Below are 53258 nucleotides of genomic sequence, written 5' to 3'. Positions count from 1 at the left end.
AAAACAAAAAATAGGGGGGAGTCGAGGTAAATGCCAGTTACACCAACCCCACGCCGGCGGGGCTGCGCCCGCCCGCGCACCCCCCCCCCGCCCCCCCCCCCCCCGCTCCGTGCGGGCCGGCCAAAGCGGATCAGTCGAAGTTGTTCTTGCGGCCTTCCCGGACGTAGTCGACGGTCGACTTGATGTGTTCGTCGCCGTGGATCGCCTTCTTCTTGGCGACGTGTCCGAACATCTGGATGCCGAAGCCGCCGTCGAGATCGTTGACGATGCGCTGTTTCCAGGGCCGCCGGACGATCTGCGTGGTGAGACGGCGGGTGGTACGCGGCTGGGACATGATGTGCGCGGCGACCTCACGGGCGCGCTTGATCAGCTGGTCCCTCGGGTGCACCTCGTTGACCATGCCCCACTCCAGGGCCCTCTGCGCGGTGATCGCCTCACCGGTCAGCAGCGCGTACGCGGCGCGCTTGACACCCAGCAGCTCTTGGAAGGCGTTGTGAATGCCGTCCGCGGGCACGGACCCGATGTCGTAGTGCAGGTCGAAGATCGTGGCGTCGTCCGCCGCGAGGGTGATGTCGCACATCAGCACGATCTCCGAGTGGAAACCGGGGCCGTTCATCAGGCCGATGGTGGGAATCTCCAGGTCGTTGACCAGAGAGCTCACATTGATGCGGCCGTCCTTGTAGGCGTACTCGTACGCCCAGTACTCCATGTCGGCCTGTTCGAGCTCGAAACCGTCCGGGTCGGAGCGCATCATGAACTCCTCCCCGGATCCGGTGAGGATGAGCAGTTCGTTCTCCGGGTCCGCGCCGACCGTCTTGAGCATCTGGCCCAGAGCCCGGTGGTTCTGCACACTCAGCTGAATGGGGCCGCCCAGGGTGTGCGCCTCGACGAGCAGCACACCGTCAGCGGTACGTTCCATCCTGAAGAAGTCCTTGAAGAGTTTGCTGTACTCCTCGAACTTCGGCGGGTCGACAAAGGACTGCAGCGACATCGCCTGCTACCTCTTTTCGTAGGGGTGGGAATGCGTGGATCGCTCGGTCACCACGAAGTGGCCACGTACTTGGTCTCCGTGTACTCGAGAAGCCCTTCATGGCCGCCCTCACGACCGAGACCGCTTTGCTTGGATCCGCCGAAAGGAGCCGCCGGGTCGGACACGACGCCCTGGTTGAGTCCGACCATCCCGGATTCGAGCGCCTCGCAGACGCGCAGTCCTTCGGCCAGATCGCGGGTGTAGACGTAGGAGACGAGGCCGTACTCCGTGGCGTTCGCCTGCTCGATCGCGTCGTCCAGGTCGTCGAACCGCACGATGGGGGCGACCGGGCCGAAGATCTCCTCACTCAGGATCGTGGCGCTCGACGGCACGTTGTCCAGGACCGTGGGCGCGTAGTAGAAGCCCGGGCGGTCCAGGGCGGCGCCGCCGGTGCGTACGGTCGCGCCCTTGTCCACCGCGTCCGCGACCAGGCCGTCGACCGTGGCGACGGCGGCCTGGTTGATCAACGGGCCCAGTTGGGTCTTCTCCTCCGTGCCGGGACCGATCCGGAGCCGGCCCATGGCATCCGCCAGCCTCTGCACGAACCGGTCGGCGACCGAGGTGTGCACGTAGAAGCGATTGGCCGCGGTGCAGGCCTCGCCGCCGTTGCGCATCTTCGCCACCATCGCGCCGGCGATCGCGGCGTCAAGATCGGCATCGGCGAGCACCAGGAAGGGCGCGTTGCCTCCCAGTTCCATCGACGAACTCAGCACCTGGTCGGCGGCGGCATGCAGGAGCGTGCGGCCGATCTCCGTGGAACCGGTGAAGGAGATCTTGCGGACCGCCGGCATGGCCAGCATGGTCGACACCACCGCGCCCGACCGCCGGGACGGCAGGACGTTGACGACCCCCGCCGGTACCCCCGCTTCTTCAAGCAGGTCGGCTATGGCCAAGGCGGTAAGCGGTGTGTCGCTGGCGGGCTTGAGGATGACGGAGCACCCCGCGGCCAGTGCCGGGCCGATCTTCCGGGTGGCCATGGCCGCGGGAAAGTTCCAGGGAGTGACGAGGACGGCCACGCCGATCGGCTGCCGGAGGACAAGGATGCGATTGGCTCCGGACGGCGCGGTCTGGACGGAGCCGTGAACCCGTACTGCCTCCTCGCTGTACCAGCGGAAGAACTCCGCCGCGTAGGCGACCTCCGCGCGGGCGTCCCCGAGGGACTTGCCGTTCTCCAGGCTGATGAGGTGCGCGAACCGTTCTCCGCGCGCCACCAGGAGTTCATAGGCGCGGCGGAGCACGTCGGAGCGGTGTCGTGGGGAGGCGGCCGCCCAGGCAGGCAGCGCGGCCGCGGCGGTGTCGACCGTGCGCGCCGCGTCCTCGGCGGACGCGCTCGCGACGGACGCGATCGCCTCACCGGTCGCCGGGTCCAGGACGTCGAACCTCTCGCCGTCCGAGGCCGTCCTCCATTCCCCCGCGATGTAGAGCTCTTTAGGCAGCGCGGGCAGCAAGGCGTGCTCGGTCATTCCTGCTCCTCGAAGAGTGCGGAGTTCCTGGCCTGCTGTTCGAAGAGGGAGAGGAAGTCCTCGTCGCGCAGTCCGATACCGATGGCCGACTGGATCAGCTGGTGGACGGACGCACCCACCGGCATGGGCACTTCGAGCTGGCGGGCGGCGGACAGCCCGAGGTCGAAGTCCTTGCGCAGCAGTTCGGTGGTGAAGGTCGGCGTCCAGTCACGCTTGAGGAGGTCCGGGGTGCGCTTGCGGACCCAGTCGGAGCCCAGCACCGTGCCGTTGAGGAACTCAAGGAAGGCACCGCGGTCGGTCCCGCTCTTCTCCACCAGTGTGGTGACCTCGACGAGGGCCTGGACCATCATGCCGAGGTAGAGATTGTGGGCGATCTTGACGAGTCGGCTCTGCTCCTGTTCGCCGGCGTGTACCGCTACCTTCGCGATCTCCAGCAGGTGCGGCTCGGCTCGCCGGAACGAGGCGATCGGTCCGGAGGCGACGATGCAGGCCCCGCCCTCGGTCACGACGTGCGGGTTGCCGCTGATGGGGGCTGCGAGGAATTCGACGCCCGCGGCCGTCGTCGCCTCACGCACCGCGGCCGAGGTCTCGATCGACACCGTCGAACAGTCCACGATCAGAGGGGGTTTGTCGGGGCCGCTGAGCAGTCCCGCCTCACCGAGGATCACCGCTTCCAGGTCCCGTGGCGTCGAGACCATGACGAAGACGATGTCGCAGGACCCCAGGTCCGTGATGCGGTCGACCGCCGTGGCTCCCTTCGCCACCAGAGGCTCGGTCTTGGCCTTGGTGCGGTTCCAGACGGCGACCTGCTCGCCGGCCAGGACCAGGCGTCCCGCCATGGCCGCGCCCATCCGGCCGGTGCCCAGCCAACCGAGCCGGGTGCTGTGCGATGTCATGTGTGCTCCTTGGCTTGTCGCCGACACGGATGCCCGGGTGCCGCGCGCGTCGGATTGCTCTGCGGTGCTGCTGTGAGATGTGCGCGCCCGGTCAGACCGGCGCGTACTCGCCCTCCGCGACATCGGTCTTCGGCACGCTCGGTGCCTCTCCAGGAAGCCCTAGTGCCGACCACGCCGCGTCGATCAGCGCCTGCGTGGACAGGCCGTAGCGGTCGAAGAGGTACGGACCCGACTTGGAGCCTTCCGCGAAGACGTCCCGCAGTCCGACCCGCCGCAGGGGACGTCCGATCCCCGCCTCGGCGACGGCTTCCGCGACCGCGGATCCCAGACCGCCGATGATCGAATGGTTCTCCGCGGTGATCAGCGCCTTGGCACTCCGCGCCGCCGAGACGACGGTCGTGGTGTCCAGAGGCTTGATGACCGGGACACTCACGACGGAAGCCGACACCCCGCGCTCGTCCAGCACTTGGGCCGCGGCCAGTGCGGGGGCGACCATCATGCCGCTGGCGTAGACCACGATGTCGATACCCGGTACCAGGACTTCCGCGCGGCGCAGACTCAGTTCATGGCCGTCGTCGAAGATCACCGGGATCTCGCCGCGCTTGAGTCGTACGTACACCGGGCCCGGGACGTCCACGACGGCCTCGACGACCTGGGCGACTTCGATGGCGTCCGCGACGTCGATGACCGTCATGTTGGGCAGGGCGCGCATCAGTGCGACGTCGTCGATGGCCTGGTGGCTGGGGCCGCCCGGCGTGGAGATGCCGGGCATGAACCCGATGATGCGGACGGGCAGACCGGGGTAGGCGATGGCGTTGGCGATCTGGTCGTAGGGCCGACGGGTCGCGAAGACCCCGAAGGTGTGGACGAAGGGGATGTGTCCGCACCGTGCCAGCGCGGCGGCCATGCCCATCATGTTCGCCTCGGCCATGCCGGCGTGTATGAACCGCTCGGGAAGCTCGGCCTGGAACAGGTCGATCTCGCACTGCCGGGTGAGGTCGCCGCTGAGGCAGAGCACGTCGTCGCGGCGGCGGCCCAGGTCGAGCAGGGCTCGCCCGTAGGGTTTGAGATCCGTCGGGTAGGGCGGCTTACGCACGGTGCGACTCCACTCGGGACGTGAGTTCGGCGACGGCGGCCTCGGCGAGCTCCGGGGGCAGCTTGATGAAGTGGCCGTCCGCGTCGGGGGGAAGGCAGTCGAGGCCGTGGACCGTGGATGTCCGGCAGACGATGACGCTGGGGCGCTCCGTCTCGGCGGCGGCCGCCTTCAGCGCAGCGATCACGGCATGCACGTCGTGTCCGTCGATGTCCTGGACGTGCCAGCCGAACGCCGACCACTTCGCGGCGATAGGTTCGATCGTGGTGATGCTGCTGACCGGGCCGTCGACCTGCGAGTCGTTGGCGTCGATCAGCACCGCGAGGTTGTCGAGGCGGTGGTGGGCGGCGAAAAGCGCCGCCTCCCAGACCTGGCCCTCCTCCAGCTCGCCGTCGCTGACCATCGCGACGGTGCGCCGATCGGTGCCGTGGAGCCGGTCCGAGAGGCAGAACCCGATCGCGGCCGACAGCCCCTGGCCCAGCGACCCGCAGGTGTAGTCCACGACCGGTGAGCGCTCGGTACCGATCGCCTCGATGAAGGAACCGTTCTGGCCGTAGGTGGCGGCGGCCTCCTCGTCGAGGAGGCCCAGCTCCACCGCGGCCGCGAACGGCGCGATCACGTAGTGCCCGGGGGAACAGACCATGCGGTCCAGGCCGGGACGGGCATGGGCGAACATGGCGGCCACCTGCTCGGCGGAGGAGAGTGCCTGGCCGAGGTACCCGAATCCGTGGGGGGCGACCATGCGCACCGCGCGGAGTCGGAGGCGAAGCGCGAGGCCCTGCGGGTCGTCCACGCTCCAGTCGGCCCCGGGATCGGAGACGCGTAGAGACGCGTTCATTGTCCAACTCCCTACAATTGGCAAATTGGCTTAGCCACATTCTGGCCAAGCCGATAGGCGTAGTCAAGAAGGCGGCGGCAGATCGAGCCGGAACGCGGTCCGGGCCAGGGAGCGGCCTGCCGAGAAACGGGCCTGCCCCCGGCGGGTTGCACCTTCCGCGCCGGGGGCAGACCTTTCGGTCTCGCCCCAGGGCCCTGGGGGCGAGACGCCTGTGGAGAACGTCAGTCAGCGGCGAGCCTGCGCTTGAGCCAGTCGGCCGTACGCGGCCTGACCTCGTAGGCCACGTTGGTCAGGCCGTGATTGCCGTTCTCGTAACCGACGTAGTGGCCGCCCGGCGCGCGCTCCGCGAGGGAGATGGTCTGGGCGACGGGTACGATGCGGTCCTTGTCGCCCGAGGTGAACAGCGTCGGCTGGGTCACGCGTTCGATGAACTGTCCGGCGTCGAACCCGAGGAAGTACGCACGGGCCTCCTCATCGGACGTGCACCTGGAGTAGAAACGCAGGGAGGCCCGGCTGTGGCTGAGGCTCGCGTCGAAGGCGATGCGGCTGGGCCCCGAGATGGACACGACGGCGCGCACCCGCGGCTCGAACGCTGCGGCGCGTACGACGTACCAGCCGCCCAGCGATGTGCCGGCCAGACCCACTCGTTCCAGGTCGAGGCGTGGATCGTCCGCGAGTGTGTCCAGAACGAGGGACACCACGTCCTCGTACCGCGCGCTGATCCGTGTCCCGGCGTGGAAGACCTCCCCCTGACCGGGCCCGTCGACGGCCACCGTGGCGAGGCCGCGGGCGAGGAAGGTCTCCTCCCAGGTGGAGAACTCCTCCTTCGTGCTGTCCAGGCCCGGGACGAGGATGACGACGGGGTAGGGGGCCTTCCCCGACTTCGGAACCCGTACGTTGGCGGCGATTCGGACACCGTCGCGCTCAGCGGTCAGGACCCGGTGGTCCGGGTCCCGCAGGCGCAGGAACTGGTGGATGGCGTCGACCGCCCGCTTCGTCGCGATGCCGTTCTTCGTCTCGTCGTCGACCCACACGAACTTCGCGAAGTGGTAGCAGGCTCCGGCCAGCCGGTACACCTCGGCGGCCGAGATCATGGCGCCTTCCGACTCGAACCCCTCGGCCGTCGCACGGTGTTCGGCGGCCAACTCGCTCCAGACGTCGATCCAGTCGGCCCAGTGCTCGGTCGCCGCGGCGGCACGCTGGTAGTCCGCGTAGTCGACACCGCCCAGCAGCAGCCGGGGAGTCCAGAGGGAGAGCGCTTGCTGAAGCAGATCCTCGCCGTTGCCGTTCGTCGGGGTGGTCATTGATCCCGTGTTCCTTCCCGTGGGGCGGAGTCACCGAGCACGGACGAGCGGCTCGCACCGAGCGGTGCCCGATCCTCTGCGGAGCCGGACGCGTGAGCCGGCGCGGCATTTCCGAAGAACAGCGATCCCATGTCGGGATCGCTCAGTATCTTGCGGGCGTCGCCCGTCAGGAGGACCCGTCCGCCTTCCATCACAATGCCGGTGTCGGCGATACCGAGACCGAACTTGACCTGCTGCTCGACCAGAAGGACGGTCGTGCCGGTGTCCTTCATCCGGACGATGTTCTCCTGGAGGACCGCCATCGCCTTGGGATCGAGCCCGAGGGTGGGTTCGTCGAGCAGGACCAGTCGGGGCTCCAGCATCAGCGCACGGGCGAACTCCACCGCCCGGCGCTGCCCACCGGACAGGTCACTGGCCTGGGTGCCGGCACGCTGGGCCACGACCGGAAAGAGCTCTTCGATCTCCGCGAGCCGTCGGCGCACGCGGCGGCGATCACGCCGAACGGTCCATGCACCCATGAGCACGTTCTCACGCACGGTGATGTTGGGGAAAAGGCCCCCGGCCTGAGGAACCTGACTGATTCCCAGTTCCAGGATGGCTTTGGCGTCGAGTCCGCGCAATTCGCTCCCCGCGAAGCGGAGCGAGCCTTCCGTGATGTCCAGCAGGCCGGAGACGGCACGCAGCACGGACGACTTCCCGGCGCCGTTGGGGCCGACGATGCATCCGATGGTGCCGGCCGTGAGCTGGATATCGACGCCTTGCAGGACGAGGCCTCTGCCGTACCCCCCGACCACGCCGGCGAGCTTGAGCAGGGTGGTTGCCGGATCGGTCATCGCACACCTGCCATCGGCACGAAATCGTCTCCCAGGTAGGCCTCGAGAACGTCGGGGTTGTTCTGCACCTCCGCGCTGCGGCCCGCTGCGATACAGCGTCCGCCGGCCAGCACGAACACCTTGTCGCACAGGCCGAGCACCATGGGCATGTTGTGCTCGACAACGAGGAACGTCGTGCCGCGCGTAGCGTTCAGTTCGCGGATCATGTCGCTGATCCGGTCGATCAGGCGCGGGTTGATGCCTGCCGCAGGCTCGTCCAGCATGACCAGCTTGGGGTCGAGCATGAGCACCTGGGCCAGTTCGACGAGCTTCTGCTGACCGTAGGAGAGCTCGGACGCGGGATGACCGGCATACCGTTCCAGGCCCACGAAGGTGAGCAGTTCATGCGCCTTGTCCGCTTCCGTGCTGCTGATGGCTCCCGCGGCGAGCTGACCGTAGGAGAACGAGCGTAGGGGAGCGATGAGGTTCTCCTGCACCGTCAGATTCCGGAAAAGCCGGGTGATCTGAAAGGTGCGCGCCATCCCGCGGTGTGCGCGCTGCCACGGGAGTTGACCGTCGATCACGCTCCCCGTGAAGCGGACCTGACCGGCGTCCGGGGCGATCGTGCCGTCGACGATGTTGAAAGCCGTCGTCTTCCCCGATCCGTTCGGCCCGATGAGACCGGAGATACTCCCCTCTGGTACGGCCAGGTCCAGGCCGTCGAGGACCCGCATCCCGCCGAAGGACTTCGCCACCCCCGTGAGCTCCAGCAGCGGCGGTGCCTCCTCGCGTACGGGTTCCGTACGGACGCTGACAACTGCCGTCGCGGGCTTCGCGGTGGCGTCCGGGGCTTCGTCCGGCTCGCCCTCGCCGACCGGCCCGTGCGGTTCGGACAGCCGCTCCCCCACCGTGCCCGCCTTGCCCCGCCTGTCGAGACGGTCCAATGCCGCGGACACCGAGGGGATGATGCCCAGCGGCATGTAGAGAACGACGGCCACCATGAGGAGGCCGAAGACCAGCAGCCTGGCGTTGCCGCCCCCCAGGGAGTTGTTGGAGAACTCGTTGACGAATTCGAGGATGAAGGCCCCGATCACCGGTCCCCAGAGCGTTCCCGCTCCGCCGATGAGCATGGAGAGCACCACCTGCACGCTCGTCATGATCGCGAACATGCCGACCGGGTTGACGAAGTTGAGATAGTAGCCGTAGACGGCTCCCGCGGCACCCACGAAGAAGGCGCTCGCGGCGAACGCCAGGATCTTGTACACGCGGGTGTCGATTCCGATCGTGGCGGCCTTGTGCTCGTCCTCACGAATGGCGAGGAGTCCGAGGCCGAACTTCGAACGGCGGATCCGCCAGGACAGCAGCAGCGAGAGGCCCAGCAGGGCGACGAGGACGAAGTGGAAGGGCCAGTTGCTGAGGACACCCGTCCAGGGCGGCAGCGGCAGGGTGACGCCGGCCGATCCTCTCGTCAGAGAGGACCAGTTGATGGCGACGACCAGGGCGAGCGAGTTGACGGCCACGGTGATGATGACGAAGGACGCGCCGCGCGCTCGCATGGAGACGACTCCGAGGAAGGCCGCGAACACCGCCGCGATCAACCCCGCCAGCGGAATCCAGACCATCGGGTTGAGGCCGATGCGTGTGCTGCACAGCGCCGCCGCGTAGGCCCCGATTCCGAGAAGCACGCTGTGGCCGAGCGAGATGTACCCGGCGTACCCGGAGATGACGTTGAGGTTGACCGCGGCGACGGCGAACACCAGCGACAGGATCACCATGTTCTGGTAGTAGGCGTCCGCGGTCAGGAGCGGAAAAAGCACGATGAGAGCGGCACCGATGGATACGCAGATCGCATACCAGCGGCTGCGCTGCTTCAAGAAGTCGGTTGTCATGCGGCGAGATCCTCTCGGGCGCGCCTGCCCAGGATTCCCTGCGGGCGGAGGAGCAGGATGAGGCAGATGACGACGAAGGGAATGGCCGTGGCCCAGGCGGGCGACACATAGGTCGACGTCACGACCTCGGCGACACCGAACAGCAGGGCGCCGAGAGCCGCTCCGGACATGCTGCCGAGGCCGCCGAGGACGACGATCCCCAGCAAGCGCGCGATCCATTCGTAGTGGGCACCGGGAACGAACGGGTAGAGGACTCCCACGATCGCGCCGCCGGCTCCGGCGGTGGCGACGCCCAGCCCCATGGCCGTGGCCGCGACCCTGGTCACGTCGACACCGACGAGACGGGCGCCCTCCGCGTTGACCGACGCGGCGCGTATCGCCCGGCCGGTCCAGGTACGGCTGATGATCGCGCCGAGAGCGGCCAGCACTCCCCCCGCCATCAAGAAACCGAAGAGGTAGGTCTTGGGGATGACCAGGTCGCCCAGGAAGTAGGACTCGTCACCGTAGGAAGGCAGGATCGCGTGCGAGTCGTTGCCCCAGACGAATCCGATCCCGCCCTCGACGACCAGAGCGATTCCCACGGTGAGCAGCACCGAGGACGCCAGCGGCGCCTGGGCGATGCGTCGCACCGCCGCGTAGTACATGAGGTAGCCGAGGGCGAACATCACCGGTGCCACGACCACTGTGCCGAGAATCGGATCGAGATCGAACCGCGACCACAGTGTCCAACTGAGGAAGGCCCCCAGGATGAGAAGTGCTCCCTGCGCGATGTTGACGACACGCATCACGCCGAAAATCAGGGAGAGGCCACTGGCGAGGAGGCTGTACACCCCGCCGAGCAGGACTCCGAGCAGCAGTGCCTGGATGACGGACATCGTGCCCCGTCTCAGGAACCGGTGCCGCGCCAGGGCGACACTATGTCCGTGGTGGTACGGGCTCCGGCGGGCCGGACGATCTGGATCTTGCCGTGCTGCCACTGGCCCAGCATCACGCTGCCGGTGGGGGTGCCGTTCGCGTTCCACCCGAACTTGCCGAGGATCGTGTCGACCTGATGGCCCCGCAGCCAGTCGGCGAGCTTCGCCTGGTCCTTGATCGAGCCCGCGTTCTTGACGGCGGCCTCGAGTACCTGTCCGGCGGCGTACGCGTCCGCCGCCGACTCACTCGGCTCGGCGCCGAACATCTTGCGGTAGGTCTTCACGAACTGCTCGTTGTTCGCGGTCGTGGCGTTGGGCGCCCAGCTCGTGGCGTAGAAGACGCCTTCGGTGTTCTGTGCCCCCACCGCCTTGGAGTATTGGTCGCCCAGGGAAGGCGCCGAGGTCTGAAAGAGGGTCTTCGGGTGGTAGTTCACCTTGTTCAGGGAACGGATCAGGCCGATGGCGTCGTTGAAGGCGGCCCCCTGGACAACGGTGTCCGCACCCGAGTTCTTGATCTTCTCGGCGAGGGTGTCGAAGTTCCGCAGGTCATTCGCGTAGATCTCGGAGAGGACGGTCTTGACTCCGGCCACCTGGAGCTTTTCCTTCACCGCGTCCACGACCGGCTTGGTGAACGTGTCATCGAGGGTCACGTAGGCCACGGACTTCGGCTTCGACTTGGAGGTCGGCTCCAGCAGATAGTCTGCGAAGACGTCGCCCTGTCCCTTGGAAAGGGCCGGCTGCGCCAGGAAGATCTTCTTGAAGCCGCGTGTGTACAGCTGCTCGGCGCCACCGGTGGGGGTCACATAAAGCATTCCCGCCTTTTCCGCGATTGCGGAGGCCGGAAAATTCAGCAGCGAAGAGTACGAGCCGAGCAGCAGGTCGACCTTGTCCCGGCTGAGGAGCGCGTTGTAGTCGGCGACGACGGTGTTCTGGTTGGTCGCGTCGTCCTTGATGACGAGTGACACCTTCTTGCCCAACAGCCCGCCACCGTTGTTGACGGTCTTCGCCCAGACCTCATAACCCCGCCGGGATTCCTTCCCGTCTTCGGATGCCTGTCCGGTCAGCGGCAACGAGGTCCCGACCTTGACGGACGTGGTGGAATCACCGGCGCTTTCGGACTGCAGTCCGCATCCCGAGGCAACGATGGCGACGCCCAGCAGGCACGCCAGACGGCCTCGTGGGTTCATTGGCATTTTCTATTTCCTCCGGGTGGTCAGACATCATCGGCTCAACGCCACCGAAATCGAGGTAGCCATGGTTGCGCTCCGGAGTCCCTCCGGATTCCGTTTCCTGTCCGTCGACCAGGCCCAGGGGTCGCGTCAAATCCGCTAAGCGGCAAAGTGGCTTAGCCAGATTGAAGCATGGGGTTCCGAAGAGAGTCAATAAGTGTGCAAGCGCTCCCCAACGTGCCATCTGAGCTGCTGTTTTAACGTGTCGCGGCCATCTGGCCCACCGGCACACGCCCGACAAACGGGCCTGCCGCCCCGAGGGTCTCTCAGCCTTGGGGCGGCAGGGGTTCGGGGTGTGCGGCTACTGGTGCGCGGTCCTGGGGATCACCGGCAGGAGCAGCTGAGAACCCTGGGTGCCACCGGTGAACACCGTGGTGGAACCGTCGAAGATCCCTGCGGGCCTGTCGTCCGGGTCGTCGTGGACGAAGGTGCCGTTGCCACGCATCGTGATGCCGTACAACTGGGGGCGCGGTCCGTCACCCGGGGCTTCGAAGTCGCAGCCGGTCAGCGTCACGCCCAACCGGTAGCCGCGGGGAACGACGATCGAGGTGGGAAGGATCTCGACGTCCAGGGTCACCGGCTCACCGGGTTCCAGGGGCAGCTTCCGCGTGTGCCGGTGCCACGGCCGGTGGGGAAGGCTGAGATCCTCGTCAAGTTCCCGGTGCGATGCCCGCAGCCAGCCGACCGTCAGCAGTCCGTTCGGGTCGATGGCCGAGACCAGTGTGACGTCGTGTCCTTCCGGGTCCTGGACCCGGAGAGTCACGAACAGGTCCGTGTCCACCGTCGACGACGCGAGCCGGACCCGTGCCGCGGAGGGACCGGTGATCTCCACCTCCTCCTCGAAGGGCGCGGTCCAGAAGGTGGCTCCCCGGGGATCGGCGGCGGAGAAGTCCGTCCGCCCTTCCGCGTCCGGCCGCGTCTCGGTCAGCGCACCGGTGCCGGCGTCCAAGTGGAACGTCGTCCAGCGGGTCCGGACGAGCGGCCACTCCTGCTCGTCCCGGCTCTCGAAAGTACCGTCCACGTGGCGGATGTTGAGCTGCACGGGCGGCTGCTGCTCCCAGCCGGTCGGCTCGCCCTTGAGGAAGTGCCCGAAGAATCGCTTCTGGAGTGAGACGCCGTAGTCGGTGTAGAACTCGGCATAGTGCTCATGCCCATGCACCTCCAGCCACTTCCGCTGGGAACCGGCCCGCCGGTATCCCTCGAAGTTGCCCCGCGTGTGCAGGTGGTGGGCCCAGTTGGCGGCCGACAGCACCGGCACCGCGATGTCTTCCAGGACGGCGGTGTGCGCCACGTGGAACTCGTCGAGCAGTTCCCGGCGCTTGGCCTCCGGCATCGTCTCCACACGGTTGCCGCGCAGCTCCTCCTCGCCGAGCGTGGCGGGACCCGCCACGGGTTCGCCGGTAACGGCGCTGCGCGTACCGCGGTCCCCGACTCCGTGCTGGACGGTGTAGATTTGGTATTCGGCCCACGCCTCGCTGAAGCGGCTGAGTATCCCGCCGTGGCGGGTGCCCTCCCGGTAGAAGTCGCTGAAGCCTTCCCAGGGGCAGATCGCGGCGAGGTGCGGCGGCCGCAGCGAGGCCACGAGCCACTGGTTCGCCGCGTAGTACGAGATGCCCAGCAGCCCGACCCGGCCGTTGGACCAGCCCTGGGTTCCGGCCCACCCGATGGCGTCGTAGTAGTCACGGGCTTCCTGCTGGCTCCACATGTCCAGCTGCCCTGCGGATCGGCCGGCACCACGCGAGTCCACACGGACACACACGTAGCCGTCCGGAACCCACTTCTCGGGGTCCACGGTCTCCCAGACCTGGTACTTGTTGGACGAGCCGGCGAGGGCGTCCGGATAGTTCTTGGCGAGGTTCTGCCACATGCCGGCGAACCCGTCCTGGAATGCGAGCCCCTTCGCATAGGGGCCGAGCGTCATGACCACGGGGTGCCGGCCGTCGTCGTCCGGCCGGAAGACGTCGGCGCGCAGGACCGTACCGTCGGTCATGATAACCGGCACGTCCCAGTCGATGCGCATGCCGTCGACGGCCTCGCTTCGCTGCTGAATGGAAGGGGCGGCGGTTTCTCGCCTCATGGTGGGTACTTCCTTGTGTGTTGCAGTCGGTTTTGCGGAGGTGAGCGGCTCGGGGCCGAGGAGCAGCGGAAGAGGGTGCGTCGTCCGGCGAAGACCGAGCCGGTGCTGGATGTGCGGCCGTCTCCGCATCCGGACCATGCTTCCGCGTCGGGCCGTGCCCGTCAGGCGGCTGTTTCGCTCTGCGGCACGGCGTGTCCGTGTCACGGCCTGCGCAGCAGGCGCGTGGCGATGGTGGCGTCGAGGCTGACGAGGACGACCGCGAAGCCCAGCAGGGCGGTCCGGTCGGTGACGAACTGCGTGGCGACGCCGATCCCGACGACGGGCACCACAAGGCCTATGTACGCGGCGAGGAACAGACCGGCCAGAACCTCACCACGGGAGCGGACCGGGGCAAGGGAAACGGTGGTGGTGACAGCCCCCTTGAAGAGGACACCCGCTCCTGCGCCGGCAACGATACCGGCTGTCAGGAACACGGCGAGACTGGTCAGCCAGACCCCTGCGGTCACCCCGGCGATCCCGACGGACATCAGGGCCAGCCCTATGACCAGTTGGCGTTCGGCCGCGATACGGACGAACACCATCTGGGTGGTGGCGGCAGCGCCGAAGACGAGGAAGGCCACGAGCCCTGCCAGGGCTCGGGACGGATGGTGCAAGGTGCCGGCCACGAAGCCGGGCGCGAGGGAAGTGAACAGGCCCAGCACCGAGAACGCCGCGAAGGCGGCCGCGGAAGCGGCGAAGTACGTGCTCCGGGAGGAAGCCGGCACCGAGACCCGCTGCGGCTTGTAAGGGGGCCGAGCTTGGGTCATGTCCACGGTCTCGGGGACGAGCGCCACACCGACCGCGCTGAGCAGCAGCAGGCCGAGGAAGACCAAGTAGGGGGTGCGCAGTGGCTGCGGGACGAACTCGGCCAGCAGGCCGGACACGGGCGGTCCCATGGCCAGGCCGCCGAGGTTCGCCGCGGTGGCGACGAGGTCGGCTCGGGTGCGTGAGGCGTCCGGCCGCGCGGCCAGGTGCAGTTCGGCCAGGTACGCGGTGGCGGTGGCGGTGATCATCCCGATACCGAGTCCCGACACGATCCTCGCCGTGATCAGCACGGGCAGCGAGGTCGAGGTCAGGAAGATCACCGCGGAGACTGCCTCCAACAGCACTGCAGGAAGCAGCATCCGTCGGCGCCCCGCCCAGTCCGAGATATGACCGACCAGGAAGAGGCTGGCCAGCACCCCCACCGCGTAGACGGCGAAGGCCAGCGTGACCGTGAGGGTCGAGAAGTGGTCGTGCTGCTGGTAGACGGCCCACAGCGGGGTGGGGGCGCCGGAATAGGCCATGGCAGTCATGAAGGTGACCGCTATCAGCCAGAAGCCGGCTCCATGCCGCGTTCCCCGGCCGGGCTGCTGACGGCGTGAGTGTCTGGGCCCGGCGGGGCGTGCCACCGACGTGACGGACATGCCCTGCTCCTTTCAACAGAAGTTGTTGAATTCAGCCTCCGTTCCACGAGCAATCATGTCCAACACATGTCGTTGCTCGCATCAATCATTTTTCGTGATAGTTATCGTCTGTGGAACTACGTCATCTGAAGTACTTCGTCGCCGTCGCCGAAGAACTGAACTTCACCCGGGCGGCACGCCGGCTGCACATCGCGCAGTCGGGACTCTCCGCCGCGATCCAGAATCTTGAGCACGATCTCGGGCTGCCGTTGTTCGAGCGCACCTCCAAGCATGTGGCCCTCACCGACGCGGGCTCCGTCCTGCTGCCCGAGGCCCGCTCGACGCTCGCCGCAGCCCGGGCCGCCCGTGACGCCGTGGACCAGGTACGTGGCGGTCTGCGGGGAACCCTGACCATCGGCACGATGATCACCCTTGGCCTCCTCGACCTGCCGGCGCTCATCGGACGGTTCCATGCCGAGCACCCGGATGTCGTGGTCCGGCTGCACGGCGCGACCCGGGGTTCGACGGACCTCGCGCGGGCCGTCGTGGACGGCACTCTGGACGCCGCGTTCCTGTCGTTGCCGGGGCCGCCGCCGACAGGACTCGTGTTCAGGCGCCTCGCGTCGGCACCGATGGTGGTCATCGTGCCCGCCGATCACGCGCTGGCGCACCAGGACACCGTCGCGCTCGGCACCCTCGCGGACGAGTCCTTCATCGACTCCCCCGTCGGCTACGGCAACCGGACACTCGTCGACCAGCACATGGCCGCGGCGCACCTGCATCGCCAGGTGAGCATGGAGGTGCACGACGTGCGTGCCGCCGCCGACTACGTCCGGCACGGTCTGGGCATCGCGATCGTGCCGGACTACGCCGTTCCGGCCGACGACCACCGACTGCGCGTGCTTGAGCTCCATGACTGCTCGCTCTACTGGGAGTTGGCCATCGCAACACCCGCCCAGCGGCGGCCCAGCGCCGTGCTCCGCGCATTGCTGCGCATGATCGACGCCCACATCCACGAGAACCCGCCGGGCGCGGGGCGCCCCATGCTGCCCGCCCCACCATGACATGGTCCGAGCATGTGTCGTCGGCCGGAGGTCAATTACCGGATGGGGCAGCCTCCTTGTTCTCGGCCGGTGTCGTCGTCGGCTCGGACCACGCGGAATACGACTACAAGCAACGCATCAAGAGGACTTCCGGAGCAACCCGGGCGTGGCCGAGGTCGCGGCCGCCGGTGTCGACGCCGACGGGCACACCGACTACCCGGCGGTGGCGATCCGAGCCGCCGAGATGATCGCCGACGGCGAGGCCGACCGGGCAATCCTGGTTTGCGGTAAGGGGCTCGGCGTCGCCATCGCCGCGAACAAGGTGACGGGGGTACGCGCGGTCACCGCCCATGGCAGCTACTCCATGGAGCGGTCGGTCCTCTCCAACAACGCGCAGGTCCTGTGCATGGGACAGCGCGTGATCGGCGTCGAGGTGGCCCGGAAACCGGCCCGGGAATGGCTCACCCATCGCTTCGACGACTACCAGTCCGTCGGTCGCCAAAGTCGGCGAGATCGAGAACTACGAAGTGCGATAGGGGAGGCACGCACCGCGTGGGGCCGCGCGACCCCAGCTCGATCCTTCGATATGCGTCGTCATACGATTGCAATCAACATAACCCATGAGGAGTTGTTGGCTGTGGCAACCGTGGTTCGATTTCACGAACTGGGCGGTCCTGAGGTTCTGCGGCTTGAGCAGCACGACCTCGGAGCCCCGGCCCCCGGCGAGGTCCTGCTCGGCGTGGAGGCGATCGGCCTGAACAGATCAGAGGCCAACTTCCGCCAGGACCGTGCTGCCGGTGTTCGCCCAGTCGCGCCACCACATGCACGGAGACCAGGCGGTCGTGCCCGCCGTTCACGCTGGTCCACCGCCCCGAACAGGTGAACGCCGTCACCGGAGCGGCCACATGGATGGCCTTCCTGACCGCCTACGGAGCGTTCGTCGAACTGCTGCGGCCGCGCCCCGGCGACCATGTGGTCATCACGGCCGCGACCAGCAGTGTGGGCCTGGCCGCGATCCAGACCGCCCTGCGCCTGGGTGCCGGGCCCATCGCCACCACGAACAGCGCGGCCAAGGAGCGGATTCTGCTCGACGCCGGCGCCGCGCACGTCGTCGTAACGGATCGTGACGACCTGGTCGACAGCATCCGGAAAGCTACCGGCGGACGGGGCGCGGACGGCGTCTTCGACGCGGTCGCCGGCCCGGCCGTCGAAGACCTGGCCCGGGCCACCAGGCCGGACGGGGTCATCCTCGTGCACGGCGGTCTGTCCGGACGGCCCACCCCGATGCCGGGGCTGAGCCAGATGCTGCCGGTGTTCGTCCGCCCCTACACCCTCTTCGAGTTCACCGACGATCCCGTACGGCTGGACCGGGCGCGGCACTTCATCACCACTGGGCTGGTGTCGGGCGCGTTCACGCCGGTCATCGACCGCACCTTCGATCTGACCGAGGTGGTCGAGGCCCACCGGTACCTGGAATCGGGGGCACAGTTCGGCAAGATCGTCCTCACAGTGACTCCCTGTCCCTGAGCGTCGGCGTGCCGCGGGCCACGTACGCTCGACAGCCCCGGGCAGGCGACTCAGGTCAGCTTGGACACCGAATGGCGGATGACGAACTGGGTGCTGAGGACGACGTGGTCGTCACCGCCGATCCCTTCGTTCCGGCCCGGTGGCAGCCGCACCGCGGTTCGGCCCAGGTCCTCGTACGGAACCCGGACCGTGGTCAGTGACGGGTTGAGGTCGGCGGCGAAAGGAACATCGTCGAAGCCCACCACCCAGACGTCGCCGGGGACGTCGAGCCCGGCGTCGCACAGGGCGGCCAACACGCCCAGTGCGACCATGTCGGTGCCCGCGACGACGGCCGAGAAGTCCATCCCCGCCTGGAGAGCGTCCCGGGTTCGCCGATAGCCCGAGACACGGGTGTACGCTCCGGGGACGTGCAACTCCTCGGCCTAGGGCACGTTGTGCGCCCGCAGAGCCTGCAGGTAGCTCTCTCGTCTGCGCATTTCCGGTACTCAGCCGCGGGTCGCCGCCCAAGAAGAGGACCCGGCGGTGGCCCTGGGCCGGCGAAGGCCCGGTGATGCCCCGTAGAACCAGTGCCACGGGCCCGGCGACAAGGCCGGAGAGGGCCTTGGCGTGCACGTTCACCACGTAGTACAGCGACTCCACCGCGGCCATCACCCGTTCACGGATGGCAGCGAGACGGGATAGTCACCGGCCAGCGTTCGGGAAACGGTTGCCACGGAGACACCGGCCCGCGCCGCCACGTCGCGAATCGCACTGGGACGATCACCTTCCGCCGCGCCACCCCGCCGACCACGCCTCACTTTTGACCTGCGCCTTGCGCCGGATCCGTCTCCGTCAGCCTTCACACGACGACGTCACTATTCATCCCCTTCGCCGATCCCATCGAGGCGAGAATAAGTCCGAGGATTTAGTAATCGTTCGCTATCGGCTTCGGGTGGGCTCAGCTACGGTGCGGCGAAGCGTGTCCGCGAGCCCGGCCGGGGGCGGCACGCGGCTCATGTCCTCGTTCGATGACACGAGATGCGTGCCCATGGGCATTCACGGGCGAAGCCAGGCGTGACCAGGCCGACCCCACGAGGCGCGCGGACTGTCCGACGAGCGCGCTCCCTCGATCACGCGCTCGTCGACACGGGTGTGGCGCCGGCCGGCATTCCCGCGGCGACGAAAAGCCGGTCGCGTGATGCCTCCGCGGCGGTCCGCGCCGCCGCCACATCGACATCGAGAAGTCGCCCGGCGCGTTTGCGGACCTCCCCGCCGACCAGAACCGTGTCGACGTTCCCCACATCGCTGACCGTCACCGCGGCGGTGAGCGAGTTCATCATCCCGAGCGCCGGAGCCGATGTGTCGAGCAGGATGATGTCTGCCTGCTTGCCCGGCGTCAACGACCCGATCCGGTCGTCGAGTCCGAGGGTCCGGGCACCCTCGATGGTGGCGAACTCGATGGCGTCGCGCGTGGTCGGCGACAGCGGCGGCACATCCTCCCACCGATCGACGTAGGGCTGATTGCGGCGGGCGCGCTCGGCTTCCAGCATTCCCCGCATCTCCGCGAAGAGGCTGCCGCCCACACCGCTTACCACGTCCACGGAGAGCGACGGCCTGATCCCGGCGTCCAACAGGCGGCCCGTGGCGTGATAGCCGTGGCCCATCGCCATCTCCACACGGGCGGAGACGGAAGCGTGCCCCCCGGTCGCGGCGATGAGCCTGAGCTCCTCGTCCGAGCAGGTGTTGCAGTGCACGAAGATCAGGTCGTCGCCGAGGAGGCCCCGCTCGTACAGCTGCGTCACGCCCTTCTGTCTGCCCAGCGTTCCCGCTCCGATGTGCATGGACGCCCGTACCCCGAGTTCACGGGCGAGGGCGAGGTCGTCCGCCGTGGTGTCGATCGTTGACAGTTCCGGACCGCGCACCGACATCGCCAGGGTCAGCAACTGGTCGTCGGAGGAGAAGTACCGCGACGCCAGCCTCCGGACGTCGCCGGGGTGGCGGAGTTCGCTCGCCACATACCACGCGGTGAGGTCGGTGGAGGGCGTGCCGTGCCCGAAGACGGCCCGCAGCCTCGCCGACCGGAGGGCCTCGACAGCCGCGTCGGCGTGCTCCGGGGTGTTCATGATGTGCGACCAGTCGAAGACGGTCGTGATGCCGGACTCGATCGCCTCAAGGGCTCCGAAGAGGTTTCCCGCCCTGACGTCCTCGGGGGTGAACACCGGCCCGAAGCCACCGAGCATGAGCCCGAGGTACTCGCCGAGCGTCCAGTCCGCGGCGATCTGCCGCAGCGACCCCTGCCACAGGTGGCGATGGGTGTCGACGAGCCCGGGCATGACGATCATCCCGCGCGCGTCGATCACCTCGGCGTCCTGCACGTCGAGCCGCGGGGCGACCGCGGCGATCCGGTCGCCCTCGATCAGCACATCGCCTCGCAGCAGATCGCCGATCCCGGCATCGACGGACAGCACCGTCCCGCCCTTAATGATCTTCCTCATCGAACCGCTCCTCTCCGCCCAGGAGCAACGGCGCTCCCGGCTCTCCGGGGCCCGGCCGGGGCGATCGCGTGCGAAACGATCGGCTCGCCGCCGGCCGGGCGCACACCCAGGGGTGCGTGCCGGGAAACCCCGGTGCCTCCGAGGCGCTTCGGACCGGTGTCGAGCACCGGGATGCGTCTCGCTCACGGACAGGGACCTCCGGCGACATCATCGACACCGATCCGAATGTGGCCAAGTGGCTTGACCAATAGTCGGATCACGGAGACCGGCTGTCAAGCGGTCTGAAACGCCGTGCAGTTCGATACACGGGCGCGGAGCCGTGCACCCCGGACGGCAGCCGCCCGAGGGCCCTCGGCCCCGGCAGGCCTCGGGCCCGCGGCCTATCAGTGCCGGGTCGCCGACGGTCGGCGCGATCGGCGAGCGGCAGCCAGACCCGCATGGCGCCCGGTTCCCGGTTGGCCCAGGCGTAGTGCGGCACCGCCGTGAGGTCGACACACTCCCTCTGCCCGGCGGAGTCGGTTCCCCACGGACGGTGGGTGAGTTCCGCCGCCGTCGTCGTCCGACGTGGCGACGTAGTACGGGAGGCTCGAGAGCAGCCGCATCACGTTCGGCGGGCAGCAAGCGCAGCGGAACCACGGGGTGCGATGGGCGGTCTGGTCGCCGGGGCGGTCGTGCGAACGGGCCCGATGGTGCAGCGGATTGGCATACAGCCAGGTCCGTCCGTCGAGGCCGGAGCCGGCCAGGAAGCCGTTGAAGAGGGTGCGCTCGATGAGGTCGGAGTAGTGGGCCTCGCCGGTGAGCAGGGCCATGCGCCAGGAGAAGTGGACCGAGGCGATGGCGGCACAGGTCTCGGCGTAGGCACGGTCGGCGGGCAGTTCGTAGGAGTCGCCAAAGGACTCCCAGTCGTGCCGGGAACCCACTCCGTCGGTGAGGTAGGTCTTGGTGGCCGCCGTGTCCCGCCACAGCCGTTCCAGGGCGGTGCGCAGCCGACAGTCGCCGGTCTCGGCGGCCAGATCGGCGGCTCCGGCGAACAGGCAGAGCTGGCGTACGGCGTGGCCGGTGACCTCGTCCGCGTCGCGGACCGGGGTGTGGTCCTGCCAGTACTCCGGGCCGGGTCCCGGTCATGACCCCGGTCGGCGCCGGAGGACAGCGAGCCGTGGCCGCGCCGGTCCAGCAGCCGGCTACTGAACATGCGTTTCGACTGGCGGCCCGAGAACGAGTCCTTCGCCGGTATCGAACTTCAGGAGTACGACCGCGCAACGCAGTCCCTGCTCGGCGAACCACGGACGATCTCTGTCGGCACTGCCGCCGGGGTCGCCGAGGGCCCTCATCTCCACCGCCGGGACGGCTGGTACTACCTGGTCCACGCCGAGGGCGGCACCGGCTACGAACACGGCTCGGCGGTGGCCCGATCCTGCAACCTGTTCGGCCCTTACGAGCCAGACCCGGCCGGTCCACTGCTCACCTCCCGGCACGACCCGATGCTAGAACTGCAGAAGGCAGGACACTGCTCGCTCGTGAAGACCGAGGCGGGCGAGTGGTACGCGGCCCACATCGTCGCCCGCCCGTACGGGGAGCGGGGCCGCTGTGTGATCGGCCGGGAGACCGCTCTGCCGCCGGTGAGCTGGACGGCGGACAGCTGGCCGCGTGTCGCGGGAGGGGCCCGGCCGTGGCCGTTCCGGCCCCGGCGCTCGCGGCCTCATCCGTTCCCCACCTCCCCGGAACGGACCGCTTCGGCGTCCTCGGTTGCGACTGGTCCACCCTGCGCCGCCCGGCGAACACCGACTGAATCGAACCGGCGCCGGGACGACTGCGCGTCGGGGCGGCCAGTCCCCGGCCGGCCGCCGCACCCCCAGTCTGCTCGCCCGCCGGGTGACCGCCACTCGCTGCACCTTCGAAACCGAGCTGGCCTTCGCGCCCCGTACCCCCGACCACCTGGCCGGGCTCACCGCCTACTACAACACCCGCAACTGGCACTACCTGTATGTCACCGCCGAGGACGACGGCACCCCCGTGCTGCGGGCCCTGACCTGCGCGGCCGGACACCTCACCGCACACGAGCCCACGATCCCCCTGGAACCGGGCCGTCCGGTGGTCCTGCGCGCCGGACCGGACGGCCCCGCCCTGCGGTTCGCCCACGACACCGGTGCCGGGCTCCAGGAGCTGCCCCTCGAACTGGACGCCACGATCCTCTCCGACGAATACGCGGACGAGTTCCCCGACGGGCAGCTGCGGGTCCTCGGCTTCACCGGAGCCATGCTGGGGCTGTGGGTACAGGACCTCGACGGCTCGGGCGGCCCGCGGACTTCGGCTACGCCACCTACCTGGAGGCAGGCGAGTGACGACACGGGTACGTCTGTTCTGTACGCATTCCGGTCCGGCCGACGGGCCCGCGCTGCTGCTGGTGAACGGCTGGGGCGGCGACGGCCGGGAGTGGTCGGCGCATGTGGAGGCGCTGGCCGAGCGGTTCCGGGTGATCGTCCCCGATCTGCGCGGACGCGGCCGCTCGGAGGCCCTCGACGAGGGCAACACCCCCGGTGGAGATGGCCGACGACCTCGCCGCGTTCCTGGCCCGCCTCGGCACCGGTCGGATGGTCGCGGTGGAGCACTCCATGGGCGGGCAGGTCGTCAACCTGCTCGCCGTACGGCATGCGGGAGCGGTCCGCACGGTCGTCGCCCTCGATCCGGCGCACGGCGCCCACGGGGACGAGGTCGCGGGGATCCCCGCACGACTGGCCCAGTACCGGGCGCACGGCTCCGCTGCGGCGGCCGGCTTCATCGCGGGCGCCTTCTCGGCGCGCGCCCCGGCCGGACTGCGCACGGCCCATGTGCGCACCATGCTCGGCACCCCGGACCACGTCATCGCCCAGGCGTACGCCGGGATGTACACCGGCCCCGGAGCGGTCGGCATCCGCCCGGCCAGCGAGGCCCACCTGGACCGGCGCACCCGGCCCGCGCTCACCGTCTGGACTTCGGCCGAGGCCGCGGAATGGGAGCGCGGCAGCCTGCGGGTACCGGGCTCCCGCGTCGAGCACTGGCCGGACTCCGGCCACTACCTCCACGAGGAGCACCCCGGACGCACGGTCCGGCTGATCGAGGAGTGGTCGGGCGCCGAACGGGCGGACTGACGCCCTCGGCGCGTGCCGACCAGCGCCTCGGCGCCCCGGGAGACGTTCCGGCGGGCGTGCCGTAGGACGGCACACCGCGTGGCCGCGGGGCGGGTACCGGACGAACCTGGAAGGCGGCCCGCACGATGTGTGCGGCGACTCGGAAGAACGGTGACCATGACGCCTTCCTGGAAAGCAAGGACGAGGCCCGCCACCTCGCTCGACCGGCCGGAAGCCCGCTACGGGGAATTCGCTCCCGGCCGGACCACGGTCCTGCCCGCGGGTTACCGGTACCAGCGGGGGGCGCTGGCCCTGCCAGTGGACGTCGTATGCGAGAAGGACGTCGCACTGCCCCTGCGCGACGGCACGATCCTGTATGCGGACGTCTTCCGTCCGGCGGGCGAGGCGTCCGTCCCCGCGATCGTGAACTGGGCCCCTTACGGCAAGGGCGACACAGGATTCTGGCACCTCGGGAACGCGAAGATGTTCCCTAACCGGTTCGGCATCCCGCGCTCCCGTGTGTCCGGGCTGCAGTCCTGGGAGGGCAACGACCCCGCCTACTGGTGCCTCCACGGATACGCCGTGGTCCAGGTCGACGCCCGCGGCGCCTTCGACTCCCAGGGCGACATCGAATACCTCTCCTCACAGGAGGCCCGCGACGAACACGACGCCATCGAGGCGATCGCCGCGCTGCCGTGGTGCTCGGGCAGAGTCGGAGCGTCGGGCAACTCCTGGCTCGCCATGTCGCAGTGGCGTGCCGCGGCCGAGCGTCCGGCGCACCTGGCCGCCATCGCTCCGTGGGAAGGGATGAACGACCTCTACCGGGACACCCTCGCCCGGGGTGGCGTTCCCCGCGCCGCCTTTCCCGCCTTCATCCGGGACATGATGTTCGGCCGGGGCGAGGTCGAGGACCCGGTGGCCACGCTAGAGGACCGTCCCCTGGTCGACGACTACTGGGAGGACAAGATCCCCGACGTCTCCCGGATCGAGGTCCCCGCGTACGTCGTGGCCTCGTACACCAACCAGGTCCACACCGCCGGCACGTTCCGTGCCTGGGACCGGCTGAGCGGACCGAAGTGGCTGCGTGTCCACAACACCCATGAGTGGCCGGACTACTACGAACCCCGGAACGTCGAGGATCTCCGGCGGTTCTTCGACCGGTACCTCAAGGACGTCGACAACGGCTGGGAGGCCACTCCTCCGGTCAGGATGGCCGTGCTCGATCCCGGGCACAAGGACGTCGTCGACCGGGCCGAGGCGCATTTCCCACCCGCCCGGATGACTCCGGTGGACTTCTTCCTGGACGCACGGGACCACGGTCTGAGCGCTGCTCCGGCGGCAGCGGAGTCGGCCGCGAGCTACGTGCTGGCCGACGACCGCCCGCAGGTCGACTTCGTTCGCCGCTTCGACACGGACACCGAGATCGCCGGCGTACCGCTGCTGACCCTGTGGGTCTCGGCCGAGGGACACGACGACCTGGACCTGTACGCGTATGTGGAGAAGCTGGATGCCCAAGGACACCAGCTGTGGCACCAGACGGTCGATCTGGGACTGCCCGCGGGCCGGTCGTGGATGCCGCTCCTGCACCGACGAGGGGTCCGGCAGGTCGCCGCCGCCTTCTACGGGGGGCCGGACGGAGTGCTGCGCGTGTCCCGACGCGGCCTCGCCCCCGACTCGCCCGTGGAGCGTCCCGAACTCGACCTGCGCCAGGAGCGGAAGATCACCCCTGGTGACATCGTCGAGGTCGACATTCCGCTGTGGCCGGTGGCGATGCGGTGGCACGCGGGTGAGCAGCTCCGGCTCCGGCTGTCCGGACGCAGCCTGCTTCCCGCGCTGCTGCCGAACCTCACGGCCGATCCGGTCCAGCCGGGTGTACGGCACACCGTCCACACCGGGGGGCGCCATCCGTCACGGCTGCGCCTGCCCGTCCTGCCCGCATGAGGCGGAGTCCCGGAGAGGTGTCTCCGCTCCGGGACATCAGGGCCTGGAAGAACGTGTGAGTCAGGCACCCGGGTGCAGGCCGAGCACACCAGGTGTCGGATCCCCCTTCACCTCGCCGAAGTACAGGGCGAAGGTCTACTCCAGACGATCGATCTCGGCGCGGTCGGCCATAAACCGCGGGAAGCCGTCGACGTTGGCGTTCGGGTACTCCCGGATCGGCTTCAGGCCTGCCGGGGGCATGATGTCGGTACGGACGGACCAGCCGTTGTCGGCGGCCTGCTTGGTGGCCGCCGACAGCTGCCAATTCAGCTAGAGCTTCGCGGCGGCCGACTTCGCAGCCTGCCGGAGGACGGCGGTGCGCTGGCCCCAGCCGACGAACGGGATGTCCTTGTCCGGCAGCACCCACTTCACCGGGCTGGTGGACAGGGGCGCACCGGAGCCGCCGACGCCGATCGGGAACTGGCCGGCGCGCACGGCGTTCGCGGGTGAGTGGCTGCCGCGCGCGAACCGGACGTCCTGGGCGGCCTGGCGCGCGGCCCACTCCCAGCCGTACTTCTTCAGGTACAGCGAGTAGAGGTACAGGACGGCGTTGTCGTCGTTCGGGCAGGAGGAGGCGATCTGACCCTTCCAGCGCGGGTCGAGCAGATCGGGCGGAGACTGCGGCGCGGCGTCCGCGGGAACGCCGTTCGGGCCGTACATGAGGCTGAACGCGATCACGGCGATGGCCACCCAGGCCCCCTGCGGGTCCGTACTCCAGGAGCGGCCCCTGGGACTTCCACCGGAGGAAGTCCTGCACCGTCTGCAGCTGGACCACGTCGGGCACGAGCGTGCCGGTGGCGAGCTGGTTGTCGATGCGGACGTCGTGGAACTTGCTGTAGTCGACGATCAGCTTCAGATCGATGCCCGGGAAGCGCTTGAGGAGGGCGTTCTTGGTGCCGTCCTGCTGGGTGGGGGGGTCGCCGCCAGCGTAGATGAAGTGCTTACGGCCCTCGGCCAGGGCGGCCTGGTACAACTCGTCGAGCGATCCGGTTTCCTCACGACCGGAGGCGTGCCTCGTGTGTCACCAGCACCGCGTCCGCGCCGTCGAGGATCGACGGCGCGCTGCGCGTGCCGGGGTCGATGACCCGTGTCTGGCCCGGCTTCTCGAGACGGACCGTCGCATGGCCGAACTTTGTAAGACGCATGGATCTCCTCAGGACGCCGGGGCCTGTGAGGTCGTGCGGCTGACCAAGGCGCAATCAGCGTGAGCACGACTGCAACACGTGTTTAGATGGTCGTCAAATTTTGACCGTCATTGACGTAACACCTCTGGGGGCCGCAGCCGGCGGCCAACCCCTCACGGAGGCGCTTCCGGAAGCACCCGAGAAGTCCCGCACCGCCCGCCGGAACACGGAGACGAACACCGCGATCAGGCGAGCCGGCTGCCGAGGGTGAGAGCGATCTGGTCGACCGTACTGGTCATGGTCTTGGTGTCCTGGGGCCTGACCCAGAAGAGGACGCGGTCGACGCCCGCCTCCGCGTAGGCGTCGACGTCGGCGAGTTCGCCGCCGAAGAGGGTGACCGGGATCGGCTCGTTGCTGCCGGGCTTGCGGGCGGTCTTCTTGAACTCGGCGATTTCACCGAGGACTCCGGGACGGAGCATGGGGATCCATTCGTCGCCGTAGGCGATCACACGCTTGGCGACGTTAGGGCCGTTGCCCGCGACGAGGATGGGCGGATGCGGCTTCTGGACGGGCTTGGGCCAGGAAGTGATGCGGTCGAAGTTCACGAAGTCGCCGTGGTAGGAGGCGATATCGTGCGTCCAGATCTGCTGCATGGCCTCGACGCGCTCACGCATCACCCGCCAGCGATGGTCGGGGTTGGTGCCGTGGTTGCGCATCTCCTGGTTGATCCACCCGGGGCCGATGCCGAAGTTCATCCGGCCACCGGACAGCACGTCGACGGAGGCGACCTCCTTGGCCGTGACGATCGGGTCCCGCTCGGTTACGAGCAGCACGGCGGTGCCGATCTGGAGCGTGGTGGCGGCCTGGGCGATCGCACCGAGGGCGACGAAGGCGTCCATGCCGTTCTTGAACTCCGGCGCCAGGTTCAGGACGTCGTAGCGTTCGGGAGTGACGGCCGGGATGTGGGTGTGGTCGGGCATGAACAGCGACTCGAAGCCGCGGTCTTCCAGAAGGACCCCGAAATCGCCGGGCGGTATGGCCGCCTGGGTGGGAAACATGATGAATCCGAACTTCATCACTCTGCCTCGTTGCCGTGCGTCACGGTGACGACGATCTTCCCGACCTGGACGTTGGACTCCATGTAGTGGTGGGCCTCGACAATCTCCGTGAGGTCGAAGGTCCGGTCGATGACCGGGTCGAAGGAGCCCGAGGAGAGGCCCGCCCGAACGAAGGCGATGCCACGGCGCAGACGCTCGGGGTCGGTGGTGATCTCGAAGAGCGTGTACGTGCTGGTGCTCAGCGCCGGGAACGAGTGGGCGTTGGGCAGCGGGGTCGGGCGCGGGTCGAGAGCGCCGTACACCACCAGGCTGCCGCCGGGGGCGATACCCTGGGCGATCGTCTCGACACCGGGTCCCGCGATCGGGTCGAAGGCCAGGCGGACGCCTTCGCCGCCGGTGATCTCCTTGACGCGGACGGGGAGGTCCTCCTCGTCGGTGACGACGACATGCGTGGCACCGGCGTCGACAAGGGCCTGCTTCTTGCCCGCGCCGCGGGTCGTGGCGATCGGGACCGCGCCGATGTGGTGGGCGACCTGGATGGCGGCCAGGCCTACGCTGCTGGAGGCGGCGGTGATCAGGACATGGTCACCCGGACGCACCTGACCGGACTCGGCCAGGGCTCCGTAGGCGGTGAGGTACGCCATCCACACACCGGCCGCCTTGACCGGGTCGGTACCGGCCGGGAGCGGGACCACGGCCGAGGCCGGGACCAGCACGTGATCGCCGTACGTGCCGTACTCGCTCTGCAGGAAGGCCGGCACAACACCGACAGACTCGCCCACGGTGAGGCCTCCCACGCCCTCACCCACGGCTTCCAGGACGCCCGCGGCCTCGTAACCGAGCGTCGAGGGGAAGACCGGGTCGTAGAAGTAACCGCCCTCGCGGTACATGACCTCCGCGCGGTTGAGACCGATCGCGTCCACCCGGATGAGCGCTTCGCCCGCGCCCGGGGTGCCTGCTTCGACCTCTCGCAGCGACAGAACCTCGGGGCCGCCGGTCCGGTCGAACTGAACCTGCCTTGCCATGTGAATGACCGTCCTCAAAGTGGTGGTGTCCGTACCGAACCGTCGGCACGTGCTTAGATCCTGCGCGATGCTTCGATGACTGTCAAATTTTGATATTCATGAAACTAATGACCTCCGCCGTCAGGCCTCATCTCCGGGCGGCCCGCGGCCGCCCAGAGGGTGTGGAAGACGCCGGGCCCGTCGACACGCTGATAGGTGTGGGCGCCGAAGTAGTCCCGCTGCCCCTGCAGGAGGGCTGCGGGCAGACGTTCGGCCCGCAGGGTGTCGACGTGCGCCAGCGCGGCCGAGAAGGCGGGGACGGGGATGCCGCGCCTGACAGCGGAGGCGACGACCTCCCGCCAGGGGACCTGGGCATCAACGATCTCCGCGGCGAAGCCCGGCTCAGAGAGCAGGCTGCCCAGTTCCGGGTCCGCGGCGTACGCGCTGCGGATGCGGTCCAGGAAAGAGGCCCGGGTCATGCAGCCACCGCGCCAGATCCGGGCCACCGCGGCGAGGTCGATCTTCCAGCCGCACTCGGCGACCGCGTGCTGGATCATCGTCCAGCCCTGGTCGTAGGCGATGACCTTCGACGCGTAGAGGGCGTGCTCGACCTGGGAGGCGAAGCGTTCGACCTCGGTGTGGCTGAGCTGCGGCCGGGCGCCGCCGGGAAGACCCGCGTAGGCGGCTCGTAGGTCGCTCTTGCCGGATGCCGCGCGGGCGAAGGTGGCCTGGCCGATGACGGTGACCGGCGAAGCCAGGTCCAGAGCGGCCTGCACGGTCCAGCGGCCGGTGCCCTTCTGGCCGGCGGCGTCCGCGACCACGTCCACGAACGGCAGTCCGGTGGCGCCGTCGGTGCGCCCGAGCGCCTCCGCCGTGATCTCGACCAGATAGGAGCCGAGTCGGCCCTCGTTCCAGCGGCGGAAGACATCCGCGATCTCGGCCGGGGTGTAGCCGGCGACCCGGCGCAGCAGATCGTACGCCTCGGCGATGAGCTGCATGTCGGCGCACTCGATTCTCGCGCAGCGCGGTCTCGCGCCGGCGGGTGTCGGCGAAGTGGGCGTTGCCGCCGTCGATGATCATGTCGCCCGGCTCCAGGAGCGGGGCGAACTCGTCGATGACGGCATCGGTGGCCGCGCCCGCCCACACCATGACCATCTCCACCCAAACATCAGATTCGACACTTGTCGAACTTTGACAGTGGTAGAAATTTGACAGCAGTCGAATCTTCTGTCCTACTGGGCTCTTCGCCGACGGTGGTGATGGCTGCCGCCGTCCGAGTCCCCCACCCGTGACCTGTCTCTTTGGAGTTCTCCCGTGAGTAGGAACGTCCGATTCCACGCGACTGGCGATGCCGGCGTACTGCGTCTCGACGAGGTCGACGTACCGGCCCCGGTCAAGGGCGAGGTGCGGATCCGTGCCCGTGCGCTCGGCCTCAACCGTGCCGAAGTGATGTTCCGGACCGGCCAGTACGTGGTCGACCCCGTTTTCCCGTCCGCCATCGGTTACGAGGCCTCGGGCATCGTGGACGCGGTGGGGCCGGACGTGGATCACGTGTCCGCCGGTGACGCCGTGAGTGTCGTGCCCGCGTTCGCGATGACCGACTACGGCGTGCACGGTGAGCTGGTCCTGGCTCCCGCCCACGCGGTGGTGAGGCACCCGGACTCGCTCTCCTGGGAAGAGGCGGCGGCGGTCTGGATGCAGTACATCACCGCGTACGGCGGACTGATCGACATCGCCGGCCTCGGAGCCGGTGACACGGTGCTGCTGCCCGCCGCCTCCAGCAGCGTGGGACTGGCCTCCATCCAGGTCGCCCGCATGGTCGGTGCCACACCGGTGGCCCTCACCCGTACGAGCGCCAAGCGCGAGCAGCTCCTCGAAGTGGGTGCGGCGGCGGTCATCGCCGCTCAGGAGGAGGACGTCGTCGCCCGGGTTCTGGACCTCACGAACGGCCGGGGAGCCCGGGTCGCCTTCGACCCGGTGGGCGGGCCCGGGGTCGCGCAGCTGGCCGCGGCCGCCGCGCCGGGCGGCATCATCGTCAACTATGGGGCCTTGGACCCACGGGACATGGCCCTGCCGGTCATGGACGTGCTGGGCAAGCACCTGACGCTCCGCGGCTACGAACTCTTCGAGATCACCAAGGACGACGCCCGGCGCCGTGCCGCGATCGACTTCGTCCTCGACGGTCTCTCCCGGGAGCTGCTCCGACCGGTGATCGACCGGACGTTCACGCTCGACGAGATCGCAGCGGCGCACCGCTATCTTGAGGCCAGCGCGCAGGTCGGCAAGATCGTCGTCACGATTCCCGAATGACCAGGCGGCGAGGGCGGCCACGCTCCGCGGATCGGTGGGGCGGACGCCGAGGCGGCCGATAGTTCGACATCCGTCGTATGATGCTCTGTCGTCATCGCTCAGGCCAGAAGGAGAAGTCGTGGCCCGCCCTCGCACCACCCCGCGAACAGTGGAGCACCCCTCCTTGGCAGAGGTCTCTCTCCAGCAGGTCCTCGAGGCTCTCGTCGACCCCGTTCGGCGCGCGGTGGTGGCGCAGCTGGCCCAGGCGGACGAGGACAAGAGCTGCGGCACGTTCGACACCCACGTGTCGAGGTCGACGCTCACGCACCATTTCAACGTGTTGCGGGAGGCCGGAGTCATCCGGCAGTACTACGTGGGGACGACGAAGATGAACTCGCTCCGCACTGACGACATGGACGAGCGCTTTCCCGGCCTGCTGGCGGCACTGATAGACGCCTCGGTGGCGGAGACCGGTATGGTCTCCGCCACCGGCTGACGCGATCGCCCGACGAGCCGTCCCAGGCGCCGATCAGCGCAGTCGCGGTGTCCTGGCGGTGAACATCAGCAGCAGGATCAGCAGTCCCTCGACGATCATCTGGCGCACGGCGTCGGAGACTCCCAGAATGAGCATCAGGTTGTTGATCACGAAGAACGCGCGCCGGACGCCGCCCCGATAACGCTGCCCTCACTGCCCGCCAGCGAAGTACCACCAATCATGGTGGCGGCGACACTGAGGACCAGCCAGTCGGAAACGAGGTCGAGATTGGCCTGGCCCGCATAGCTGAGCAGCAGAAGTCCGCCGAACCCGCTGTACATGCCCGCGATGACGAAGGTGAAGAACAGGATCCGCTTCACCGGCAACCCACGGAGCCGCCTGCTCCACCACCGGAGCTGCACACCGGCCAACTCCCGGCCTTCGCCTCGCCGTCGGCCTGGCACTCGACATGCGGGCACGTCCGGCTTTCTCCCTGCTTCCGGTCGTCCGCTACGCGCTTCTGCGCGGCCTGGTCGCTGGCCGGCACGCGGTGGCGCAGCCGAGAGCGAGCCGGGTGGGCGGCCGTGCCGCGCGCGACCCGCGTCAGCGGGTCGCCTTGAAGACGTAGAGAAAGTTTGGACGCATCCCGCTTCGGCGGTACGCCATGTCCCTCGGCTCGTCGTTCGCCTTGGAGCGTGGTCCTGCTGGCAGCCGGGATGATCGCTGTTCGGCCGGTCCGGGACCGTGTGCTGGGGGTAGCGTCTGAGTGTTGCCGCAGAACGGAGTTCGCCGTGTCACAGCGCAGCCGAGACCCTCCGAACAGGTCCGCTGGAATCCGCAGCACCGACGGCACCAGGCACACGGAGCTGTGGCGGCTGCCCACAGCCTTCTGGATGCCGACAGCCACCCCGCATACGACCTGCCGCGGCTCTATCACCGGCGCTGACAGGCGGAGACATGCTGTTTCTCGCTGAAGTCCACGATCCTTGACGGACGAGTGCTGCGTTCCCGCAGTGTCCCCGGTCTTGAGCAGGAGATCTTCGCACTGCTGATGGTCTATCAGGCGCCGATCCGCAGGGGCGACGATGTCACCGCGGCCACGCCAGGACTGTCCGGCCAGCGGGTGAGCTTCACCGTTCTCCTCCAGGCCGCCGCGGACCAGATCATCGCCACCCCGGGGCCGGCCCGGAGCAGCACGGCATCATTGATCGGAGCCGTCGACCGCCCCTTGCCGCTCTACCTCCTGCCCGACCAGCACCGCCAACTCCTGAAGGCCAGCTACCGCAGGACATCCGGCAAGTACCAGTTCCAACGCGACCGGCATCCGCGTACCGGGCAGACGTGCACACCGGACTTCAAGATGGGCAAGGACGGCGACATCGACGCCGGGCCTGACGGCTCACGCGACGGCGTTGCACTCGGCGGGACGCCACCCGCGCTACCGAGGTCTGCTGGCGCGCCGGTGTCCTGGTCGTGGCCGCCGGAGTGCCCGGACTGGGTCGGGAGGTCTGCCATCTGCCCCGAAGACACAGTGCTCGACGTGGGAATCCACCGCCCCCCGGAACGGCCTGTGCGTCGACGTCACGTCCGCGTCGCACGTGGCCGACCTGTCGGCGCCGGTCCCGGGGGCGGCTCGATGACAATCGCCATGCTGCTGTCCAACACCCGGGATGCGGACCTCAATCAGGTCTGACCCGCCGGACCAGGCCCGCGCCTGCCAGAGGTGGTCGGCCGACGCCACGGCCGACCACCTCGCCCGCCTTCTGACCCGATGCCGACCGACCGGCCATGGCTACGAGGCTGTGCTCACGACCAGATATCCTCTCGATCGCGATGGGACACGTCCACGCGGCGGGATTGCCTGCACGCGGTTCACGGCATCAGGACCACCTTGCCGACCTGGACGTTGGACTCAAGGTAGTGATGCGCAGCCACCACGTCAGAGAGTGTGAATTCACGGTCCACGACCGGGGTCAGCGCCCCGGAATGCAGACGGTCGATCACGTAGCCGAGCGCGTGGTCGAGTCGCTGGCGATCGCCGAACATCTCATGCAGGTACCACCCCCGGATCGTCAGGCCCTTGGCGATCAGCTGCAGAAACGGAAGCGGCGCGCTCAGTCCGCCCAGTGCGCCGTAGACGACGATGCGAGCGTACGGGGCGCAGCCATCCGCAAGATCGGTCAGGCCCTCGCCTACGACGGCGTCAAAGACGATGTCGGCGCCTCGTCCGCCCGTCGCTGTGACGAGATCAGCGGCGATCGTGGGCATGGAGAGGACGACGGTCTCAGCGCCCGCTGCGATGAGAGCGCGCCGTTTGCGCGATGAACGAGTGACTGCGATCGGGATGGCGCCCCGTTCGCGGGCGATCTGGATCGCGGCAATCCCGACACTGCTGCCGGCGGCGGTGACCACGACGAAGTCGCCCTTCGCCACCTTCGCCAACTCGACGAGCCCGCCATAGGCCGTGAGGTACTGCATCAACGCGGACGCGGCTGACACCGGGCCGATGCCCTCTGGCAGACGGATAAGGCAGGCCGCGGGGAGCACCGGCTCTTCGGCGTATGTACCGTATCGGGTCGGGTCGAGGGAAGGGACGACCGCTACGTAGTCGCCGACGGCCAGGTCGACGACGCCTTCACCCACGGCGACGACTCGTCCTGACGCCTCGAAACCGATGCCGCTGGGCGGACTAGCCGACACGAGGTACGAGCCCTCGCGGAAGGCCGCCTCCGCTCGGTTGAGCCCGATCGCTGCCACCCGGACGCGGGCCTCGCCAGCAGCCGGCTCGACAACGGGCTCTTCCACGACCTCCAGGACGTCTGGTCCGCCCAGCGTGGCGAACCGGACCACTCGATGGATTCGGTGTGCGCTCATGCGTCTGCGGGAATGACGGGAACGAGCAGCGAGGACCGCGACTCTGGACCGGTGTGGATCGTCACCGTGCCGGTGGCGCGGGCGCGATCGTCGGGATCGTTGTGGTTGTAGCAGTAGGTCCCGAGGCCGTCCCGAGAGCCCACCTCGACCCCCAAGGTGTAGCCGGGCTCGAAGATCATGCTGGTCGGTCCGACCGCGATCCTGACCTCGTAGACCTTCCCGGCCTCGACCGGCTCGCTGCGGTCCTGACGTCGGTACGGTCGCCAGGCCGTGCTCTTGACCGGATCGAGCGTGCGTTGCGACAGCCGCAGGTGACCGACAGTCATCGGCACGTCGGGGTTGTCGACCAGACCGTCGAAGGTGATCTCCTGACCGTCTTCGTCGTAGGCCCTCCCGGTGACGAAGATGTCGGCGTCCTCGCCCGTGGTGGACAGGTGAAGGGTGAGCACCAGCGGGCCGGTGATCTCCGTGGTCTCGGCAAACGGCGCTGTCCTGAACAAGACACGCGTCGACGGGTCGTCGAGGTCGGTCATCGTTGCGACGTAGTGCGGGTAGGACACGAAACTGGAGCCGTATCCGCTGGCGTTGAAGCCCTGCGATGCGGAGGGCATCGGCACCCGCAGGACGCTGTCCTGCGCGCTGTACTGAATCTGGTCGGCGGCCGTAGGGCTCGCCGGTGCCAACGACATGTCGCCGGCGTCGAGGAACAGCTCGGTCCACCGCGTGCGGGCCAGCGGCCATTCGTTCTCGTAGCGCAGGTCCTCCGCCGGGCACACCTGGCGCTTCGCTGTCCCCTTGTGGCGGATCGCCAGCTGGACTCGTGGAACATCCAGCAGCCCGTTGTCCTCGCCCTTGAGGAAGTAGTCGAGGAACTGCCTCTGCTGGGCCGTCGACTCAGGCGAATAGAAGTTCGCGACATGGCCGCCGGAGTGGACCCGCAACCACTTGTACGGGCTCCCGCTCTCCTCGAAGAGCTCGTAGTGGGAGTGGCCCACCAACGGAAGACCGGTGAAGTTCGCAACCGTCAGGATCGGAACGTCGATGTCACGCGGGTCAGGCTGGCGCTCTGCCCAGTACTCGTCCCACAGCGGATGCCGCCGGATCTCGGTCGGCCAGTCGACGCGGTTGCGAGCCAGCTCCTCCTCGCTGAGCGTTCCGAGGCCGTTCTGGTTGAGTTTCACCCAGTACTCGAACCAGCCGTCCGGGAAATTATTGTTCAGGATCCCGCCGGTGAAAATGGCGTCCCTGAAGATGTCACCGGCGACCTCCCACGGCACGATCGCTTTGAGGTGCGGCGGCTTCTTGGCGGCGACCTGGGTCTGCGTGTGGGCGTAGTAGGAGACTCCGAGGGTGCCGACGTTCCCGGTCGACCATGGCTGCACCGCTGCCCATTCGATCGCGTCGTAGTAGTGCTCGGCGTCGCGATCGCTGAACACGTCCACGACACCGGGAGACTTTCCGGTGCCCACGGGATCCACGCGAATGACGACGTATCCGAACCCCACCCAGGTCAGCGCATCAGGGGTCTCGTAGTTCATGTACGGCCCTTGGTGCGGTGAGTTCTTGTACTCGAAGTCATCACGCTCCGCGAAGTGGAAATCCTTGCCGTACACGCCGAACGACAAGATCACCGGGAACTGGCCCTCGGCGTCGGGGCGAAACACATCGCAGTACAGCGTGTGCCCGTCACGCGTATCGAACGTGACGTCCTTTTCGATGACCATGCCGTCGCTGCGTTGCTGGTCCCCGACGTCGGGTGAGGTTGCCATCTCGTTGCTCCTTTGCACCGATCCCAGAATCTGCGTGGCCGTGATCGTAGGAAGGTGCAGCGGCAATCGCGACGGAGTGTGCCGCTGTACGGCACGGCGCTTCGAAGGCCGGCCGAGATACGGCCGACAGGGACGGCAGGATCCGGCCCGGACTCCTGATCGCCGTCGGCTGACGTACTGCCCGAGTCGTACGCAGCGCGACCACCACCCACAGGAGGCACGCCGAGGCATGACCGGTCAACCGGTCAAGGTGTCGCTGGCCATCTCAGCCGGGGCGTCTTCGCTGGCCAACGGCCCGGAGCGATGTCGAGATCCGTAACACGGGCCGTCGGTAAGGGGGTCGGGGCCATTTTCGTCTCAGACGGTGAGCGAACACAGGTGTCGACGCTAGTTCTTCGAGAGCTGCTGCTGGTCGGCCTGGGCGTCGGGGACTTGTGGAAGCAGCCCGCCGCGCCCCGGCAGCACTCCGCCACGTGCACAGCGTTCGGGAGGATGTGCAGACTGATGCCACGGTCGGCGGCCTGTCACTGGAGAAGATCAAGTTGGTGGCGGGCGCCGTCGACAAGCGCCGAGCCAGGGCGACGGTAATCCAGACCATGGGCCTCGGCCTGGTCGAAGGCGTCGGCAATCGCGCTTCGGGCGGGTGAACGAGTGCGGCGTTCAGCCGCTTCCGCTCGGCCGCCGGTCCTCTGATCCTCCAGCTCATCGTGAGTCCATCCCGCCCCGCCGCACCCGACAGGAGGGCTGTCAGCGATTCGAGGCGCCCTGTCGACCACGCGATGATCGTCATCGCCGAACAGGCGTCGGCGTCTTACGACACGCCACGAAAGCCGCATGCCGTAGCCACTTCATAGGCGGCCGAAAAGCGGACTGCTTGACAGGTGAACCCGCCCACGGGAACCATTGGTCAGGCCGCTTGGCCGCCTGAGAGCAGTCCCAGCAATGTCGCTGGAGGGCAGCGTGAACGACGCCATCGGGACCCCGCAGCTCAAGACGGAGCTGCTGGCCGGCCATCGTGCTTTCACGGCGCACAGCCCGGAGGCCGCATCCACATTCGGCAGTGAGCTGATCGCACCGCATCGAGTCGCACTCGTCCAGCGAGATGACCCCTCGTTCGTCGCTGCCGCGAACGCCATGCGGCTGCGCGATACCACGCTCGCCTATTTGGCGTACGAGGCCGAAGTCGAGATCGATTCTGAGCCGCTGGAGACGCTCTACGCTGCCAACGTCACGCTCAGCGGCGAAGCCGTTGTGTGGGCTTCGGGTCACCGCCTGCGGGCGGGGCCAGGGGACGTCGTCGTCTTCAACTCGACGGGCTCGACGAAAATGCGTTGGAGCCGAGGCTTCAGCGTGCTCAGTGTCCTGTTCTCACGCGTGGCGTTGGAGCGGCACCTCGCACGAATGACCGGCGCGTCACAGATTCGACGGATCTCCTTCGAGTCGATGACCGCAGCGGGTCACGTGCTCCACCAGGGGCATGCCTTCGTGGACTTCGCACAGTTGGGCGCCCGCACGGGTCCGGTTCTGCCCGTCGTCACCGAACTGGAACGCGCCATCATGACGAATCTTTTGCTCTCGCAACCGCACAACATGACCGGCGAACTCCTCGGCGTGCGACCCGCGGCGGCGAGCGTGGTCGACAGGGCGCTTGAGGTCATCCACAGTTGCTTCGCGGAGCCGCTGTCGGTCAGTACCATCGCCGAGCGGGTGGGCGTCGGAGAGCGCGCCCTCCAATCCGCCTTTCAGAAGCGTTTTGGGCGGAGCCCGATGACCTACTTGCGCGAAGTCCGTCTGGACCGTGTGCGCCAACTGCTACTGGAGTCCGCCAGCGACGTCACCGTCGCCGAGGCGGCCAGTGACTGCGGCTTTCAACACCTCGGCCGGTTCGCTGCGCATTACCGGGCCCACTTCGGGGAGTTGCCGTCCACGACCCCGCGCCGCACGTGACGATGTCCACCTGTCCTCGGGTGACGCTTTTTGGATAGGCCCGACCTCGCAAAACGGATATTCGGCTGTCAGCAGCGTGGCTAGTGTGCCTTCCGCCATAGTGCAGTGAGGTCAAGGAGGGTCGCATGGCCACGGTTATCCGCAAGACCGGAACGGACGTCCTCGACGAAGTGCGAAAGCTCATTCCCCGCCTTCGCGAAAACGCTCCCGTCGGCGAGCAGAATCGCTGGATCCCGGAAGAGAACATCAAGCTCCTCAAAGACGCCGGCGTATGGAGCATGGCCGTCCCACAGCGGTTCGGTGGCCTCGACCTTCCCCTCGCCGACCAGGTCGACATCCTGGCCGAGATCGCCAGCGGTGACGGCTCCACCGGTTGGGTGGCGAGCCTCTGGTCGGCCAACACATGGATCGCTCAGCTGTATCCGGACGAGGCGCAGGCCGAGATCTTCGACGGTGGCTCCGTCCGGGTCTCCGGAGCGTTCTCGCCGACCGGTACCCTGACGCCGACCGAAGGCGGATACCTGCTCAACGGTAGCTGGAAGTGGAATACCGGCTGCCGGGGAGCCAAATTCGACGGCGTGGCGGCTCGGCTCGGGCAGTCGGACGGTGATACGCCGGAGATCTACTACGCGATGGCGACTCTGGCCGACCTCAGCATCGCCGACGACTGGCATGCCAGCGCGGCGAGCGCGACGGGCAGCAGCATGACCACGGCCGACAACGTCTTCATTCCGGCGCACCGGGTGGTCAAACTGTCCGAGGCTCTCACGGGGACCACCGGATCTCGCTCGAACACCGGGGCGACCGGCCGCAACTACGCGTTCTTCGCCTACATCCTGGTGCAGAGCGTGGGCGCCTTCATCGGCATGGCTCGCGGTGCTTACGACCTGTTCCTCAGGCGCCTTCCGGGACGAGGGATCACCTACACGCCGTGGACCGAGCAAAGCCAGTCTCCGGTGACCCACATCCAGGTCGCGACCGCGGCGAACAAGATCGCGGCGGCAGAAGCGCTCTCACGTCGGTCCATCGAGACTCTGCAGGAGTACGCCGATGCCGGCGAACTGCCTCCCGTCGAAGTGCGGGCTGCGCTACGGGGACAGAGTGGCTACGCTGCGGAGCTCTGCCGTGAGGCGGTGGAGGTGCTCTACCAGGCGAGCGGAGCATCGGTGATCATGAAGGACGTCCCGTTCCAGCGGTTCTACCGCGACATTCACGGGCTGAGCCAGCACGCGGCGATGGCGCTCAACAGCAACCTTGAGGTGCACGGTCGGGTGCTGGTCGGGCTGGACCCGGCCACGCCGTTCCTGTGAGAAGGAGGACGGATCCGTGAACATTCTCGAGAGCCTGTACGCGCGTTGGAACGACCACGACGTCGACGGCGTACTCGCCCATTTTTCCTCGTCAATCGTCTATCACGACCAGGCCGTCGGATTCACGTTCCACTCTCCCGGCGAGTTGGGTGCGTTCATACAGAAGTCGTTCGAGTCGATCCCCGACCTTCATTTCGAGGTCACCTCAAGTCTCCAGGACGGATCGCACTTCGCGGGGGAGGCGCTGATGCTCGGCACCTTCGAACGCGACATCCCGGGAGTGAAGGCGACCGGGCGCGCCTTCACAGTGCACTACGGAATCGTCGGTGATCACCGGGACGGCAAGATCACCCGCATCGTCGACTACTGGAACGCGCCCGAGTTCACCGCCTGACCCTCACCCCCGGGGCGCGGCTGTAGGCAGCCGCGCCCCGAAGGCGAAAAGGAAGAGCTCACATGAGCACAATCATCAAGGGCGGAACCGTCCTGACCGTCGATGCCGAGATCGGCGACCTCGTGCAGGGCGATGTCCTGATCGAGGGCGACCGGATCGAGGCCGTCGCGCCCGGCATCGACGCCGTCGACGCCGAGGTCATCGATGCCCGGGGCATGATCGTCATGCCCGGCCTGGTCGACACCCACCGGCACCTCTGGCAGGGGTCACTCCGCCAGATTGCCGCCGACTGGACCTTGGGCGAGTATCTGGGCCTCATGCTCGGCGGATTCGGACCGGTGTTCACCCCGGAGGACGTACGAGCGGGCAACTACTTCGGTGCGCTTGAAGCACTCGAGGCCGGCGTGACCACGGTCTTCGACTGGTCTCACATCATGAACACCCCCGAGCACGCCGACGCCGCGGTCGAAGCGCTGCAGTCCGCGCGACTGCGCGCGGTGTTCGGTCACGGTACGCCGTCCGACGATCTCGTCGCCTGGTATGTCGGAAGCGACCTCCGGCACCCGGACGACGTCCGGCGGATCGCCGCCAGCCATTTCTCGTCCGCCGAGCAACTCGTCACCCTTGCCCTGTCCGTGCGCGGACCTGAGCTCGCCACCATCGACGCGACCGCAGACGATCTGGCGTTGGCCCGTGAACTCGGGGTGCGCGCGTCGATGCACATCGGGTCGGGGACGCTGGGCAAGGCCCAGGGCATCACGCAGATGCACGAGCGCGGCCTTCTCGGTGACGACCTCATCTTCGTCCACTGCAACACCTGCTCGGACGACGAACTCAAGCTCATCGCCTCCAGCGGCGGCCACGCCTCGGTCTCCGCTCGGGTGGAGATGGCGATGGGCCACGGCTACCCGGCCACCGGGCGGCTGCTTGAGGCGGGCATCCGCCCGTCTCTGTCGATCGACGTGGTCAGCGGGGTCGGCGGCAGCCTGTTCGCCGAGATGCGAGGGATGCTGGAGGCCGAGCGGGCACGCCGCAACCAGCCTTACCTCGACCGGTGGGAGGACGTCCCGCCGCTGACACTGACGACTCGGGACGCGATCGAGTTCGCCACCATCGAGGGCGCCCGCACCCTGGGACTGGAGGACCGCATCGGATCTCTGACTCCGGGCAAGCAGGCCGACATCATCCTGCTCGACACCTCGGCGCCGGCACTCGGGATGCTCAACACTCTCACCGCAGCGGTGACCGTCAGCGACATCGTCAACGTCGACACCGTCATTGTCGCCGGGGAGGTCCGCAAGCGGCGCGGCAAGCTCGTGGATGTCGACGTCTCGAAGGCACGCCGCGAGGCGGAAGCATCGCGCGACCGGATCTTCGCCGCGGCAGGCGTGCCGGCCGGGGCGACCCCGGTAGCCACCGCCTGAGCCCAGGCCGAACCAGAGGCCCATCCGACTTGACCATCCGCCGTTGAGGTCTACGGGCGGGGTCGGTGGCGCGGCGACGTCACACCCGGGCTTCATCGACCACTGGAACTGACCGCGGACTCTCGTGCTCGACGAGGTTCCGAGACTTTTGGCGAGAAATGGGGCAAGCCATGGATATCCAACCGAGGGTTCTACGCACAGCGATGGGTCATTTCGCAACGGGAGTCGCCATTGTCACAGGCATGGCCAGCGCCGAACCCGTGGGCATGACCGTCCAGTCACTGGTGAGTGTGTCGCTCGAACCACCTCTTGTACTGTTCTGCCCTGGCAAGTCCTCGACGTCGTGGCCGCGGATCGCCGACACCGGAGGCTTCGCGGTGAGCGTCCTCGGCCAGGAACAGCGGAAGCTCTGCTCAGTGTTCGGGCGTCAAGGCGCGGACAAGTTCGCCGAGATCGACTGGAAACCCGGACTTCACGGATGCCCACTGCTCGAAGGCGCTTTGGTTCATATCGAGTGCGAGACGTATGCCACCCACGACGCCGGTGACCACCACGTCGTCCTCGGGAGGGTCCTCCGAGTCGGACATCGCCCGACCGAGGAGATCCCACCAGGCCCTCTGCTGTTCTACCGCGGGGCATACGCGGCACTGGCTCCGTCGTGAACGCCGGATCAGGGCGCGTGGCGCGTCGGGCCGAACGCACCCCGAGCCGGTGGGGGTCCGCCGCGCCCAGCGGGATGTCCGGCGGCGTCGCTTTCGACGGCAACACGGGCTTCCTCAAGAGCAAGCAGAGCGTGGTGAACACCCTCGGCGACTACTTCGAGGACTTCTCGCTCGGCGAGCGGTTCACCTCCGATGGCGTCAGCTTGGAGGCGGGTGACATCACCGCGTTCGCCGGCCTCTCGGGCGACCAGAACCCGATCCACACGGACGAGGAGTACGCGCGGCGGACTCCGCTCGGGACGAGGATCGCCCACGGCGTGCTCGTGGTGTCGAAGATGACCGGACGCTTCAACCAACTCGGCTTCTGGGACGGGTCGGTGATCGCCATGCTGGAAAACCGCTGGGCCTTCCACCGGCCGGTTCACGCCGGGCGACACCGTGCACGCGGAGCTGCTCACCGTCTCCGGGCTGACAAGCTCCAGGTCCGGGAACAGAGGGGTCGTGGAGATCACCTTCGACATCCGCAACCAGCGTCAGGAACAGGTGAAGAGCGGCCAGTTGACCCTGTTGCTCAGCAGCAGGCCGGGGCATCCCGCACCGACCTGATGCTGTCCGCCGGGGGATCCCGTCAGCGGACCATCTCCCCGTACTGTTGTTCTTCTCCCCTTCGATGATGACCTCCAGGTCCACTCCGACGGCGCGGAACCACAGCCGGGTCAGCAGCCGGACGAGGGTCCGCTCGTCCGTCAGCTCACGTCCGAGCACGAACCGCTGGAAGCACAGCTCGTCCCCCGTACCGGCAATGATCTCCAGGGTGAGGCGCGGGTCGATGTCTGCGGCGGCGCCCCCGTCCTGTTGGAGGCGGGCGAGCCCGCGTGCGCCGGGACCGATGAAACCCTCACGCAGTTGCAGCCGGAGTTCCCGCATGAAGGGGTCGGTCGAGGCCTGGAAGTAGATCTGCGCGATGATCCCCGCGTTCCGGCGGTAGGCCCCGACCCAGCGCAGATGCGTTTCGTAGATCAGCCCGTACACCCCGTGCCCAGTGTCCCGGGGAAGCCGGAGGGAGTCCTGCATCTCCGCGACCACGGGAGCCGCGATCTCACGAAAGATGGACTCTTGTCGGCGAAGTAGACGTAGAACGATCCGGTGGCCACGGATGCCTGGGCCACGATGTCGGCGATCCGGGTCTCGGCGTAGCCCTTGCCCTCGAAGACTCGGCGGGCCGCAGTGAGGATCTTCTCTCGGCTGGCGCGCCCCGGGAGGTCACCGGCCTGTCCGCGGGCTTGTCGCCACGAGGCCCTGCCACCGCGGACCTCCCTCTCGTCGGCGTCTTCCGCGCAACAGTACAACGCGGTGGAGGGGGGTCCGGCCTCGTGCGGGGGCGGCGGGAAGGGGCGGCCGCGGCACGTTCACGCCGGTCGGCCGAGCCGGCCGCGCGGGGGAGCTGGTGAAGGAACGGTGCCCCCGCACACGGGGGCGTGCGGGGGCACCGAGTGGCCTGTGCGCACCGGCTCAGAGGTGGGTCTTGAACCATCGCAGCGCTTCGGCGGTGGCGGACTCCGACGCGGGGCGGCCCGGGTAGAAGTCGTGGTGCGAGCCTTCGAGCAGGACCAGTTCCTTCGGTTCCAGCGCCGACTGGTACGCCTCCAGGATCAGCCGGGAGGGCGTCGAGGTGTCGTGGGGCGCCGCGAGGATCATCAGCGGGGTCGGGCTGATCCGGGAGATGAACGGACGGACATCGTAGTCGATCATGCGGCCGAGGGACGCGATGGTGAAGGAGTTCTCCCAGCCCTCGGGCGATCCGTAGGGGCCGTCGACCATGTAGTCGTAGGTGTCGTCGTCGGGGAACATGACGAACCCCTCGGGCCGGTCGGCCAGCCGGCAGGTCAGAGGGACCCGGCCGGGCTCGGCGCCGCCGAGGGTCGCGGCCCGGTCGTCTCTGACCATCTTGGTCATCACGGCCAGCGCGGGCGCGCCGCCGTGTTCTTTGATGGTGTCCGCCCCGGCGATGAAGGGGATCTGGGACACGACGGCCTTGACCCGCGGGTCGGTCCCCGCCGCCAGGACGTGCGCGCCGGCGAAGCTCGTCCCCCAGAGGCCGATCCGCTCGGCGTCGAGGCCGGGGACCGTCGCCACGGCGGAGATGGCGACGACCAGGTCCCGGTACTGAGCGACCGGGTCGACGTCGATGCGCGGAGTCCCGTCGCTGAGCCCGTGGTTGCGGTGGTCGTAGGCGAGCACGCCGAAGCCTTCGGCGACGAAGGCGTTCACCACGGGTTCGAGCATGGAAACCCAGGCGGTGAAGCCGTGCGTCAGCAGGATTGTCGGACGGGACGCCGCACCGTCGTCGGGAAGGTGGACATGTCCGCGCAGAAGGGTCCCGTCCTCCGCTGCGAACTCGAAGTCTTGCTTCAACACGCGCACCTCGCTGGGCATCGATGGGAAGCGCGACCGCAGGGTCTTGGGGCCGTGGTCGCGGGTCAGCTCTGCGCCCACTGTTCGCGACGCCGCCGGCAGATGCCAGGAACCCACGCGCCAGCCGGGGGGATCCACGCGCCAGGGAAGGCCGTCAGCTGCGGTGGCGCTCGGCGGCGAGGTCCGGGGCGTGGCGGCCCCGCGCCTGCGAGGGGGTGAGGCCGTACGCCTGCTTCAGGGAGCGCGCGAGGTGGCTGGCGTCGGCGAAGCCCCAGCGCAGGGCGGCCGCCGCCACCGTGAGCGACGGCGACGACGTCATATCCTCCAGCGCGTGGTCGAGCCGTCGGCGCCGGAGCGTAGACGCGTAGGTCGTGCCTTCGGCGGCGAACACGCGGTTCAGCGTGCGCACGGACATGTGCTGTGCGTGCGCGGCCCGGGTCACGGGGAGGTCGGCCGAGCCCAGGTGCCGGTCCATCCAGCGGATGACACGGTGGTAGGCGTCGTCGGCGGCGTGGTGTGCCGGGTTCTGAGCGCCGTCGGGCAGTATCCCGGCCACGAGTGCGGTTAGGGCTCGCACGGCCGCCGCGCGAGCGGGCGGAGCCAGTTGCGGGGCGATCGGCAGCAGCTGTTCGAGGTAACCGTCGAGGAGAGTCACCGGCGCGCCCTGGCAGCGCAGTACGGGAACGTCCGCGCCCGCCCCGCCGGGGAAGTCCGGCCGGCCGGAGAAGAGGGACGCGGCGAGCCGCGGAGGCAGAACGAGAGTGCGCGCCGCGTAGCCGGACGGGATGGCGTACCCGCCGCCGGTGTTCGAGCGCCAGAGGAGGGCCTGCCCGCGGGAGAGGGTGAACTCGTGGTCGCCGGTGCGGACGGTCTGGGCGCCGTGCCGGGGGATCAGGACGGCGAGGCTGCCGCCGTGCTGGCCGTCGTCCTCCGCGCCCAGGCGGGCCTCGAACGGGTCAGTGCGCAGGTCGACGACTCTGATGTCGTCGATGTGTCGGGCGAGCAGGCTGGCGCGGAATCCCGACGACACCGTGTCGGGGACCGTCGCCGTGATGGGGTAGTGGCCGTGGGCCGTCCGTATCGCGTCGGCGAGGTCGGCCTCCACCGCGGACCGGCGTGAGCCCACGACGTCGATGGCGGACACGGACGGTTCCCGGTCCGGCCGGCGTGACGTCTCCGGCATCGTCGCCATGCGCGCCTCCTCTGTCCCGCTGTCCGGTCACGGCCATTGTCGGAGACGGCGGGCGCGTCCCGCGTCCGGTGGTTCCGCTGCGCGGCACGAGGACCGGCCGAGGCGTCGCGGGTGGTCACACGCGGGCGGCGGGAGCGCCGCCCTTCGTCACGGTGGGGCCGAACTGCCGGACCTGCGGGACCGTGGTGACCATGTGGGCGACCACCCGTTCGCTCAGGCAGATGTGCCGGTGCGGGGTGTCACCGGGGAAGCGCACGAAGTCGCCGGCGGCCAGGTCGACCGGCTCGTTCAGCGGCCCGGTGCGGAGCTTTCCGGTGACGACGTAGAGGTGGTGCAGCGTCCCTGCGGCGTGCGGGCCCACCGGCTGCGGGTCCTTGTCTCCGCGTTCGAGCCGCAGGACGAGGGTGCGGACGTAGCCCGAACCGTAGGTCTCGTCCAGGACGCGTTCCGACCAGTTGGGTGCCTGTGCCCACTCCCCCTCGGCCTGTCGCTGCACATACACGGGTGTGCCCCATTCGGTCAGCAGGCGCCGGGCCGGTACGTCCAGAGCGGAGCCCAGCAGGGACAAGGTCTCCACCGTCGGGTTGCCCGAGCCCCGCTCGATCTTCGACAGCGTCTGCTTGGACAGCCCGGAGCGCCGGGACAGTTCCCCGAGGGACATCGCACGTTCCAGCCGGAAGCGGCGCACGTTGCGCGCGACGAGATCGTTCTCATGAGCCTGGTCGTCACTTTTAATGTGCATCTCGTCATTATTGACGAACGGGCGTGGCGTTCCCATGCTTGTCACGTAAAGCTAGATGAATGGTTCACTGAAAGTGACGCCATCGTCGGAAGCCGAGGTGAAAATGATGACTGCCACCCTCGCCGTCCACGCGCGTGACGACCGAGCCGCCGTCGACAAGGCCATCAGCCTTCTTGTCGCCCTGGGCGACCGGGCCAGCAACGGCGCGGGAGTGACCGAACTGGCACGGCGGGCCCGGCTGAGCAAGTCCACCGCCCACCGGGTGCTGGGCATGCTGGAGCGCAACGGCGTTGTGGAGCGCGTGGGCACCGACTACCGGCTCGGCGAGCGTCTGCACCACCTCGGCCGCGCGGTCTACGCACCTGATTCGGACGGTGTCCGCGATCTGCTGCTCCCGTACCTGTCCGACCTGTACGAGGCGACCAGGGAAACCGTGCACCTGTCGGTGCTGAACGACACTCACGTCGTCTACCTGGCCAAGCTGTACGGCCACCGCAGCCCGCCCGTGCCCTCACGGATCGGAGGCCGCCTGCCCGCCCATGCGACCGCTGTGGGGAAAGTGCTGCTCGCCTACGATTCCGAAGCCGTGGAGCGGGCCCTCGGCGAACCGCTGGCGTCGTTCACCGACCGCACGATCCATCGGCCGGACGAACTGCTCACTGAGCTGGACCTTATCCGGCGCACGGGCGTGGCGTTCGACGACGAGGAGTACCAGCCCGGACTGGTCTGTGTGGCTGCGGCTGTCCTCGGCAGAAGCGGCCGGCCGGTCGCCGCGCTGTCCGTCGCCGGCCGTCGCGCGCGGACGGACACGCGGAGACTGAGTGGGGACGTACGGCGGGTCGCCGCCGCCGCGTCCCGGGCCTGGCCCTCCCGCTTGCCGAGGCCCCTGCGGTACAACGACGTCTGACGTGGCCGCGCGCACGGGCAGGCAGCGGCGGACGCCGGTGGTCATGGCGCCCGCCGCTGCCCCGTTCAGGCGGCCGACGCGGCTGCGAGCAGGTCGAGCGCAATGTCTACGATCATGTCCTCCTGGCCGCCGACCAGCCGGCGGCGGCCGACTTCGAGGAGAATGTCGCGGACGTCGACCCCGTACTGGTGGGAGGCGGCCTCGGCGTGCCGCAGGAAGCTGGAGTACACGCCCGCGTACCCGAGGGTGAGCGTCTCGCGGTCCACCTGGACCGGCCGGTCCTGGAGCGGACGGACGATGTCGTCGGCTGCGTCCTGGAGGGCGAACAGGTCGCAGCCGTGCTTCCACTCGTTGAGCGTGGCGACGGCGACGAACGGCTCGATCGGGCAGTTGCCGGCTCCCGCTCCGTGCCCGGCGAGGGAGGCGTCCACTCTGGTGACCCCCTCCTCCACGGCGACGACGGAGTTGGCCACCGCGAGAGAGAGGTTCTGGTGGGCGTGGATGCCGATCTGGGTCTCCGGCCGCAGGACGGCACGGTAGGCCCGCACCCTCTCGCGTACCCCGTTCATGGTGAGGCGCCCCCCGGAGTCGGTGACGTACACGCAGTGGGCGCCGTAGGACTCCATCAGCTTCGCCTGCTCGGCGAGCTTCTCCGCGGGCGCCATGTGGCTCAGCATCAGGAAGCCGGAGACGTCCATGCCCAGTTCGCGAGCCGTGGAGATGTGCTGGGCGGAGACGTCGGCCTCGGTGCAGTGGGTGGCGACGCGTACCGAGCGGACGCCCAGGGAGTAGGCGTGCTTCAGTTCCTCGATGGTGCCGATTCCGGGCAGCAGGAGAGTGGTGAGGACGGCACGCTTCAGGACGGACGCGGCGGCCTCGATCCACTCCCAGTCGGTGTGGCTGCCGGGGCCGTAGTTCAGCGAGCCGCCGGCCAGTCCGTCGCCATGGGCGACCTCGATGGCGTCGACGCCGGCCGCGTCGAGGGCGGAGACGATCCGTCGGACGTCGTCGGGTTCGACGCGGTGCCGTACGGCGTGCATGCCGTCCCGCAGGGTGACGTCCTGGACGTAGAGGTCGGTGGTCATGCGGCGGCCCCCGTTCGGGCGTGCTGGGCGATTCGTTCGGCGGTGCGCAGGGCGGCCGACGTCATGATGTCGAGGTTGCCTGCGTAGGCGGGCAGGTAGTGGGCGGCGCCCTCCACCTCCAGGAAGACCGAGACCTTGGTGGTCACCTTGGGTGCGTCAGCGGGTAGCAGGGTGTGCACCGGTTCGTCGTCCGAGACGGGCGTGAACTGGACGTCCTGCTTGAGTCGGTAGCCGGGGACGTACTTCGCCACCTCGGCCGCCATGTCGGCGACGGAGGCGCGGACCGCGTCGTGGTCGGCGTCGCCGATCAAGCAGAGCACCGTGTCCCGCATGATCAGCGGGGGCTCGGCGGGGTTGAGGACGATGATCGCCTTGCCGCGCGTGGCACCGCCGACTGCTTCGATCGCCGCCGAGGTCGTCTCCGTGAACTCATCGATATTGGCGCGGGTACCGGGGCCGGCCGACTTCGAGGCGATGGACGCGACGATCTCCGCGTACGGCACGGGAGTCGTCCGGGCGATGGCGTGCACAATGGGGATGGTGGCCTGGCCGCCGCAGGTGACCATGTTGACGTCGACCGCGTCCAGGTTCTCGTCCAGGTTGACCGGCGGGACGACGAAAGGGCCGATCGCGGCCGGGGTCAGGTCGACCAAGCGCTTGCCGTGAGGGGTGAGCGCGGCGGCATTGGCGATGTGCGCCTTGGCCGAGGTGGCGTCGAAGACGATGTCGATCTCGTCGAAGCCGTCCATGCGGATCAGGCCGTCGACGCCCTCGTGCGTGGTGGGCACTTTCAGACGCCGGGCACGGGCCAGACCGTCGGAGTCGGGGTCGATGCCGACCATCGCCGCCATCTCCAGCGTCTCGGACAGCCGCAGCACCTTGATCATCAGGTCGGTTCCGATGTTGCCGGAGCCGATCACGGCCACCTTGGTCTTGCTCATGAGGACTCCTTGTCCGTGAAAGTGGCACCGACCGTGCCGAGGCCGGAGATCTCCGCACGCACGGTGACGCCGTCACGGACGCTCACCATCGGCCCGAGCGCGCCGGAGAGCACCACCTGGCCGGACCGCAGCGGATCGCCGTACTCTCGTGCGGCGCGCGCCAGCCACAGCAGCGCGCTGAGCGGATCCCCCAGGCAGTCGGTGCCCCTGCCCTCGGAGACGAGATCGCCGTCGGCGTACATGCGCATGACGGCCTCGTGCGGCTCGAACGCGTCGAGCGGCAGCGCCGCGTCGCCGAGGACGTACAGGCCGCTGGAGCCGTTGTCGGCGATCGTGTCGGTGATGGAGATGTCCCAGTCGGCGACCCTGCTGTCGACGATCTCCAGTGCCGGTGTCGCGTGGTCGACGGCCGCGCGGACGGTGGCGAGGTCCAGCGCCTCGCCGTCGAGGTCGGAGCCCAGCACGAAGGCGATCTCCGCCTCCGCCTTGGGCTGGAGCAGCCGTGCGGTGGACACCGGCCCGGGGCCGGAGGCGTCCATGTCGGCGAAGAGGACTCCGAAGTCGGGCTGGTCGACGCCGAGCTGCCGCTGCACGGCAGGCGAGGTCAGGCCGATCTTACGGCCGGTGACGACGGCGCCCGCCGCCAGGCGCCGGGCGGCCAGCCGCTGCTGCACGGCGTAGGCGGCCTTCAGGTCCGTGGCGCCGAGCAGATCACGCACTGGTGCGCAGGGCGTCGTCGTGGCGGCCGCTTCCGCCAGCCGGTCGGCCGCCGCGGTGACGGCGTCGGGGTGTACGGTCATCGGCTCGGCTCCTGCTGTGCGGTGGCGACGGCGAAGCCGGCGATCCACTCCGGGACGGGTGTGTAGAACCGGGACGTCATGCGGTATTCGCCGACGGCGGCGAGGGAGGCGAACGCCGCGATCCAGGTGCGGACCTCGTGAGCGGAGCCGCCGCCCTCGGTGCCCATCCACTCGACGGTCCAGGCGTCCACGTCAGCCAGTCGGCCGCTCTCCAGGGTGTCGAGGACCAGGTTGTCCCACGCGGGGTTGATCGGGATCATCGAGGTCGAGCCCGCCGCGTAGTCCCGGCCGGCCTGGACGACGCGCTGCTCGCCGCGGGCCCGCTGTTCGGGAGTGGGCGGGTGCCCTTCGATGAGTGCGTCCGCGACACGCGGCGGGGCGCCGTCCAGGACCGGGACGGGCGGGTCGTGGGAGAGTCCGCCGGAGCCGAGAAAGAGGACCCGGCGGCCCAGGTCCGCGGCGGCCTGACCGACGGCCCGGCCCAGGGCGCGGATGCGGCTCACCGGCCCGAGCGGGGTGGCGACGCCGTTGACGAAGACGGGCACGACGGGGACCTGGTCGATCCCGCCGAACAGGACCTCCAGCGGCTGGACGAACCCGTGGTCAACGGTCATGCGGGCGGACACCGTCAGGTCGATCCCACGGTCGAGGACGCCTCGGGCGAGCGCGCGGGCGGCGCCGTGGTCGACCGACAGGGGGCCCGAGGAGGAACCGAAGTCCCCGATCGCCTGGGCGTCGGTGGCCAGGCAGAAGGGGGGCATCTCCTTGTAGAAGAAGCCGTTGTAGTGGTCGGGGGCGTACAGGACGACCAGTTCGGGATCGAAGTCGCGGACGAAGGAACGCGCCTGGCCGACGGCTTCGTCCACGGCCGCGAGGACCTCCGGCACCGGGTCGTTCTTTCCGATCAGCGGGGAGTGCGACAGGCCGACGGCGGCTGCGGTCACGACTGCTCTCCTTCGGGTTCCCGTCCGCGTTCCCGGACGGGCGGGTGGATGACGAGCTTTCCGGTGACCCGTCCGTCGATCATGAGCTGGAAGCCTTTGTGGATCTCCGCCAGTGGCAGGGTCCGGTCGATCACCGGCCGCACACCGGTGGCGTCCATCAGCCGCAGCAGGCCCACCAGTTCCGCGCGGGTACAACCGGTCGAGCCGAGGATTCGCTGCTGGAGGTAGAAGACCCGGCCGAGGTCGGCGGGCGGATTGGTACCGGAGGTGGCGCCCGCGACCACGATCGTGCCGCCGGGCCGCAGGGCCTTCAGCGAATGCGACCAGGTGGCCTCGCCGACCGTCTCAATGACCACGTCGACCCGTTCCGGAAGGCGATCACCGGTGCGCACGGCCGCCCGTGCGCCCCAGCTCAGGGCCCGGGCGCGCTTCTCGTCGCTGCGGCTGGTGGCGTAGACGACGGCTCCGGCCGCGACGGCGAGCCGAATCGCCGCGGAGGCGACGCCGCCGCCCGCCCCCTGGACGAGGACCCGGTCCCCCGCCCGGATCCCGGCCTGGGTGAAGAGCATCCGGTAGGCGGTGCCCCAGGCGACGGGCAGACAGGCGGCCTCGTCGAAGGTGAGCCAGTCGGGCTTGGGGATCAGGTTCCTGGTGGGTACGGACAGGTACTCGGCGAAGGCGCCGTTGTGCCGTTCGGACAGCAGGGCCCGGCCCGGGTCGAGCGTCTCGTCCCCCAGTCCGGTGTCGCTGTCGGCGATCACAGGGTGGACCAGGACGGGGTTGTCGTTCTCGTCGTATCCCGCGGCGTCGCAGCCGAGGACAATGGGCAGCCGCTCGGCCGGGTGGCCCACGCCACGCAGCGTCCACAGGTCGTGCATGTTGAGCGACGACGCGACGACACGGACCAGGGACCAGCCGGGCCGGGGCTCGGGCTTCGGTACGTCGTCCAGAACGAGCCCGGCCAGCGGGTCGGCGGCGCTCTGGGAGACGGCGGTTGCGGCAAGCATGGCTTCACACTCCCCGCCGTGGCCCCGCCCCCGACAGCGGGTGTGCCGTACAGCGGAACAGCCGTTGGATACGCCCTGACCTGCCGTTGTTACCTAGGGGCATGACCTCGACGATCGAACCTCAGGGCACGGCCACCCCGGCCCCGCGGGGTGCCCTGCGGCGCCCGGCAGACCTGGCACGGACCATCGACGTCTCCGGGCTCGTCGACACCGAGGGCGGGCTGCTGGACCGCGTGGTCTTCACCGACCAGAACCTGTACCGGCAGGAACTGCGCCGCGTCTTCGCGCCCAGCTGGCTCTTCCTGGCGCACACCGACCAGTTCCACAAGCCCGGCGACTTCTTCACCACCTACATGGGCGAGGACCCGGTCATCGTCACCCTCGACCGAGCCCGCCGCATCCGCGTCTACCTGAATTCCTGCCGGCACCGGGGCGCCCGCGTGTGCCGTGCCGACTTCGGGCAGACCCGCAATTTCACCTGCACCTACCACGGCTGGTCCTACAACCTGGACGGCTCCCTGGTGAGCGTGCCGAACAAGAGCGGCTACCCCGCCGACTTCGACGAGACGCAGTGGGGACTGGTCGAGGTCCCGCACGTGGAGACCTACCACGGGCTGGTCTTCGGCACCTGGAACCCGGCCCCCGTCCCGCTGCGGGAGTCGCTCGGCGACATGGCCTGGTACATGGACGCCATGCTCGACCACGACGAGGAAGGCACGGTCGTCGTCGGCGGCGTCCACAAGTGGGTGCTGGAGGGCAACTGGAAGCTGGCAGCCGAGCAGTTCGCCACCGACTGGTACCACGTGAACATGAGCCACGCCTCGGCGCTCATGGTGCTCTCCCCCACCGGCAAGAAGCCCAAGGACGAGGTCGTGCACCGCTCCGGCCGCCAGTACTCCGACGCGAACGGCAACGGCGCCGGCTTCCCGGTCCATCCGAAGAACCGCTTCGACGCCCAGACCGTGCACCAGTGGACCAACTACGACGCCCTGCGCGAGCGGCTGGGCGAAGCGCGGGTCGAAGGCCCGCTGACCAACGGCCACGCCACCGTCTTCCCCAACTTCTCCTATCTCCCCGTCAACGGCTCCATCAGGGTCTGGCACCCCAAGGGCCCCGACAGGATGGAGGTCTGGGCCTGGACGATCGTCGACAGGTCCATGCCCGAGGAGGTCCGCGAGGCCCAACGCCTCTACAACCTGCGCACCTTCGGCCCCAGCGGGATCTTCGAGCAGGACGACGGCGAGAACTGGAGCGAGGTGCAGGCCGTCGCGAACGGCTTCATCACCAACGGCGTCGCCCTCAACTACCAGATGGGCCTGGGCTCCGAGCGCGAGGACGGCCGTCACCCCGGAACCACCAGCGAACTGTACAGCGACGCCGCCGGACGGGCCTTCTACGGCCACTGGCGCGAGCTGATGAACACCCCCGCATGGCATGAGGAGCAATCATGAGCGACGGCATCCGCGTCGCGTCCCTGGAGGACATCCCGCAGGGCGAGGGCCTCGCGATCGACAAGGCCGTCACCGGAACGGCGGACGACATCGCCCTGCTGCGCGACGCCGACAACACCGTCTACGCCCTCGACGACACCTGCACCCACGAAACAGCCTCACTCGCCGAGGGCTGGGTCGAGGACGGCTTCGTCGAATGCCCCCTGCACTCCAGCAAGTTCTGCCTCAAGAGCGGCGAGGTCCAGGGCCTGCCCGCGACGCGGAACGCCTGCCCGCACCGGGTCGAGGTCCGCGACGGCGAGGTCTGGCTCTTCCCCGGGGAGAGGCCGTGAGCGTCGTGATCG

Annotated in this window: 46 protein-coding genes and 9 pseudogenes (1 of these 55 cut by a window edge); 22 read left to right on the top strand and 33 right to left on the bottom strand. The window is 68.6% G+C overall.

Annotated elements, in window-relative coordinates; genetic code table 11:
- Positions 1-130 precede the first annotated feature (130 nt).
- From AB0O07_RS06725 to AB0O07_RS06670, 12 genes are all read right to left on the bottom strand, one after another.
- On the bottom strand, positions 131-991 hold the full coding sequence (locus AB0O07_RS06725) for an enoyl-CoA hydratase/isomerase family protein (RefSeq protein WP_365627798.1): 861 nt from the start codon (positions 989-991) through the stop codon (positions 131-133).
- 47 nt (positions 992-1038) lie between these two features.
- Positions 1039-2493 carry an NAD-dependent succinate-semialdehyde dehydrogenase gene (locus AB0O07_RS06720; RefSeq protein ID WP_365627796.1) on the bottom strand — a complete coding sequence of 485 codons (1455 nt, stop codon included), beginning with the start codon at positions 2491-2493 and terminating at the stop codon, positions 1039-1041.
- Complete coding sequence (locus tag AB0O07_RS06715) at positions 2490-3512, bottom strand: NAD(P)-dependent oxidoreductase (protein ID WP_365627793.1); 1023 nt, start codon at positions 3510-3512, stop codon at positions 2490-2492. Before AB0O07_RS06715 ends, AB0O07_RS06720 begins: the two co-directional genes overlap by 4 nt.
- Positions 3481-4485 (bottom strand): transketolase C-terminal domain-containing protein, encoded by a 1005-nt coding sequence (locus AB0O07_RS06710; RefSeq protein WP_365627790.1) that lies wholly within the window; start codon positions 4483-4485, stop codon positions 3481-3483. Before AB0O07_RS06710 ends, AB0O07_RS06715 begins: the two co-directional genes overlap by 32 nt.
- A complete protein-coding gene (locus tag AB0O07_RS06705; protein ID WP_365627787.1) occupies positions 4478-5320 on the bottom strand; it encodes a 1-deoxy-D-xylulose-5-phosphate synthase N-terminal domain-containing protein in 843 nt (280 codons plus the stop codon). The genes AB0O07_RS06710 and AB0O07_RS06705 overlap by 8 nt, the downstream gene beginning before the upstream one ends.
- 221 nt (positions 5321-5541) lie before the next feature.
- Complete coding sequence (locus tag AB0O07_RS06700) at positions 5542-6624, bottom strand: alpha/beta fold hydrolase (RefSeq protein WP_365627784.1); 1083 nt, start codon at positions 6622-6624, stop codon at positions 5542-5544.
- On the bottom strand, positions 6621-7457 hold the full coding sequence (locus AB0O07_RS06695) for an ATP-binding cassette domain-containing protein (protein ID WP_365627781.1): 837 nt from the start codon (positions 7455-7457) through the stop codon (positions 6621-6623). Before AB0O07_RS06695 ends, AB0O07_RS06700 begins: the two co-directional genes overlap by 4 nt.
- Complete coding sequence (locus AB0O07_RS06690) at positions 7454-9325, bottom strand: branched-chain amino acid ABC transporter ATP-binding protein/permease (RefSeq protein WP_365627778.1); 1872 nt, start codon at positions 9323-9325, stop codon at positions 7454-7456. The genes AB0O07_RS06695 and AB0O07_RS06690 overlap by 4 nt, the downstream gene beginning before the upstream one ends.
- Entirely contained in the window at positions 9322-10200 is an 879-nt protein-coding gene (locus AB0O07_RS06685) for a branched-chain amino acid ABC transporter permease (RefSeq protein WP_365627775.1), read from the bottom strand. Before AB0O07_RS06685 ends, AB0O07_RS06690 begins: the two co-directional genes overlap by 4 nt.
- Positions 10201-10211: 11 nt before the next feature.
- Positions 10212-11426 carry an amino acid ABC transporter substrate-binding protein gene (locus AB0O07_RS06680; protein ID WP_365627772.1) on the bottom strand — a complete coding sequence of 405 codons (1215 nt, stop codon included), beginning with the start codon at positions 11424-11426 and terminating at the stop codon, positions 10212-10214.
- A 343-nt stretch (positions 11427-11769) separates the two neighbouring features.
- Positions 11770-13545: a CocE/NonD family hydrolase gene (locus AB0O07_RS06675; protein ID WP_365627769.1), complete on the bottom strand. Its 1776-nt coding sequence runs from the start codon at positions 13543-13545 to the stop codon at positions 11770-11772.
- Between the two features lie 200 nt (positions 13546-13745).
- Positions 13746-14990 (bottom strand): MFS transporter, encoded by a 1245-nt coding sequence (locus AB0O07_RS06670; protein ID WP_365627766.1) that lies wholly within the window; start codon positions 14988-14990, stop codon positions 13746-13748.
- Between the two features lie 110 nt (positions 14991-15100).
- On the opposite strand from AB0O07_RS06670, the gene AB0O07_RS06665 reads away from it, so the two are divergent.
- The 3 genes and pseudogenes from AB0O07_RS06665 to AB0O07_RS06655 all read left to right on the top strand — a co-directional run bounded on the left by AB0O07_RS06665 (position 15101) and on the right by AB0O07_RS06655 (position 17539).
- Positions 15101-16033, top strand: coding sequence for a LysR family transcriptional regulator (locus AB0O07_RS06665; RefSeq protein WP_365627763.1), 933 nt, complete (start codon positions 15101-15103; stop codon positions 16031-16033).
- Positions 16034-16089: 56 nt separating this feature from the next.
- Positions 16090-16548: pseudogene (locus AB0O07_RS06660) on the top strand (ribose-5-phosphate isomerase).
- Between the two features lie 373 nt (positions 16549-16921).
- Positions 16922-17539: a zinc-binding dehydrogenase gene (locus AB0O07_RS06655; protein WP_365627760.1), complete on the top strand. Its 618-nt coding sequence runs from the start codon at positions 16922-16924 to the stop codon at positions 17537-17539.
- Between the two features lie 50 nt (positions 17540-17589).
- Here AB0O07_RS06655 and AB0O07_RS06650 read toward each other — a convergent pair.
- The 4 genes and pseudogenes from AB0O07_RS06650 to AB0O07_RS06635 all read right to left on the bottom strand — a co-directional run.
- Positions 17590-18252: pseudogene (locus AB0O07_RS06650) on the bottom strand (LacI family DNA-binding transcriptional regulator).
- A 396-nt stretch (positions 18253-18648) separates the two neighbouring features.
- Positions 18649-20013 (bottom strand): amidohydrolase family protein, encoded by a 1365-nt coding sequence (locus AB0O07_RS06645; RefSeq protein WP_365627757.1) that lies wholly within the window; start codon positions 20011-20013, stop codon positions 18649-18651.
- 256 nt (positions 20014-20269) lie between these two features.
- Positions 20270-20491: a hypothetical protein gene (locus tag AB0O07_RS06640; protein WP_365627754.1), complete on the bottom strand. Its 222-nt coding sequence runs from the start codon at positions 20489-20491 to the stop codon at positions 20270-20272.
- Between the two features lie 76 nt (positions 20492-20567).
- Positions 20568-21187: pseudogene (locus AB0O07_RS06635) on the bottom strand (beta-L-arabinofuranosidase domain-containing protein); the annotation flags it as partial.
- A gap of 16 nt (positions 21188-21203) precedes the next feature.
- Between AB0O07_RS06635 and AB0O07_RS06630 the strand changes: the two are divergent.
- The 5 genes and pseudogenes from AB0O07_RS06630 to AB0O07_RS06610 form a co-directional block, all read left to right on the top strand.
- Positions 21204-21599: pseudogene (locus tag AB0O07_RS06630) on the top strand (family 43 glycosylhydrolase); the annotation flags it as partial.
- Positions 21600-21660: 61 nt separating this feature from the next.
- Positions 21661-22251, top strand: a pseudogene (locus AB0O07_RS06625) (hypothetical protein); the annotation flags it as partial.
- Positions 22160-22468: pseudogene (locus AB0O07_RS06620) on the top strand (hypothetical protein); the annotation flags it as partial. The pseudogenes AB0O07_RS06625 and AB0O07_RS06620, both read left to right, overlap by 92 nt.
- An 88-nt stretch (positions 22469-22556) precedes the next feature.
- Positions 22557-23141: an alpha/beta hydrolase gene (locus tag AB0O07_RS06615; RefSeq protein ID WP_365627751.1), complete on the top strand. Its 585-nt coding sequence runs from the start codon at positions 22557-22559 to the stop codon at positions 23139-23141.
- A 156-nt stretch (positions 23142-23297) separates the two neighbouring features.
- Positions 23298-25061, top strand: a complete 1764-nt coding sequence (locus tag AB0O07_RS06610) for a CocE/NonD family hydrolase (RefSeq protein WP_365627747.1) — start codon at positions 23298-23300, stop codon at positions 25059-25061.
- Between the two features lie 60 nt (positions 25062-25121).
- On the opposite strand, the pseudogene AB0O07_RS06605 reads toward AB0O07_RS06610, so the two are convergent.
- The 5 genes and pseudogenes from AB0O07_RS06605 to AB0O07_RS06585 all read right to left on the bottom strand — a co-directional run.
- Positions 25122-26106 (bottom strand): annotated as a pseudogene (locus AB0O07_RS06605) (ABC transporter substrate-binding protein); the annotation flags it as partial.
- Between the two features lie 7 nt (positions 26107-26113).
- Positions 26114-26245, bottom strand: a pseudogene (locus tag AB0O07_RS06600) (MBL fold metallo-hydrolase); the annotation flags it as partial.
- Between the two features lie 224 nt (positions 26246-26469).
- Entirely contained in the window at positions 26470-27300 is an 831-nt protein-coding gene (locus AB0O07_RS06595) for an LLM class F420-dependent oxidoreductase (RefSeq protein WP_365627744.1), read from the bottom strand.
- Complete coding sequence (locus tag AB0O07_RS06590; RefSeq protein WP_365627741.1) at positions 27300-28307, bottom strand: zinc-dependent alcohol dehydrogenase family protein; 1008 nt, start codon at positions 28305-28307, stop codon at positions 27300-27302. Before AB0O07_RS06590 ends, AB0O07_RS06595 begins: the two co-directional genes overlap by 1 nt.
- Before the next feature lie 104 nt (positions 28308-28411).
- Positions 28412-29441 (bottom strand): annotated as a pseudogene (locus AB0O07_RS06585) (NAD(P)-binding domain-containing protein); the annotation flags it as partial.
- Between the two features lie 159 nt (positions 29442-29600).
- Between AB0O07_RS06585 and AB0O07_RS06580 the strand changes: the two are divergent.
- Positions 29601-30596 carry a zinc-dependent alcohol dehydrogenase family protein gene (locus AB0O07_RS06580; protein WP_365627738.1) on the top strand — a complete coding sequence of 332 codons (996 nt, stop codon included), beginning with the start codon at positions 29601-29603 and terminating at the stop codon, positions 30594-30596.
- Between the two features lie 163 nt (positions 30597-30759).
- The gene (locus AB0O07_RS06575) at positions 30760-31071 is read left to right on the top strand and encodes a helix-turn-helix domain-containing protein (RefSeq protein WP_365627735.1); all 312 of its coding nucleotides are present in this window, start codon (positions 30760-30762) and stop codon (positions 31069-31071) included.
- Between the two features lie 146 nt (positions 31072-31217).
- On the opposite strand, the gene AB0O07_RS06570 is transcribed toward AB0O07_RS06575, so the two are convergent.
- A complete protein-coding gene (locus tag AB0O07_RS06570; protein ID WP_365628074.1) occupies positions 31218-31472 on the bottom strand; it encodes a hypothetical protein in 255 nt (84 codons plus the stop codon).
- 575 nt (positions 31473-32047) lie between these two features.
- On the opposite strand from AB0O07_RS06570, the gene AB0O07_RS06565 reads away from it, so the two are divergent.
- The gene (locus tag AB0O07_RS06565; protein WP_365627732.1) at positions 32048-32743 is read left to right on the top strand and encodes a hypothetical protein; all 696 of its coding nucleotides are present in this window, start codon (positions 32048-32050) and stop codon (positions 32741-32743) included.
- Positions 32744-32922: 179 nt separating this feature from the next.
- Here AB0O07_RS06565 and AB0O07_RS06560 read toward each other — a convergent pair whose 3' ends face one another.
- Together AB0O07_RS06560 and AB0O07_RS06555 are read right to left on the bottom strand one after the other, a co-directional pair.
- Complete coding sequence (locus AB0O07_RS06560) at positions 32923-33855, bottom strand: zinc-dependent alcohol dehydrogenase family protein (RefSeq protein ID WP_365627729.1); 933 nt, start codon at positions 33853-33855, stop codon at positions 32923-32925.
- 65 nt (positions 33856-33920) lie between these two features.
- Positions 33921-35693, bottom strand: a complete 1773-nt coding sequence (locus AB0O07_RS06555) for a CocE/NonD family hydrolase (protein WP_365627726.1) — start codon at positions 35691-35693, stop codon at positions 33921-33923.
- A 494-nt stretch (positions 35694-36187) separates the two neighbouring features.
- On the opposite strand from AB0O07_RS06555, the gene AB0O07_RS06550 reads away from it, so the two are divergent.
- From AB0O07_RS06550 to AB0O07_RS06520, 7 genes are all read left to right on the top strand, one after another.
- Positions 36188-36340 (top strand): hypothetical protein, encoded by a 153-nt coding sequence (locus AB0O07_RS06550; protein ID WP_365627723.1) that lies wholly within the window; start codon positions 36188-36190, stop codon positions 36338-36340.
- A 313-nt stretch (positions 36341-36653) separates the two neighbouring features.
- Positions 36654-37640 carry an AraC family transcriptional regulator gene (locus AB0O07_RS06545; RefSeq protein ID WP_365627720.1) on the top strand — a complete coding sequence of 329 codons (987 nt, stop codon included), beginning with the start codon at positions 36654-36656 and terminating at the stop codon, positions 37638-37640.
- Between the two features lie 125 nt (positions 37641-37765).
- Positions 37766-38950 carry an acyl-CoA dehydrogenase family protein gene (locus AB0O07_RS06540; RefSeq protein ID WP_365627717.1) on the top strand — a complete coding sequence of 395 codons (1185 nt, stop codon included), beginning with the start codon at positions 37766-37768 and terminating at the stop codon, positions 38948-38950.
- Between the two features lie 16 nt (positions 38951-38966).
- Positions 38967-39344 (top strand): nuclear transport factor 2 family protein, encoded by a 378-nt coding sequence (locus AB0O07_RS06535; protein WP_365627714.1) that lies wholly within the window; start codon positions 38967-38969, stop codon positions 39342-39344.
- A 62-nt stretch (positions 39345-39406) separates the two neighbouring features.
- A complete protein-coding gene (locus AB0O07_RS06530) occupies positions 39407-40768 on the top strand; it encodes an amidohydrolase family protein (protein WP_365627711.1) in 1362 nt (453 codons plus the stop codon).
- 158 nt (positions 40769-40926) lie between these two features.
- The gene (locus tag AB0O07_RS06525; RefSeq protein WP_365627708.1) at positions 40927-41430 is read left to right on the top strand and encodes a flavin reductase family protein; all 504 of its coding nucleotides are present in this window, start codon (positions 40927-40929) and stop codon (positions 41428-41430) included.
- A 74-nt stretch (positions 41431-41504) separates the two neighbouring features.
- On the top strand, positions 41505-42104 hold the full coding sequence (locus AB0O07_RS06520) for a MaoC/PaaZ C-terminal domain-containing protein (protein WP_365627705.1): 600 nt from the start codon (positions 41505-41507) through the stop codon (positions 42102-42104).
- A 345-nt stretch (positions 42105-42449) separates the two neighbouring features.
- Here the strand turns inward: AB0O07_RS06520 and AB0O07_RS06515 are convergent, their stop codons facing one another.
- The 4 genes from AB0O07_RS06515 to AB0O07_RS06500 form a co-directional block, all read right to left on the bottom strand.
- On the bottom strand, positions 42450-42779 hold the full coding sequence (locus AB0O07_RS06515; protein ID WP_365627702.1) for a helix-turn-helix domain-containing protein: 330 nt from the start codon (positions 42777-42779) through the stop codon (positions 42450-42452).
- Positions 42780-42942: 163 nt separating this feature from the next.
- On the bottom strand, positions 42943-43848 hold the full coding sequence (locus AB0O07_RS06510) for an alpha/beta fold hydrolase (RefSeq protein ID WP_365627699.1): 906 nt from the start codon (positions 43846-43848) through the stop codon (positions 42943-42945).
- Positions 43849-43999: 151 nt separating this feature from the next.
- Positions 44000-45037 (bottom strand): helix-turn-helix transcriptional regulator, encoded by a 1038-nt coding sequence (locus AB0O07_RS06505; RefSeq protein ID WP_365627696.1) that lies wholly within the window; start codon positions 45035-45037, stop codon positions 44000-44002.
- A 115-nt stretch (positions 45038-45152) separates the two neighbouring features.
- Positions 45153-45815 carry an XRE family transcriptional regulator gene (locus AB0O07_RS06500; RefSeq protein WP_365627693.1) on the bottom strand — a complete coding sequence of 221 codons (663 nt, stop codon included), beginning with the start codon at positions 45813-45815 and terminating at the stop codon, positions 45153-45155.
- A 70-nt stretch (positions 45816-45885) separates the two neighbouring features.
- On the opposite strand from AB0O07_RS06500, the gene AB0O07_RS06495 reads away from it, so the two are divergent.
- Entirely contained in the window at positions 45886-46686 is an 801-nt protein-coding gene (locus tag AB0O07_RS06495) for an IclR family transcriptional regulator (RefSeq protein WP_365627690.1), read from the top strand.
- Positions 46687-46751: 65 nt separating this feature from the next.
- On the opposite strand, the gene dmpG is transcribed toward AB0O07_RS06495, so the two are convergent.
- From dmpG to AB0O07_RS06470, 5 genes are read right to left on the bottom strand one after another with little or no spacing between them, the layout of a single operon-like run.
- On the bottom strand, positions 46752-47771 hold the full coding sequence (gene dmpG, locus AB0O07_RS06490) for a 4-hydroxy-2-oxovalerate aldolase (protein WP_365627687.1): 1020 nt from the start codon (positions 47769-47771) through the stop codon (positions 46752-46754).
- A complete protein-coding gene (locus AB0O07_RS06485; protein WP_365627684.1) occupies positions 47768-48712 on the bottom strand; it encodes an acetaldehyde dehydrogenase (acetylating) in 945 nt (314 codons plus the stop codon). Before AB0O07_RS06485 ends, dmpG begins: the two co-directional genes overlap by 4 nt.
- A complete protein-coding gene (locus AB0O07_RS06480) occupies positions 48709-49512 on the bottom strand; it encodes a fumarylacetoacetate hydrolase family protein (RefSeq protein ID WP_365627680.1) in 804 nt (267 codons plus the stop codon). The genes AB0O07_RS06485 and AB0O07_RS06480 overlap by 4 nt, the downstream gene beginning before the upstream one ends.
- A complete protein-coding gene (locus AB0O07_RS06475; RefSeq protein WP_365627677.1) occupies positions 49509-50456 on the bottom strand; it encodes a 3-carboxyethylcatechol 2,3-dioxygenase in 948 nt (315 codons plus the stop codon). Before AB0O07_RS06475 ends, AB0O07_RS06480 begins: the two co-directional genes overlap by 4 nt.
- On the bottom strand, positions 50453-51463 hold the full coding sequence (locus tag AB0O07_RS06470; RefSeq protein ID WP_365627674.1) for a zinc-binding dehydrogenase: 1011 nt from the start codon (positions 51461-51463) through the stop codon (positions 50453-50455). Before AB0O07_RS06470 ends, AB0O07_RS06475 begins: the two co-directional genes overlap by 4 nt.
- A gap of 101 nt (positions 51464-51564) precedes the next feature.
- Here AB0O07_RS06470 and AB0O07_RS06465 point away from each other — a divergent pair, with 101 nt between their 5' ends.
- The 3 genes in view from AB0O07_RS06465 to AB0O07_RS06455 are tightly spaced (each overlapping or abutting the next) and all read left to right on the top strand, a layout consistent with a single transcriptional unit that may run on beyond the window.
- Positions 51565-52914, top strand: coding sequence for an aromatic ring-hydroxylating dioxygenase subunit alpha (locus AB0O07_RS06465; RefSeq protein ID WP_365627672.1), 1350 nt, complete (start codon positions 51565-51567; stop codon positions 52912-52914).
- Positions 52911-53246 (top strand): non-heme iron oxygenase ferredoxin subunit, encoded by a 336-nt coding sequence (locus tag AB0O07_RS06460; protein ID WP_365627669.1) that lies wholly within the window; start codon positions 52911-52913, stop codon positions 53244-53246. Before AB0O07_RS06465 ends, AB0O07_RS06460 begins: the two co-directional genes overlap by 4 nt.
- Positions 53243-53258, top strand: the 5' end (the start) of a protein-coding gene (locus tag AB0O07_RS06455) for an FAD-dependent oxidoreductase (RefSeq protein WP_365627666.1). 1199 nt of this gene lie beyond the right edge of the window; only the first 16 of its 1215 coding nucleotides appear in the window; it begins with the start codon at positions 53243-53245; its stop codon lies beyond the right edge, outside the window. Before AB0O07_RS06460 ends, AB0O07_RS06455 begins: the two co-directional genes overlap by 4 nt.

Origin of the sequence: Streptomyces sp. NPDC093085, assembly GCF_040683935.1 — a bacterium.
Lineage (GTDB): Bacteria > Actinomycetota > Actinomycetes > Streptomycetales > Streptomycetaceae > Streptomyces.
The sequence above is the reverse complement of the archived record's forward strand: the minus strand, read 5'-3'. Positions and strand labels throughout refer to the sequence as shown.

Excerpts from the sequence above, each read along its gene's own strand:
- AB0O07_RS06725 (WP_365627798.1), bottom strand. The coding sequence starts at position 991 with ATGTCGCTGCAGTCCTTTGTCGACCCGCCGAAGTTCGAGGAGTACAGC.
- AB0O07_RS06720 (WP_365627796.1), bottom strand. The coding sequence starts at position 2,493 with ATGACCGAGCACGCCTTGCTGCCCGCGCTGCCTAAAGAGCTCTACATC.
- AB0O07_RS06715 (WP_365627793.1), bottom strand. The coding sequence starts at position 3,512 with ATGTCGCGGAGGGCGAGTACGCGCCGGTCTGACCGGGCGCGCACATCT.
- AB0O07_RS06705 (WP_365627787.1), bottom strand. The coding sequence starts at position 5,320 with ATGAACGCGTCTCTACGCGTCTCCGATCCCGGGGCCGACTGGAGCGTG.
- AB0O07_RS06700 (WP_365627784.1), bottom strand. The coding sequence starts at position 6,624 with ATGACCACCCCGACGAACGGCAACGGCGAGGATCTGCTTCAGCAAGCG.
- AB0O07_RS06695 (WP_365627781.1), bottom strand. The coding sequence starts at position 7,457 with ATGACCGATCCGGCAACCACCCTGCTCAAGCTCGCCGGCGTGGTCGGG.
- AB0O07_RS06690 (WP_365627778.1), bottom strand. The coding sequence starts at position 9,325 with ATGACAACCGACTTCTTGAAGCAGCGCAGCCGCTGGTATGCGATCTGC.
- AB0O07_RS06685 (WP_365627775.1), bottom strand. The coding sequence starts at position 10,200 with ATGTCCGTCATCCAGGCACTGCTGCTCGGAGTCCTGCTCGGCGGGGTG.
- AB0O07_RS06680 (WP_365627772.1), bottom strand. The coding sequence starts at position 11,426 with ATGAACCCACGAGGCCGTCTGGCGTGCCTGCTGGGCGTCGCCATCGTT.
- AB0O07_RS06675 (WP_365627769.1), bottom strand. The coding sequence starts at position 13,545 with ATGAGGCGAGAAACCGCCGCCCCTTCCATTCAGCAGCGAAGCGAGGCC.
- AB0O07_RS06670 (WP_365627766.1), bottom strand. The coding sequence starts at position 14,990 with ATGTCCGTCACGTCGGTGGCACGCCCCGCCGGGCCCAGACACTCACGC.
- AB0O07_RS06655 (WP_365627760.1), top strand. The coding sequence starts at position 16,922 with ATGGCCTTCCTGACCGCCTACGGAGCGTTCGTCGAACTGCTGCGGCCG.
- AB0O07_RS06645 (WP_365627757.1), bottom strand. The coding sequence starts at position 20,013 with ATGAGGAAGATCATTAAGGGCGGGACGGTGCTGTCCGTCGATGCCGGG.
- AB0O07_RS06615 (WP_365627751.1), top strand. The coding sequence starts at position 22,557 with ATGGCCGACGACCTCGCCGCGTTCCTGGCCCGCCTCGGCACCGGTCGG.
- AB0O07_RS06610 (WP_365627747.1), top strand. The coding sequence starts at position 23,298 with ATGACGCCTTCCTGGAAAGCAAGGACGAGGCCCGCCACCTCGCTCGAC.
- AB0O07_RS06595 (WP_365627744.1), bottom strand. The coding sequence starts at position 27,300 with ATGAAGTTCGGATTCATCATGTTTCCCACCCAGGCGGCCATACCGCCC.
- AB0O07_RS06590 (WP_365627741.1), bottom strand. The coding sequence starts at position 28,307 with ATGGCAAGGCAGGTTCAGTTCGACCGGACCGGCGGCCCCGAGGTTCTG.
- AB0O07_RS06555 (WP_365627726.1), bottom strand. The coding sequence starts at position 35,693 with ATGGCAACCTCACCCGACGTCGGGGACCAGCAACGCAGCGACGGCATG.
- AB0O07_RS06540 (WP_365627717.1), top strand. The coding sequence starts at position 37,766 with ATGGCCACGGTTATCCGCAAGACCGGAACGGACGTCCTCGACGAAGTG.
- AB0O07_RS06530 (WP_365627711.1), top strand. The coding sequence starts at position 39,407 with ATGAGCACAATCATCAAGGGCGGAACCGTCCTGACCGTCGATGCCGAG.
- AB0O07_RS06525 (WP_365627708.1), top strand. The coding sequence starts at position 40,927 with ATGGGGCAAGCCATGGATATCCAACCGAGGGTTCTACGCACAGCGATG.
- AB0O07_RS06520 (WP_365627705.1), top strand. The coding sequence starts at position 41,505 with ATGTCCGGCGGCGTCGCTTTCGACGGCAACACGGGCTTCCTCAAGAGC.
- AB0O07_RS06505 (WP_365627696.1), bottom strand. The coding sequence starts at position 45,037 with ATGGCGACGATGCCGGAGACGTCACGCCGGCCGGACCGGGAACCGTCC.
- AB0O07_RS06500 (WP_365627693.1), bottom strand. The coding sequence starts at position 45,815 with ATGGGAACGCCACGCCCGTTCGTCAATAATGACGAGATGCACATTAAA.
- AB0O07_RS06495 (WP_365627690.1), top strand. The coding sequence starts at position 45,886 with ATGACTGCCACCCTCGCCGTCCACGCGCGTGACGACCGAGCCGCCGTC.
- dmpG (WP_365627687.1), bottom strand. The coding sequence starts at position 47,771 with ATGACCACCGACCTCTACGTCCAGGACGTCACCCTGCGGGACGGCATG.
- AB0O07_RS06485 (WP_365627684.1), bottom strand. The coding sequence starts at position 48,712 with ATGAGCAAGACCAAGGTGGCCGTGATCGGCTCCGGCAACATCGGAACC.
- AB0O07_RS06480 (WP_365627680.1), bottom strand. The coding sequence starts at position 49,512 with ATGACCGTACACCCCGACGCCGTCACCGCGGCGGCCGACCGGCTGGCG.
- AB0O07_RS06470 (WP_365627674.1), bottom strand. The coding sequence starts at position 51,463 with ATGCTTGCCGCAACCGCCGTCTCCCAGAGCGCCGCCGACCCGCTGGCC.
- AB0O07_RS06465 (WP_365627672.1), top strand. The coding sequence starts at position 51,565 with ATGACCTCGACGATCGAACCTCAGGGCACGGCCACCCCGGCCCCGCGG.
- AB0O07_RS06460 (WP_365627669.1), top strand. The coding sequence starts at position 52,911 with ATGAGCGACGGCATCCGCGTCGCGTCCCTGGAGGACATCCCGCAGGGC.